Here is a 57,671-nt window from a genome sequence, read left to right as displayed (position 1 = left end):
CAAGCACAAGCGATGACGGTTTTATATATGCTTGATCAAACGTTATTAAAAAACGGCCTCATACTAACGCAAAGATGCAGCAACTATCGAAAAAGAAAGTGATTGATGTTTTTGACCATCAGCAATAAGAATACAATTCGCCTCCATCACATACGTGCATGACGAAATAACAAGTCGATGACTTGCCCTCATCCCACTAACCAAACATCAATTTCTCGATTGTGGCTCCAAACAGATTCATTTGTTAAAAAAAGGGGTGTTTCTAATGAATGTATGCATTGTCGGAACTGGATACGTCGGATTAACAACAGCGGCGGTTTTAGCTGAACTCGGCCACCAAGTATACTGTGTCGATCAAAACCATGACAAAATCGAGCAGCTAAACCGCGGATATATTCCGATTTATGAACCCAATCTAAAAGAAATAATAGAGAAAAATCGCGACCGTCTCACTTTTACAAACGGCCTTGATCTAGGCATCAAACACGCTTCTACAGTTATCATTTGTGTCGGTACTCCTTCTTTAACAGACGGACGGACGGATTTAACCTACATCCAATCAGCCATTGACCATTTAGCGCTCCATATCGACTCCTATAAAACGATTATTATTAAAAGCACGGTGCCTCCTGGAACAACCGAACAGCTCTATATCCAATTATTGGAGAAAGGAGTGCCGAACCATTTATTTTCTATTGTTGCAAATCCTGAATTTTTAAGGGAAGGCTCAGCCATCTTCGATATGCTGCACGCGGACAAAATTGTCATTGGACTCCGTCCGGATGACCAGCGATCGCTCCCGATTATGAAAAGCTTATATGCCGGGATCTCTTGTCCATATGTGATTACAAGCCTCACAGGGGCAGAAATGATTAAATACGCTTCTAATGCCTTTTTGGCGACAAAAATTTCTTTCATAAATGAAATGGCACGCATCTGTGACGCCGTCGGCGCGAATATACACGATGTCGCCAAAGGCATTGGATATGATCCGCGGATTGGCCCCCATTTTTTGCAAGCAGGACTTGGGTACGGCGGATCATGTTTTCCGAAAGATGTAAAATCACTCGAGCAAGTTGCTCATTCCCAAAAGATTACCCCTCATCTTTTACAAGCGGTTCAGCTAATTAATGATTCTCAAGTGGATCTTTACATTCAAAAGCTGCAACAAGCAGTCAACCATTTATCTGATCAAACCATTGCGGTTCTAGGAATCGCTTTTAAGCCCAATACCGACGATACTCGCCACTCTCCTGCAGAACACCTTATTCGAAAGCTTAGCGAAGCCGGCTGCATCGTCCGTGCCTATGATCCGAAAGCGAAGCTAGATAGCAGCCATCAGCCAAACGTAACGCAAACCGATACCCTCCAAGAAGCAGTTGAAGGCGCAGATATCTTAATCATCGCCACTGATTGGCAAGAGTTTCAGCAATTAAATTGGCGAGAAATAAAAGCGCGAATGAACGGCCCCATTGTGCTTGACGCAAGAAATTGCCTCAGACGTCAAGACATTGAACAATGGGGACTACAATATATAGGAGTTGGTTGTGGATGAAAATCGTGGTCACGGGAGCGGCAGGCTTTATCGGCTCTCATTTATGCGAAAAATTATTAGAAGACGAGCAAAACATTGTCATAGGCATTGATGGCTTTATCGGCCCTACCCCCATCCATCTAAAATCCTTTAACATGGACTCGCTTTGTTCGCATCCAAGGTTTACGATGCTTGCCCAAGACCTTTTCATGATTGATTTAGAGGCTCTCTTAAAAGATGTAGACATCATTTATCATTTAGCAGGGATGCCAGGTGTTCGCACAAGCTGGGGAAAGGAGTTTGAAGCATACATTCTTCATAATATTTCTTCGACTCAACGGCTGCTGGAAGCATGTAAAAATTCGCCTATCAAGCAATTTATTTATGCTTCCACCTCCTCGGTATATGGAGAAAAAACCGGAAAGCTCTCAGAAACAGCAGAGACGGCCCCTCTTTCTCCCTATGGTATTACAAAATTAACAGGAGAGCATTTATGTCGCGTATATCATACCTCATTCGGAATTCCGACCGTTGTTTTACGCTACTTTACTGTTTATGGTCCGAGGCAGCGTCCTGATATGTCATTTCATCGCTTTATTAAACAATTGTTAACGAAGCAACCGATCACGATTTTCGGCGATGGAATGCAATCGCGTGATTTTACTTACATTTCTGATTGTATAGCAGGAACCATTTCAGTCTTGGGCAAACGCCATATCATTGGCAAAACATTTAATATCGGGGGAAAAGAAAAAGCATCCATTAATGAAGTCATTGATTTGCTTGAAGAATTGACAGGAATAAAGGCCGACAGACATTACTTCCCTTCAGCGCTTGGCGAACCCAAACATACTTGGGCCGATCTTTCAATGGCAGAACAAGATTTGCATTATTCCCCAAAAATAACGCTAAAAGAAGGATTAAGACGTGAAATCGAGTATATTCGTTCCATCTATCAGGTGGACCTGCCATGAATATCGCTTACATTTGTACAGAAAAGCTGCCTTCCCCTGCCATAAAAGGGGGAGCGATTCAGCTTATGATCGACGGAATCGCTCCGTTTATATCACAAACAAACAAGCTTACGATTTTTTCCATTACCGATCCGCTTTTACCTGTAAGAGAATGTAGAAATGGAATCGAGTATATTCGTTTTCCGAAAGAAACATATGAGCATGATGTGGCCGCCGAACTAGCGAAACATTCATTTGATGTGATTCATGTATTTAATCGTCCAGCCCATATAGCCAAATATAAAGAAGCCGCCAAACAAAGCTCATTTGTTCTCAGCCTTCATAACGATATGTTTTCTCCACTCAAACTATGTAAAGAAAAAGCGGAGCAAGCTTTGCAGAGCAGCACACTCATTACCGCAGTTAGCGAATATATCAAACAAACGGTGATTAGGAGATATCATGTCCCGGAGCAAAAAATTCGTGTTGCTTATTCAGGGGTCGATTTAGAAAAATATGTCCCTATCTGGACAGAGGAAGGCGAGCGCATTCGCCGCCAGCTTCGCCAAACATTCGGCATTGATGATCAAAAGGTAATCGTGTTCATCGGAAGGTTAAGCAAAACAAAAGGGCCACACTTGCTTATTCAATGTATGCCTGATCTCCTTTTGCGTCATCCGGATGCACGATTGGTCATTGTCGGCGGAAAATGGTTTAGCGAAAACACGTGGGATGATTACGTAAGCATGCTTCATCGCTTGTCTGCTCCGCTTAAAAACCATATTATATTTACAAACTATATTCCCTCTGAACAAATTCCTCGCATGTTTTTAATCGGTGATGTATTTGTTTGCAGCTCACAATGGCATGAACCGCTTGCGCGTGTCCATTATGAAGCAATGGCAGCAGGAATCCCGATTATTACCACCAATCGCGGCGGAAATCCGGAAATTATCCGTCATCTGGAAAACGGATTTGTCATCAATCATTATCACGACGCCACTGCTTTTTCAAAAGCGATTGATTATATGTTCACTCATCCGGAAAAAGCACAAGAAATGGCGCGCATCGGCAGGGAGGAGGTGGAAAGACAGTTTCAATTTCGGCATGTCGCCCAGCGCTTTGCGGCGATATATGAAGAAGCGTTTACAAACCATTGCCTTCATTAGCGAATGCTTCTCTTTTAATAATCCATCAAAAAGCCACCCGCCTCTTAACAGAGTGTAAATAGGAAAGATTCGTCTTGCCTCATGAAATCATCAAGAAAGGATGCCCCTCATCGGAGCATCCTTTCTCTTTTCATTTGCCAATGATAAAAGCGCGAAACGGTTTGTCATTGCTTCCTTTCCCTTTCCTGCGAGAAAATACAGGAAGCTCATAAGAAGAGGACGATAACACTAAAGATTTGTGATTCGCAGCAGCCGGCGAATTAGGTTGTTTTTCTTCAAGCGTTTTCTTCCTTTTCGGTTCGCTTGCACTTACATGCTCACCAGTTGAGTTTTGTTCTTGCTTTGCTGGACGGTCCGCTTGTAACGTTCCTTTCCGCTTTCTTCCCTTTTCTTTCCTTTTGTTCTTCTGTTCAGTTTTGCTTTCCTCTTGATTTAAGTCTGCTTCCTCCAGTTCAACCGCTGTATGTTGTTGCAGCGGCTCAACTGCATATTCTTGGTGCGTTTGTTCGTGCTCTGCTTGCTGCGCATGGGTCCAAACATCAAGCAACTCAGAAGCCACCCGATTCCATTCATAGCGAGAAACCGCTAATTCTCTTCCTTTTTCCCCCATTTTCTTCATAAGCGATCGATCTGATATAATTTGCGCAATTTGAGCAACAAACTCGTTCGGATCTTCCGGATTTTCTACAACAAGACCGTTTTCTCTTGGCACGATCACTTCGGAATTGCCTCCTCGAGCAGTCGTTACAATTGGAAGGCCAGCAGCCATCGCTTCATAATGCACTCGAGCCAAGGGCTCCTGCCATTGGGATGTACAAACAAAGAGATCAGCAGCCGCAAACCAATTTTGAATTTCATCTGGAGCAACAAAGCCGGTTGTGACAACGGGCACTGGAAGTCTTTTTGCCAATGCGCGTACATAAGCAATATAATCATTTACATCATTTTGGCTAAACCATCTGCTTCCAATGATCACTAAGGCAAGATCTTTAAATTTTTTTGCTAGCTCTGGAAGCGCCCTCACTAATTGATCGACTCCTTTATTGCGAGAGAGTCTTCCGGCAAATAAAATCACCGTTTTATTTTCCAAGCCGTTAGCTCGGCGGATTTCCTGGCGTATTTTCTGCATTTTCGGATGGTGGCCTGGTAAAAACCGATTCGTATCCACCCCGGAATAAATTGTGCGCACCTTGGCAGCCGCTTGTGGGTAAAGGTCGCTAATTACATTTCCAACATAATCGCTGACCGTAACAATATTGGATACTTCTTGTATAACGTTCTCTGCTTCTTGAGGATCCATTTTTTCAGGATGAAACATATCGTTATGCATGCTTAGTGTAATTTTCGCTAACGGAGCTGCCTGCCTGACAGGAAGGACAAGACGCGGGCGGTTAAAAATATGGATCAGATCAAATGGATGTGCTTCAATGTAGCGAACAACACTTTCCCGATAAATCTCAAACACTTTTCCCGGAACTCGCACATAATGAATGCCGTCCAGCGTTTCTTCATCTGGCAGAGATGGATCGCTCACGCCTAATACCGTAATATCATGCTCTTTTTTTAAAAACGGAAGAATTCCCTCAATATAAGTTTGGATCGCTCCGCCTAATACTGGGGGAACAGGAAGTTTTTCCGTGCAAATCATTAAAACTTTCATTCGTATCCCCCTTTTTCCCAATCATGTTGAATCTCTTCTAAAACAGGCCATTTCGATTGATCCGTATCAACAATCGTTTGGATCAGCTGGATCGTTTCTTCGTTTAGAAATAGTTCCGGCTCATATACAACTTCTTTTATATTTTTATAAAATTCATTCGGCATGGACAAATCAATCATTAAAATTTCATATAGCTCAGCCGAGATTGGATTTGCTTCATGGTATGATCGGATCATTTCCCTCACCCATTGCGCATCCCAGCGATATAAGTCAGCCATTGTGCCGCTAATCAGCTTTCTTAAATCACGAATTGGGAGATCAAAAGCAACACCGTCCAAGTCAATAATCCACATTCCTTCGGCTCCCATTTGACCATTGGACCAGCCATAGTCCTGATGGACAAGCCCCCAATACTCGTTTCCCTTCGCCGCCAGCTCAAAATAATGAGATTGATTTAGTCTGTCAAATCCTCTTTTTGCCTGCTCTTTAAACTCGTCGACAGTATTTAATAAATGCGGACTCGCCGGCATCTCTTGATAAGCCGTAGCAATGGTCCGAAACCATTCCATTTTTTCAATCATTTTTTTATAGCTTTTCGGCCACTTATGCAGTCTGGAAGCGACTTCTGCCTGCTGTGGCGGAACGTAGCCTTTGCTTAAGTGATGAAACTCGCCAAGAGCGTAGCATAGCTGCTTTGCTCCTTCTAAATCTTTAGAAACGGGCGCCAGTGGTTCAATCCACTCAGCCACAAACCATAACTTTCCCCCCACTTCCACATAATTTTGTCCATCCTTTGTCTGGATAATGGCTGGCACCCTTGCTTTCTTCACATTCACTAAATACTCTTGGGCGCCTAAACTAAACAAACTTCTAGTCGGTCGGCGATGCAATAACTTTAGACTTTTGGGGCCTGATTTTGTCTCTAGCTTCCAAATAGCTCCCCCTTTATCCGGCTTTGTCGTCACAACCTGACGGCTCTGTACAGACAAATCGTAGCTTTGCAGCACCTCTTGCGCTATTTGCTCGATATAATCAGGTACATAAAATTCATGATCTAGTTCACTGACCACCCACGGCCCGATTCCACTCTTCTCCACACGATCCCTCCTCTTGCCATATAAAGCGATTCACATCATTAACTGAATGAAGACAGCCTTTATAAACGATTCTCCTGCATTTGTTGCAAAAGTGTCTCCATTCTTTGAATAAAAACCCAGCGTTCCATGGAACATGCTCATGCACTAGATAGAAGCCTCCTCTTTTCATATGGAGCATATGCTGTTGTCCAACGGCCGAATGTCCAAGACCCCTTGCTTTCAGACTGATATTTCGCTAAACCGTTCGTTGTCCGGTTCGTAGTTACCGATTTTTGTGCTGAAGAAGAGTCTATGACCGTCAAGACCATCCGGCTGCTTTTTTCTCGAACCTGTTCGCTTGACCTTCAAAATGGCAGTTATTATAGAAACCCGTATAATGGATGACGCTCTCTCTTTTCCTTTTTGTCTTCATGTCCTAAACTCCTATTCTCGATCTTTTCACTTTATTGAGCCAACGAATGAGAGAGGCCACTCAGAAACAGAGGATCACCTCTTTTGACAGCGATGAGGCATCCGCCTGAAACCTACTATAAGGTATGCCGCCTTAGGAATAAGGTATAGACAAATATAACAAAGGGAAACATTTTTTCCTCTGAGCAGCCGTTACCGCTCTCCCTTTAACAAAAGAACGCAAGCTCTTCTTTATAAAAAATGCCCCTATCAGCTGTTAAGCTGACAGAGGCGATTTCTTCGCAATTTTCATCTTATGCATCTTTGCTAAACCCGATTAAGGTTACAGAATCAATTTGGTTAAATGGAATGGTAAATTTGTTTCCTCGGTCCGTTTGAAATTTCACATGACCGTTTCGATACTCCAAAATAAAGCCTTTATATTCCCCTTTTCTCGTAACAAGGTGGCATTTGATCCGTGACATTTGGTTAGGTAGCTTCACAAGAAATTGAATTTGCTCTTCCAATGTCATTTCTTGAAATTGCTTCTGTTTTCCTTGTTTCTGCGCATCCTCCCCCCATTCTGCTATTCCTGTCTGCTGAGATGATCGAGGCTTTTTGGCTTGAAAGGACTGCTGCATATATGAAACCTTTGGTTCTAAATTTGGTTGGACAATATAGAGAAGCGGCTCGTTCGGAACGCTTTGTTTCATCGGCTTTCCCCCTTTATTCAAAATGTTCTACAACATAATGTATGCTTTCTCTAGGCAAAAGTACACTCGCAAACAAGAAATGCCCGAGCGTGACAAAGCAGATTTCATAAAATAAAAAATGACCAAACTGCTTGTTTGGTTCTATCGCTGCCATTTGTGATGTGAATATTGGAGTTTGAACCTTTTCCGCGGTTGGGTGGACGAACGACACCGCTTCCCAGAATGTCATGGAGATCTTCTGTCGTCCATTGCTTTCCTTGTTACGTTTATCAAAAAAAGAAGCAGCCCGCGGATATCACCCACAGACTGCTTTGGATTTCCTATGCGATTGCCTTCTTGCAGCATCCATCGTTTCGATTGCAGATGGACTTTCTCATATACCCCATCTTTCGTCGTTTTTTCATCAATTTATAAGCTTGTTGCTATGGGGCTATGGATCCATAATTATAAGAGGACAGGACGCCGAACAACCAGCCGCTTTCAGGTAAACGAATTTGTCTGGAAGCGGTATTGTTCGACCGCCCGACCGTTGAAATCCCCACTCAGGAACAAAGGGTGGAGGCATCCGTATCTATATATGCCGCTCCATCCCGTTTTTTTGAAAAAGCCATGATATTAACGGGCCAAAATATGATAGCCGGAATCGACATGAATGCATTCGCCGGTAACACCGCGAGACAAATCGCTGAACAAAAACAGCGCCGCATCTCCTACTTCCTCTTGTGTTGTTGTCCGGCGAAGCGGGGCTTTCTCTTCGATTTCTTTTAAAATAGAGTTGAAATCGCTGACCCCTTTTGCTGATAATGTGCGAATCGGCCCAGCAGAGATCGCGTTGACACGAATGCCGTATTGGCCTAAATCGTTCGCTAAATATTTGACACTCGCATCTAATGAAGCTTTGGCAACACCCATGATATTATAGTTTTGTACAACGCGCTCGCCGCCAAGATACGTCAACGTAACAATGCTTCCGCCTTCAGTCATAAGCGCTTTTGCTTCTCTTGCGACAGCCGTTAATGAATAAGCGCTAATATTATGCGCTAACAAAAATCCTTCACGGCTTACATTCATGTATTCGCCGCTTAAATCTTCTTTGTTGGCAAATGCAATGCAATGCGCTACTCCGTGGATGACACCCACTTTTTCTTTGATGTCTGCAAAGCATTTGACAATGTCCTCATCATTTGTCACATCGCAAGGAAGCAACAAAGCGGTCTCATCTTCAAGCGTTTCAACTAATTTGCGCACTTCCGCCTCAAAACGCTCTCCCGCATAGGTAAAAATCAGCCGGGCGCCTGCTGCGTGAAGCGAACGGGCAATTCCCCACGCAATGCTTCGTTTATTCGCCACTCCCATCACGACATATGTGCGACCTTTTAATGATAACGTCATTCGCCATCCTCCTAATGATCATAGCTTTTATTTTTATTATTTGTTATTAGTACCAAGTATTAATTTCATTATAACAAAAAAAATAGCTCGACAAAATAATAATTTTCTCGAAAAAAAAGAATCGACAAATTTTTTCCGCTTGATTTACGCACTTCCCTTTGCAAAAATAATAGAATTAGCTAATATGGATATGGTAAGTTTTTAACACGGAGTTGAAAAAACGATGGAACAAGATAAATTATCGCAATCAAAGTTAGATTATAATTTGTTGTTTGTGCTATTTTTAATGGCGATTGTCAGCGCGATTGCCATCCAGAGCGCAGAACCGTCGCTCCCTGAAAAGCTGCAATCGGTAAATTTTTCATTGAAGCAGCTGCAGTGGTATGTCATCGGAGCCTTTGTCATTGCGGCTACGCTAATTATTGACTATGACCGCCTCTTTCACTTAGCTTGGTACCTGTACGGATTTGGAATGCTGCTTCTGCTCGGTCTTGAGTTCAATGTTCCCGGAACGGTGACCCTCAAAGGAGCAACAAGCTGGTACCACATCCCTGGTGCCGGTAACTTTCAGCCGTCCGAATTAATGAAAATTTTTATGATTATTGTCATAAGCCGTATTATTATGAATCATCGCGAAAAATATCCGGAACCAACGGTAAAGGAGGATTTTCAACTACTAGGGAAAACCCTCCTCGCCACCGCGCCGCCTTTATTTCTGCTTATTAGACAGCCAGACTTAGGCATGTCGATGGTGTTTATGGCGATTGTCGCCTCCCTTGTGCTCGTATCGGGCATTCGCTGGCGCATTATTTTGGGGATTATTTTTAGCGGCTTCTCTATTGCCGGCATTCTCATTTTTATTTTCTTTCAATTTCCTGATTTTTTCCATAAATATATTTTGAAAGATTATCAATTAGATCGCTTTTACGGCTGGCTTGCTCCATATGAATACTCCAATGAGCAAGGGTTTCAGCTCATTCGCTCTCTTCTTGCGATCGGATCAGGAGAAATGTACGGAAAAGGGTTTGGAAATTTGGATGTATATTTGCCGGAAGCGCACACGGATTTCATTTTTGGCATTATCGCTGAGCAGTTTGGGTTCATTGGCGCAAGCATTGTGATCTCGCTCTTTTTCCTGCTTGTATACCGGATGGTTCACATTGCTCTTGAAAGCCATGATTTATATGGCAGTTATTTATGCACAGGGGTCATCGGCATGATTACGTTTCAAGTCTTTCAGAATATTGGCATGACCATCGGATTGCTGCCGATTACAGGATTGCCGCTTCCATTTATCAGCTATGGAGGAAGCTCGCTGGCCACTTACATGCTGGCCATTGGCATCGTCTTAAACGTGCGTTCCCGCACGAAAAAATTTATGTTTTCGTCCGAAGAATAACCTTGATGGGGTAGACAAAGTCCTCTTTGACTTTGTCTACTGTCATTTTAAGCACCCATTCCTTGTGTTTTTTCACCTTATCCTATTTTCAACATGCTTAAGACGCACCCTCACAGGCGGATGAGCGAGGCAAGCGACACAGCATGGATCAATCTGCTAAAGTCGCAAGCTTGCGGCTTCTTTGTTTATTCCCTGCCAAAAGGTCATACAATATAAAAGGTGTCACTGAACAGGTTTGCATCTAGAAATCGGATCATTTTGGACGGCCAGATCATCGAATAACCAACCGCCTTACAAACTCGCCCATTAGCCTGAAAGCGATGCTGTTTAATCCCTTTTCGCGCGGGACATGACAAAACAAATCTGCCGATTGTCTCCGGCCGTCGCTCATGCAGAAACCATTGGCTTTAACTCATGATTGAAATGGAAAGAAGGGGAACGGATGAAAATCGATATTATCGGAGATATTCATGGTTGTTACACGGAGCTAGTTGCTCTGACAAAAAAGCTAGGATATGAGTGGATAAACGGCATGCCGATTCACCCGAGAGGAAGAAAGCTGGGATTTGTCGGCGATTTGACCGATCGCGGACCACAATCTTTACAAACCATCGAAACTGTATTTTCACTTGTGAAAAACGGGCTGGCTCATTATGTCCCCGGAAATCATTGCAATAAGCTGTACCGCTTTTTCCTCGGACGAAACGTACAAATCACGCACGGCTTAGAAACGACCGTAGCTGAATATGTCGCTCTCCCTTTAAGCGAACAGAACCTCATGAAGAAAAAGTTTATTTGGCTTTACGAGCATGCCCCTTTATATGCTCGCCTCGACAACAATCGTTTGGTTATCGCTCACGCCGGCATTCGTCAAGATTATATTGGCAAGTACAATCAAAAGGTCAAAACATTTGTGTTATACGGAGATATCACTGGGGAAACGAATCCGGACGGAACACCGCTTCGCCGAGATTGGGCCAAATATTATAATGGAGACGCATGGATCGTCTATGGTCATACTCCTGTTAGAAAGCCGCGCATCCTCAATCGAACAGCAAATATTGATACAGGATGCGTATTCGGAGGAGCGCTAACAGCATTGCGCTATCCAGAAATCGAAACGGTTTCCGTTCCCTCTACTTTGCCGTATATTCCAGAAAAATTTAAAGAATTCAACTAAAAGAGGGCGCTACTGTGCAGCAGCGCCCTCTTCAATCAACCGGTTCATATCATGGGGAAGCGGACAACGAAACCGCTTCATTTGCTGGTGAAACGGATGAAAAAAAGACAGCTCCGTGCTATGCAGCGCTTGGCGATTTATTTTTTCGCGGCTCCCTCCATATAATTCATCGCCTAAAAGCGGATGACCTAAATAAGCCAGATGAACACGAATTTGATGGGTTCGTCCTGTTTCAAGCTCCAATGATACATGCGTATAATGCCGGAAGCGCCGCAAAACATGAAAATGTGTGATCGCCCGTTGTCCGTCTTCACAGACCTCCCTCTCAATAATGCTGTCTCCTTTTCGGCCAATCGGCGCAGTGATCGTTCCTCTCTCATCTTCCACTACGTTATGGCAAAGAGCTTCATATTTTCGCTTTACATACCCTTTCTTCTGCAATTCGGACAATAAGTGGTGGACATGGCGGTGCTTGGCCACAAGCACCAGCCCTGAAGTATCACGGTCCAGCCGCGTCACAATGTGCACCGTCGAAGATAGATTTTGTTTGTCGTAATGATGCAGTAAAGCGTTCGCCAACGTGCCTCTTGGATGTTCACGAGATGGGATGGTTGGCATGTAAGGCGGCTTATTAACCACTAACAAATATTCATCCTCATACACCACATCAAGGGATAGAGGTTCTGCTATCATATCTGCACTTCGTTCTTCTGGAGGAAAACGCACAAACAATGTCTCACCGCACCGAAGGAGATGACGGACAGTGACAGGGTTTCCATCAACTTCAATAGCGCCGCCATGAAACTTAATATCGGTTAATGCAGTCCGCGAAATGTGTTGTTCTTTCAAAAAATCGCGAATAAGCTTTCCATCTGCTTGTTGTGTAATCGTCCATTGCAATGAAAAGTACGTCAATGCTGTTTACCCTTTCTTTCACATGTTTAGTCGGTAATAAATGAATCGCGGACCCGTTTCCAAAACGGAAACGGACGAAAACGCGCAAAGCGAACCTTTTCATCGGCTACACGGCATTGAATGGATTTTACCTCTTTATGAAGCAGCGATAGATGGTCAATTGAAATTTGAAAATCGCTGTAATTGACCGGCTTCAACATACATGTATGGTGCGCTGGCAAAACAAGCGGCGAACCAATCGTCCGGAACACACGATTGTTAATGGATGCCATTTCCGCCAATTGAATCGCTTCCAGCGATGGATGCAAAATGGCTCCTCCTAACGCTTTATTGTATGCCGTACTTCCAGTCGGGGTCGAAATGCAAAGCCCATCTCCGCGAAACGTTTCAAAAAGGTCACCCTTTATTTCTACATCCATAACAAGCGTTCCCGTGACACTTTTTACCGTGCATTCATTCAGCGCCAAATATCTTGCCTCCCGCCCGCCATTAACGTAACGGATAATCACCTCAAGCAATGGGTATTCGACCACTTGATAAGGAGTTTTCGCAATGGCAATCACAAGTTTTTCAATTTCTTCAGGCACCCAATCTGCGTAAAAGCCCAAGTGGCCTGTATGCACGCCAACAAATGCCGTTTTATCAAGGCGGCGGCAGTACCGATGAAATGCATAAAGCAGCGTCCCATCACCGCCAACGGAAATGACAATATCGGGCTGATTTTCATCATATTCAAGTCCAAAATCCAACAAGTAGCTTTTCATTTTTTGTGTTAGCGCATTAGATATGGCATCTCCTTTAGAGGTGATGGCAAATTTCATATCCTCTTGTTTTTTCTTCATCGTTCTTCCCCTTTTGCTTCTTGTTTTCGGGAAAACACCGCTTGCGCCTCCTGAATCTCAAACCGGATTTTCGACATTTCCTCATCCAACAAATAAGCAGCCTCTGCCGTGCGCTGCAGACGTGCTTTAATCTCTTCCGGAAAACGCCCGCTATATTTATAATTTAAAGAATGCTCAATTGTCGCCCAAAAATTCATAGCCAACGTTCGAATCTGAATTTCTACCAAAATCTTCTTTTCACCATGGATCATTTGTACAGGATAGCGAACAACAACGTGGTAAGAGCGATAGCCGCTTTCTTTTTTTTGCGTGATATAATCACGCTCCTCCACGATTTCAAAATCGTTGCGCTGCCGCAGCAGCTCCACCACGATTTTTATGTCATCCACAAATTGACACATCATTCTCAGTCCGGCAATATCCTGCATTTCCTCTTCCAACTTATCGAGAGGGATATTTTTCTTTTGAGCTTTATCAAGAATGCTCGCGATCGGCTTGACTCTTCCAGTCACAAATTCAATCGGTGAAGGAACACCTTGCATTTCAAATTGTGTCCGCATTCCTTTTAATTTCACTTTTAACTCTTCTACTGCTTGTTTATAAGGGGCGAGAAATAAGTCCCAATGCTTTACCATATAACCACCACCAAGCATTATGTAAGAAATACGTCTTTTACGGCCTTCTCCATCTCTTCACCATAGTTTGCATTTCCTTCAATATTGTCAACTAAATAAGCCAATTCTTCCTGGAAACCAGGCAATTCCATTTTGGCAGCACCGCATTGGAGAAAAACAGAAAGCGGCTGGTGCAATGCCTGTTTTACTTCCGGCCAGACTGGCTGGGGAATGGCTATATAGATAAATTCATCTCCCGCTTCAATTATATAAACAAATGATAAAAGATCAGAATCCACAAGCATATAGCGTTTCGGCGCCGCATTCTCCAGCGAAAACGGCGGTTCTTCAGCCAACAGCCATAGTTGTTCATTGCGTTTTTCTACTTGTTGAATCATTATCTTTTTCCTCATCATACCGTCTCCTTCCACTGCAACAATCCAATCCAACTTTTATTTTACCATAATACACCTATGCACAATAAACCATTGATATTCAGTTTGAAACATTTCATAATAAGGATAAGAATACAAGGAGACGAAAGCAGATGAAACAAGAAATCGAAATGGAGTTTAAAAACTTGCTGACGCAAGAAGAGTTCAATCGCCTTAAGCATTTTTTTTTCATTAGGGATGATCAGTTTGTTTATCAGGAAAATCATTATTTTGACACGCCGGAATTTTCCTTAAAAGGACAAGGAGCGGCATTGCGCATTCGAGTCAAAAACGATACATATACACTGACGTTAAAGCAAACAATCGAACAAGGATTGTTGGAAACTCATGAAGCACTTACAAAAGAAAAAGCGCAGTCCATATTAAACAATCCGGCGATGATGGAAGGAGAAATGAAAAGCCTTTTAAAAGACATGGGGATAGCAGCAGAACAATTGCAGCATTTCGGAACACTCGCAACCCACCGGGCGCAAGTTCCTTATGAAGGCGGAATGCTTGTGTTGGATCATAGCTGTTATTTGCAAACAGAAGATTACGAGCTGGAATTTGAAGTTAATGACTGGGAACAAGGAAAAAACAGCTTCGAGAAATTGCTCGCTTCCTTCCGTATTCCCTATCGTCCAAGTGCAAACAAGATCAAACGTCTCTATGCTAAAAAATATGGAGTTGAGGATCAATCATGAACATTCAACAAATCAAAATGTGGATGGAGCTTCAAGCGTTGCGTTCATTTTCTACCAACACTTCAACTACAGCTGATCCTTTCACGGAAATGGGAACGCCGTTTCAAGCGTTGTTGTCCCAAGTGCTTGAGCAGACAGAATCAAAGCAGCCGCAAACAGAGGAGACTTCCTTGAAATCTCTGACCGCTCTGCCGCTCCGCACGCTAGCAGCTGCTCCAGCCAATCAAGCCGCTCCTTCAAACAGCCGTATAGAGGAAATCATTCAACAAACCGCTGAAAAATATGGTGTGGAGCCTAAACTGATTCATGCGGTTATTCGTCAAGAATCCGGGTTCCGTCCTGATGCGAAAAGCCATGCTGGCGCCGCCGGGCTTATGCAGTTAATGCCGAGCACAGCGAAAATGCTTGGGGTAGCTGATGTATTCGATCCCGTTCAAAATATAGAAGGAGGAACAAAGTATTTACGTCAGCTATTAGACCGTTACAATGGCAATCTTGAGCTTGCCCTCGCCGCTTATAATGCAGGACCGGGGAACGTTGACAAATACGGAGGAGTTCCTCCATTTCGTGAAACAAGGTCGTATGTACAAAAAGTACTAAACATATACTATTCGTAAAAAATCCTTTGTTTAGAGTGCGACCGCTAAGTCGCTTTGTTTGAGATATATGGACTTCATTGTTAAAATAGCAATACATGATATTTGTTTTAAAGGAGTTATCAATGATGGCGGAACACTCGAGAACACCGTATGAATCGATTGGCGGGGAACCAATGATTGCAAAGCTCGTTGATGCGTTTTACAGCCGTGTTGCTAAACATCCTGACTTACAACCTATTTTCCCGGCTGATTTAACGGAAACAGCCAGAAAACAAAAACAATTTTTAACTCAATATTTAGGAGGTCCGCCCCTCTATACAGAAGAACACGGCCATCCAATGCTTCGAGCCCGCCATTTGCCGTTTGAAATCACTCCGACTCGGGCCAAAGCATGGCTGGCCTGTATGAGAGAAGCGATGGACGAAGTCGGCTTATCCGGACAAGTGCGTGAAGAATTCTATCATCGCCTTGTACTGACTGCTCACCATATGATTAACACTCCAGAACAAGATAGAGAGGAGCATTCCTTTGAATGAAAAGGTAGCTGGCATCGTATCCAACTTTCCATTCGCTTTTCAGCATTGTAGTGGTGAGAAAAAGCCTTTGGAAATTTATTTATTTATCGATCCTCTTTGTCCGGAATGCTGGGCGCTTGAACCCATTATCAAAAAGCTTTTCATTGAATATGGACGATTTTTTACCTTGAAGCATGTGCTAAGCGGAAGACTGGCAACATTGAACATCTGTAAAAAACAAAAATTTGAAGTGATTGCTCATACGTGGGAACGCACGGCCAGCCGCTCCGGCATGTCTTGTGATGGAAGCCTATGGTTTGAAAACCCTATAGACACTCCCTATTCCGCTTCGATTGCCATTAAAGCGGCGGAACTACAAGGAAAACGGGCTGGCATGCGCTTTTTGCGCAAGCTCCAAGAACTCCTGTTTTTAGAAAAACAAAATATTGCTGATATTAATGTTTTGTTGGAGTGTGCGAAAAATGTCGAGCTGGATGTTAATGAATTTATGAAGGACCTTCATTCTAACAGTGCCGCGAAAGCATTTCAATGCGACTTAAAAATTACATCAGAAATGGATGTCCAAGAAGTTCCCACACTCGTCTTTTTTAACGAAAATATTGAAGAAGAGGGCATTAAAATTTCTGGATGCTATCCATATAGCATTTATGTGGAGTTGATTCATGAAATGCTGGGATTCTGTCCAGAGCCATCACCGCCCCCCCCACTTGAAGCCTTTTTAAACCATTTTAGATTTGTTGCCACAAAAGAAATCGCCGTTGTGTATGATCTTGATATACAAGAGGTCGAAAAGGAAATGAAAAAGCTGCAACTCAAGCAAAAAATTGAAAAAGTTCCCGTAAAGTACGGAACTTTTTGGAGGTATCTTTCGACCAAATAATTTCCTTTTACACATAAAAAGACAAAAGACCCAGCGCAGGCCGGGTCTTTTGTCTTTTTATTGTCATTAAGACAACAAAGGGGATGGGAGAAAATTTTCACGGTCAAACAAAGGGGTATAAGGTTATTTGTGATTTTATTCACGTAATTATCATATCAGTGATCGTTTTTTTTGACAACTGTTTTGTTTATTTGTTCACGATTTTGTCATAAATCCTTAAGCAAGGCATGTTAAGCCGGACCATCATCATACAATGAATATAAAACAGCTAGAAATGGAGGGAACAATGAAACGAATCACGCTCATTTTTTGGATGTTGATAGTGTTGATTGCCTTTCTTTTGAATTTATTCGGCTTAATGCACGTCATGCCTTTATTCATTACGATGCCTCTTTTGTTTCTTTCGATTTTATTCGCATTATGGACATTTAACAACCGCAACCGTTTTAAAGGATTTCAAAAAAAACGAATGTGGTAATCCCCACATTCGTTTTTTATCTACGACAGCAGTTGTTCCATCTCTTCCAGTTTTTGTGCGAACACTTGGCACGCTTCCTCAATTGGCTTAGCTGTCGCCATATCCACTCCAGCCTTCTTCAGCACCTCAATCGGATAATCAGAGCTGCCGGCTTTTAAAAACTCAACGTACCGTTGAACAGCCGGCTCTCCTTCTTCTAAAATTTGCTTGCTCAACGCTGTAGCCGCACTAAAGCCTGTCGCATATTGATATACATAATAATTGTAGTAAAAATGCGGAATTCGCGCCCATTCTAAACCGATTTCCTCATCAACAACCACATCGCTTCCAAAATATTTTTTATTGAGCTCATAATACATAGATGTCAGTGATTCGGCTGTTAACGCTTCTCCCTGTTGGGCTTTTACATGAACCATATGCTCAAACTCAGCAAACATCGTTTGCCGAAATACAGTGCCGCGAAAACCTTCCAAATAATGATTGAGCAAATACAACCGCTTGTCTTCCTCTTCAATCGTTTTTAGCAAATAATCATTGAGCAATGCTTCATTGCATGTCGAAGCGACTTCCGCCACGAAAATCGAGTAGCTGCCATATGGATATGGCTGCGTTTTCCGCGTATAATAGCTGTGGACAGAATGGCCAAACTCATGGGCAAGCGTAAATAAATTATTGACATTATCCTGCCAATTCAGCAAAATATATGGATTGGTTCCATAAGCTCCTGAAGAATAAGCTCCACTTCTTTTTCCTACATTTTCACGCACGTCGACCCAACGATTTTCCAGTCCTTCTTTCACGATGCTTACATATTCTTCGCCAAGTGGAGCTAGTCCTTTTAGTAGATACTGCTTTGCTTCTTCATATGTCACTTCCATTTTTACATTTTTCACCAGAGGAGTATACAAATCGTACATATGAAGTTCCTCAAGCCCTAGAGCTTTTTTGCGCAATCGAACATATCGGTGCAGCAAATCCAAATTTTTATTTACAGTCTCCACAAGATTATCATAAACGCTCTCCGGAATATTATTGCTGCTTAAAGCCGCTTGACGCGCAGATTGATACTGTCGCACGCGGGCAAAAAAGTTATCTTTTTTCACTGCGCCACTAAGCGTGCTGGCAAAAGTGTTTTTATATTTTCCGTATGTTTTATACACAGCTTTAAACGCATCACGGCGAACGCGGCGATCTTCACTTTCAAGAAAGCGTATGTAACGTCCGTGCGTCACTTCAACTTCTTCCCCATTTTCGTCAATAATGGTCGGGAATTTTAAATCGGCGTTATTTAGCATCCCAAATGTATTGCTTGATGAGGCCATCACCTCCGCCGCTTGAGCAAGCAACGCCTCTTCTTTTGCGCTCAGCACATGCGGCCGCTGTCGGTTAATTTCATCTAAAGCATGTTCATAAAGCTTAAGTTCCTCTTTTTCCTTAAGAAATGACTTCACTTTCGCCTCATCAATCGCCAAAATTTCTGGCACGATAAAAGCCATTGCGCTTGATGCTTCGCTGTAAAGCCCCTTAATCCGATCATTTAAGCTTTGGTAAAAAGAGTTGGTGGTATCTTGGTCGTAGCGCATATGCGCATACGTATACAGCTTGTCAAGACGCAGCGACAAATGATCCTGATATTGCAGCGCCTCATAGAAAACATCGGCGGATTCTCCTAGACGCCCTTGATAATCAGCGAGCTGGGGCAGCATTTTTTTGACTTCTTGAAATTCTTGCTCCCATGCCTCATCGCTTGGAAAAATATCTTCAAGCCGCCACGTTTCCTCGATAGGAATTTCATTGCGCTTTGGCAATGATTTTACCGCTTGCTTTTCAGTCATATGCAAATTGTCCTCCTTTATCAAACATTACATTATAGTAGTATTCTCTTTCTTTTTAAAATTCCCTCCAATCATTATATGACAGCGACGTTCTTTTTATTTGCTCAAGCAATGAGCGATCATTGGCCAGTGCTTCTTCTATCGTCGCCGGAAACGTCCAGTTTTGGATGCGCTGAATGGACTTTTTGGTCATCCATCGAACATAGCCGAGCTGTTCCAGCCGCTGGATATACTCATATATCGCCCTTGTGTAAGGGTATGCTTGTGCCAATGGAAGCGCACGTACAAATAGCTTGCGTTCTGCAATTTTTTTCTTTATCCAGTTATAAATCTCCGCAAGCGAATACGTTCGGTTGGAACTGTTTATAAAAAGTAAAATATAGGTCTGCCAAATAAATGGAGGACTTTCAAATAAATAGCCAAATTGCAGCGGCCACCCTGCTTCACAAGGAAATAAAGATGGAGGGTGGTGCAAATAGAAATCCGCACAGACTGCCCTCGTCAACGTGGAAGGATAGAACGTAAAGGTTTGGCGCCATTTTGTTTTTTGCATGAGCCATGTTCGCCAAAAGGAGGACGGCAACGAAATTTGCGGATAGGTAAAAAAATCATGGATACGAACATGATCAATCTTTTGAATGATGGGAACAGAAAAAGCATGATAGGTCGAAAAAGGAACGAGATGAACGAGGCGGATCAGCTTCTTTGTCTGAGGACAGTAATAGAAAAGCAAGGGTTGCGGGGAAATGGAGGACACGTACTGTGTGAATAGCCATTGAAACCTAGAAAGCTTAAAATGAAAAGCGGATAGTCGTTGAAGCTGGTGTGCTCCCAATATCCAAATGGGCTGCATACCCGTTTTTTTGTAGCCATTATTGCGCTTTTGAAATTGTGCTTCGCTTATGACCGAGCATTGATATTCGAACACATACGGCCGTCCTTGGATGTTCACATAAAGATCTGGACGCTGTTGAATCGTAAGAAAGTAGGGCTCTAGCTGGACATCGGGTGCTTGTTTTTGCAGCCACGTAAACAAATCCCGTTTTCCAGAAGCATGATACGACGATTCTGTCTCATGCTCAAACGGACATTTCGTTTCTCTTTTATGGGCAAAATGCGGCAGCTTCTTTGTACCCAGCTTTAGAATCACCTCTTTTTGGCATCCGGGACAAACAAAAGTTTCTTCTTCCTTCAGTCGCTTGAGCTTTTGCCGCGTCCAGCCATCCAATAGAGAAATCGTTTGGCCATTTGAACGTTGTGCAACCAGCAAAAAAAACACTCCTTTCATCACGGCTTATTCTTTATAGCATTCGTTCCGTTTGGCTTAAATTCCTGCTAGCTGCCGAATATAAAACAAGGACAAGAGATCCATTGTGATATAACAAAAAACCTGAGCCATCATGCTCAGGCTGTTCCATAAACCTTTTGGATAGAAATCGCTAAAGAAGCGGAGAAAGCAAGCGGCAAATCGATTCGACCACACGGGTGGCCAAGCGCCTCTTTTTAAATGTTTCATAATCAATGGGATCGGAATCATTCAAATCGTTTAAAAAATCAGCTACAAGCGTTTTTGTGCTTTCTGTATGATATAAGAAAGCATTCACTTCAAAATTCAGATGAAAGCTGCGCATATCCATATTGGCTGTCCCAATCGAGGCAAGCTCTCCATCGACAATAATAATTTTGCTATGTAAAAAGCCTTTGCGATATTCGTAAATTTTCACTCCAGCCTCCAATAATTCTGGAAAATAGGAACGTGAAGCATAAAACACAATTTTTTTATCAGGCCGTTTGGGCGCCAAAATGCGAACATCAATGCCGCTTAATGCCGCCACTTTTAACGCTTCGAAAATGTCCTCGTCTGGTATAAAGTAAGGAGACGCAATCCAAATCGATTTTTTCGCCGATACGATCATGGCGAAAAATAAATGCTTGATAACCTCCCATTCTTGATCGGGTCCGCCGGAAATAAGCTGGATGCCGCCTTTCTCGCTGTTCGGAATGAGGGTCGGCGATAAATAATTTAATGTTAATAAGGTTTCCCCGGTCATATAGTACCAATCCTGCAAAAAAATAAGCTGGAGTGTTCTTACGGCTTCTCCGCGAATCCATAAATGCGTATCGCGCCAAAAGCCAAAGTATTCGTTTTTGCCTAAATACTCATCTCCAATATTTAACCCGCCAACAAATCCCACTGTTCCATCAATGACGATAATTTTACGGTGATTGCGGAAGTTAATTTTATTATTTAAAAAAGGAAGACGGACAGGGGAAAACGGAACCATTTCCACTCCAGCATCACGAAGCTCTTGAATGTACGCTTTCGATAACTTCCAGCTTCCAACAGCGTCATATAGAAAACGGACATGTATCCCTTTTTGTGCTTTTTCAATCAAGATGTTCTTCAACCTTTGTCCAACGTCATCATGGCGAACAATATAATATTCTAAATGAATATGATGATTCGCTTTCTCAAGCTCTGCAAAAATAGTGGAAAACGTTGCTTCTCCATTCGTTAATATTTTCGTTTCCGTCGCCAAAGAAACAGGGCTTTTGCCAAGACGGTGGGCAAGCCGGAGAAGCGGCAGTTGGTGCTCTTCGATATGCTTCATCTGCTCGATGTTAAAATCGCGCTGCCCCTCAAATTTTAGAAACATTTGTTCATCCAGCATCGCCTTCTTTTTAAATAACCGCTGTTTTCGATAGCTTTGACCGAATAGGATATAAAAGAAAAAGCCGATGAGCGGAAAACTTCCAAGCACGACCAGCCATGTTAGCGTCTGAGCTGGCCGCCGATTTTCCAAGGAAATGACAAAGGCGATAAAAATAACGGAACAGGTCGTCAAAATACTGAGCGATCCAAGAAGCCAGCCTTCCCAATAGTCTTTTGTAAAAAATAAAAGTACGCTTAGCAGAAGTAAAAAAATGAACACTTGCAACGTATTTCGCAATGAATTTCACCCTATCCGTTTGTTGTTCTCGAAGAAAAAGCCGATTTCAACAGCTGAAATCGGCTTTTACTTTAACGGAAAATGTTTAGCCAGCGTAGCCAATGCATTGCTATGAATAATTTCTTTTCCGTATTCCTCTAATCGATAAATGGTTAGTTGAGAATCGATCCCGTATTCTAATAAGATGCTTAACCAATTGTCGATTTCGTGTTCTGTATAGTTTTCATCAAATTCAACAAATAAGTAGTAGCGGCCTTCGAATTGAAACAGGCTGTTTTTCACATTTGTGAAATCAGCGCGATGAGCAAGCGCAATCAAGTCTTCGATATCTTTAAAAGAGATCGTAAAATGAAGCACTTCTTCTTCCTCGTCTTCTGTCAGCCCCTCGCTATCCTGCTGCACATGAAAATGGTGGTCAAGAAGCTCCTCCATTTTTTCGTCCATCGGAAGCAATTTTTCTTCAGGAAGCGGAAGCTCTAATTTGCTTCCATCCTTGGACAGCTGCGCTTTTGTCACTAGCACCTCTAATCCTTTATCAAGCGCTTGCACTTGGATCCAAAGCGGCCCTTCAAGCGAAAAATCTCCTTCGTTATGGACTTCATCCATCATTTCCCAAAACAATTCTTCGCTTCGTTCGCGGTTATACCAAATTTCTTCGCGGTCAAAGCCGCGTTCTTCTATATCAACATAAGAGATATAAAACTTCACCGTATGCTCATTAATGCGTTCCATTTCCATTTGTCAACTCTCCCTTCTCCAAGACTGAGTTTGAAGGGACTTTTTTACCCCCGAAAGGCGATGCCTTGTACTTCTATTTTATGATAAAAACCTTCAGAAGGGAAATAAAAAAACCCCATTTTTCAAAAAATAGTGATGAAATGAAACATGTCCTACTATAATGATGATGAAAGAAAAGGAGATGAGGAACATAAATGATAAGCGAATATATAACTTCGATTCTTCTCATCATCGGTATTGATGTCATTCTTGGCGGAGATAACGCAGTTGTCATTGCTTTAGCGAGCAGAAAGTTACCGGAGCAGAAACGAAATACAGCCATTGTGCTTGGAACCACGTTAGCCATTGCCGTTCGCATCGTTTTAACAGCGGCGGTCGTCATATTGCTAAAGATTCCGTTTTTGCAGTTTGTAGGCGGATGCATGCTGCTTTGGATTTCTCTCAAACTGTTAATTCAAAAAAACGAAACACCTACGCACATTGAATCAGCAACCTCGCTCTGGAAAGCAGTACAAACCATCGTTGCAGCAGATGTGGTGATGGGATTAGATAATGTTATTGCCATCGCCGGTGCAGCGGATGGCCGTGCTTCTCTTGTCGTCTTTGGATTTCTTTTTTCTGTTCCGATTATCATTTTAGGCAGCAAAATTATACTTTATTCAATGGAGCGATATCCTTTTTTAATTTACATTGGAGCAGCCATTTTAGCGTATACAGCTGGGAAAATGATCTTAGGAGAGCAACGAATCCAACATATTGACGAAGTTGTTTCTCTTCGCCCTTTTTTCCCATTTGCCGCCGCTATGTTCATCATCTGTGCCGGCTGGCTGATCAATCGGAAAAATGACCGCTCTTGGACATAAGAACAAGATGATAAAAAACTTCTACATGGAGCAACCATGTAGAAGTTTTTTACTGATTAACGAGCCGTTGAGCTTCACGCAACTGATAAGCTCGCACCTTGCGCGGCAAGAAGCGGCGAATTTCATCCTCGTTATACCCAACTTGAAGGCGTTTTTCATCAATGATAATCGGTCTTCTTAAAATTCCCGGATATTTTTGGATAATCTCATATAAATCTTGGAGCGGCAATGACTCGAGATTTATATTTAATTTTTGGAAAATTTTTGATCTAGTAGAGATAATTTCATCTGTCCCCGTTTCTGTCATGCGAAGAATTTCTTTAATTTCATCGATTGACAGCGGTTCAGAAAAAATATTTCGTTCAACATACGGAATATCATGTTGCTCTAGCCACGCTTTTGCTTTGCGGCAAGAGGTGCAGCTAGGTGATGTATACAATGTAACCATAATTGTTACTCACTCTCCTTTAACAGGATAAATAGTCCTGCTTACATATGAGCCAGTCAGCTTGTTTTCTGCTCATATTTAGATGAAAATGGATTTCATACTGTATATTATACAATAAAATTCCTAAGAACGGTATAGTTTTTCAAAGTCCCCCCATTTTCTTCAGCCCGCTTCCCATATTCTCTAAAATCCTCTACAATATAAAGAAAGGAAAATAACAACGGCCATCCATGACCTCAAAAACGAAACCACGCGACCGTCTTCGCTTTTTAGCGGCTGATTCGATGATAAAGTGAAGCAGTCGAAGCGTTTACTTGAACGAACATCCCTGTTTCGGCATCTTGCTTATTTCCATTGTTGGCCATTCTATAAGCAGGTAAGGGGAGGAAGGGCATATGACCCAATATTTTATTGATTTCATGATTGTCGGCGTCCTCATCATTGGAATGACGGCGCTAATGGGGGTTTTTGCCAACGGGGTTGGCGAATATGTATTTGGCGGCTCCAGACGATTGGAGCACATTCAAAAAACAGCCAAAACACAAGAAGGCTGGAATCGCGTTGGCGGCAAAAAAATCTCGGGATAATGCTCAAGAAGATGGTAGACAAAGTCAACACGGACTTTGTCTACCATCATTTTAAGCATCCCTCCATTCATGGTGACGTTTCTTACATCAGAATGGCTTGAAAACGTTCGGAAGACAAGAAATGCAACCGAATCAAGACATTCATGGACGGAGCCAGTGATGCAGTATGAAGGGTCGCCAACAGTCTATGTTTTTTATTTTTAGAATAGTCAAATGAATCAAAATGTTTTATAATCATTCATATCCATTCCATTTATAAAAAAAGATCTCTCGAAACGAGAGATCAACTATGCATGGCTTTATATTTTTTGTATTCTTCCTCCGAGCATAATACAAAATGGCCCGGCGTAATTTCACGAAATTCGAGACTTTCTCCATCTTTATATTGGTGCTGTGATGGATCATAAATCGCTCTCCTGCGCACTCGTTCTGTTTCCGGATCCGGCAGCGGAATCGCGGATAATAATGCTTTTGTATAAGGATGAATCGGGTTGCGATACAGCTCTTCCGCCTCTGCCAATTCAACCATTTTTCCAAAATACATGACACCGATGCGATCGCTAATATATTTCACCATCGACAAATCATGGGCAATAAATAAGTAAGTCAGTCCTTTTTCGCGCTGTAGTCTCTTCATTAAGTTCACAACCTGCGCTTGGATCGAAACATCTAAGGCAGAAATCGGTTCATCGGCAATAATAAATTCTGGCTCAACCGCTAAAGCGCGGGCAATTCCGATCCGTTGCCGCTGACCGCCGGAAAATTCATGCGGATATCGATTCGCATGCTCTCGATTTAAGCCAACCGTCTCGAGGAGCTCGTATACCCGTTTCATTCGTTCCTCTTTTGTTTTTGCAAGACCGTGAATATCGATGCCCTCAGCAATGATGTCCGCAACGGTCATGCGCGGATTCAGCGACGCGTATGGATCTTGGAAAATCATTTGCATTTTTCGCTTTAACATTTTTAATTCTTTAGGCGATTTTTTGCCGTGAACGCTCACGCCATTCAGCAGCACCTCGCCGCTCGTTGCTTGATATAAGCCAATAATCGTCCTTCCTGTCGTCGATTTCCCGCATCCAGATTCCCCCACAAGACCAAGCGTTTCTCCTTTATAAATATCGAACGTTATACCGTCTACTGCTTTGATTACTTGTCCATGCCCGACGTTAAAATGCTGCTTAAGATTTTTGATTTCGATCAGTTTTTGCTTTTCTGCCATTTTACTCACTCTCCTTTACAATAACAGGTTGAGGGTAATTGGAGGAGAGCTTGCGCAAACGTTTTTTCACCGCTTCAGGCGGCTCTACTTTTGGCGCGTCCGGATGAAGCAGCCATGTCGCTGCATAGTGCGTATCCGAAATCTGAAACAGCGGCGGCTCCAACTCAAAGTCGATTTTCATCGCATATGGATTGCGCGGCGCAAATGCATCGCCTTTTGGCGGGTTTGTCAAATCTGGCGGCGTTCCTGGGATGGCCGCTAATTCCGATTTATCATCGCTATCTAAGCTCGGCATCGACGCCAATAATCCCCATGTATAAGGATGCTTCGGGTCATAGAAGACTTCATCCACCGTTCCCATTTCTACGATTTTTCCTGCGTACATGACGGCCACACGATCCGCTACATTAGCAACGACCCCTAAATCATGAGTAATAAAGATAATCGATGTATTGGTTTTCTTCTGCAGCTCTTTCATCAGCTCTAAAATTTGCGCCTGAATCGTTACATCCAACGCTGTCGTTGGTTCATCGGCAATCAATAGCTTCGGATTGGAGGCCAAGGCTACAGCAATCATCGCCCGCTGTCTCATTCCCCCGGAAAATTCGTGCGGATATTGGGTCACGCGTTTTTCCGGCATCGGAATCCCAACAAGACGCAACAATTCAATCGCCCGCTCCTTTGCAGCCGATTTGTCCATTTTCAAATGTTTCGTTAACACTTCCATGATCTGATGTCCGACCTTCATGGTTGGATTCAACGATGTCATTGGATCTTGAAAGATCATCCCGATATCTTTTCCGCGAATCGCTTCCATTTCCTTGTCTGTTTTCTTAACAAGATCCTCTCCATCAAAAAGAATTTGTCCATTTTTGATTCTGCCCGGCGGTGTTGGAATAAGGCGCATAATGGTTTGGGAAGTCACGCTTTTTCCGGATCCTGATTCCCCTACAATCGCCAGCGTTTCCCCTCTGTTTAAGTGAAAGCTAACACCGCGCACAGCCTGAACTTCTCCGCCATATGTTTGAAACGAAACCTCTAAGTTTTTTACTTCTAACAGCTTCTCCATGTCTTCACCCCTTACTTACGCAATCTCGGATCTAGCGCATCGCGCAAACCGTCCCCTACTACGTTAAATGCAAAAATCGTTAAGCAAATAAAAGTAGCTGGGAAAAATAACCGCCATGGATAGTATTGCATGGCTTGTACTCCATCAGAAGCCATCGTCCCCCAACTCGCTAAAGGCTGCGGCACGCCAAGACCTAAATAACTTAAAAATGCTTCTGTAAAAATCGCAGATGGAATCGATAAGGTTAATGTGACAAGAATCGGGCCCATCGCGTTTGGAATTAAATGCTTAAACATAATCCGCGATGTGCTTGCACCTAGCGTTTGCGATGCAAGTACATATTCTTGGCTTTTCAGCTGAAGCACTTGCCCGCGAACGATGCGCGCCATATTGATCCATCCGGTAATCGTCATCGCTAAAATCATGGTACCTAGTCCTTGGCCTAAAACAACCATTAAGATAATCACGAGCAACAAATAAGGAACGGCCCATAAAATATCGGCAATCCGCATCATCACTTCGTCCGTTCTGCCACCGCGAAGCCCGGAAATACCGCCCCACAGCACCCCGATCAATAAGTCAATAAGCGCTGCGGCTAAACCAATGAACAAAGAAATTCTAGCACCATACCATGTACGCGCGAATACATCCCGACCTAAATCATCTGTGCCAAACCAGTGCTTAGAAGATGGAGGCTGGTTTGTATTCATTAAGTCGTTTGTCGCATAGTCGTATTTCGTCATGTGTGGTCCAAAAATCGCCATAAAGACTAAGAGTACAAGCAAAACTAGGCCAAACATCGCTAATTTATTTTTGCGAAAGCGAATCGCAACATCCTTCCAATAAGAAAGGCTCGGTCTCGATATTTTTTCCGCTTCGCCCAGCTCTGCTGCCGCTGGCTGAAACATCTCTTTTGGAATTTGTTGCATGATTACTCTCCTTTCTTTCCACCGGCTAGCTTAATTCGAGGATCAATGAAGCCGTACGCAATATCCACAAGCAGGACAGAGGCCAGCAGTAAAATGCTGTAAAACACCGTCACTCCCATAATCACGGTATAATCACGATTCGAAATGCTCAATACAAAATGGCTTCCCAATCCAGGAATACCAAAGATTTTTTCAATGACAAAGCTTCCCGTTAAAACCCCTGCGGACAATGGTCCCAAATAGGTGACAACAGGCAATAAAGCGTTGCGAATGGCGTGTTTTACCGTAATTTGTCCTCTTGAAAGCCCTTTTGCCTTCGCTGTGCGAATATAATCATTGCTTAATACCTCCAGCATGCTGGAACGAGTCAAGCGAGCAATGAACGCCATCGGCGTCGCCGCAAGCGCAAGCGCCGGCAAAACCGTGTGCTGCAATGACTCCCATCGGGCCACCGGGAACAAGTGCAGCTTAATCGCTAAAAAGTATTGCAAAACAGAGGCCATAATAAAGCTCGGAACCGATATTCCGAGAACGGCAAAAACCATCGCTCCGTAATCCTGCCATTTATTATGATTCAGCGCAGCAATAATCCCTAACAAAATCCCGATACTTACTGCTATCAGCAAAGCTTCCATTCCAAGAAAAAAAGAAACCGGAAAGCCGTCGCTAATGAGATCGTTCACTGTTTGTCCTTTATATTTAAAGGACGGACCGAAATCCCATTTCGCAACAGAAACTAAATAGTCAAAATATTGACTGTACCAAGGGCGATCCAGCCCATAGTATTCATTTAAGTTTTTTTCAATTTCAGGAGGCAACTTTTTCTCCCCAGAGAAAGGTCCACCTGGCGCAGCTCTCATTAAAAAGAACGTCGCTGTAATAATTAAAAAGAGTGATAGCAACATATAGAGCAAACGTCTGCCTATATACCGCAACATATTCAAACACCTCCATTTTTTTGTAATTTGGCTTCATCGTGAAATGAAGGTATACGGGACAGTTCCCATATACCTTCACTCATTCACACCTTATTCAAAATATGCCCATTTGAATTGAACATCGCCAAGGCCTGATACTTCCACGCCTTTTAGGTTGTCTTTTTGCACCCAAGTATTTGTGTAGAAGTAGATTGGCGCGATTGGAAGCTCATCCATTAAAATTTGTTCTGCATCTTTGAGCATTTGCTTACGTTTTTCTGGATCAGCCTCTTTTTGTGAATCGATTAGCAATTGTTTGAACTTCGGATTTTCCCAATTTGTATCGTTGTTGCCGCCCTCTTTATCACGATATAGCTCCAAGAAGTTGATTGGATCGTTAAAGTCTCCTAACCAACCCATGCGGCCAATTTGATAATCACCAGAATGCAATTTGTCAATGTATACGTTCCATTCTGCATTTTCCAGCTTCACATTAATGCCTAGATTTTTCTTCCACATGTCTTGAATGGCCTGAGCAATTTTAGCGTGAGCGTCGTCCGTATTATAGGACAGAGTGATTGGCGGCAAATCTTTTACATCCTTTAAGCCAAGCTCTTGAAGACCTTTTTGTAAATACTCTTTTGCTTTTTCGACATCGTTATCTTTGAAATATCCCTTTTCATTTTCAGGGAACATCGTTGGCGGCACAGCAGCCATCGCTGGAATTTGCTCGCCTTTTGTCACGTTTTCTACAATCGCTTTGCGGTCGATCGCATATGTGAATGCCTTGCGGATATTCACATTGTTGAATGGTGGTTTTTCCGTATTAAATTTGTACCAATACGTACCTGCGATTGGCTGAACGTGCAATTTACCTTCTTTCTTTAACTGCGGCAAAGAGTCTGTCGGCAATTGGCCAGTAGGCATTCCTGCCCAATCTAGCTCTCCGTTGTTAAACATGGAAAGCTCCGTATTGGTGTCATTGACCATCGCCATGTCGATTTTCTCAAGCTTGACGTTTTTCGCATCCCAATAGGATTCATTCTTTTCAAGAACGATTTTGCTGTTATGCTCCCAAGTGACCATTTTGAACGGACCGTTTGAAGTGTAATCAGGTCCTGCGTTTTTATACCAGTCTGGTTTTTGTTGAGCCACTTTGCTGTTCACTGGATAATACGTATAGAACGCTGTTAATTCTAAAAAGTAAGGGGTTGGAGCTTCAAGAGTCACTTGCAATGTTTTCTCGTCAAGTGCTTTTACGCCAACGTCCTCAGCTTTCGCCTTTCCTTCATTATAGGCTTGGCCATTTTTAATATAGTAAAGCTGATAAGCGTATTGTGATTCATTCTTTGGATCAAGCGCCCATTTCCAAGCATATTCGAAGTCTTGCGCTGTCACTGGGTCACCGTTTGTCCATTTTGCGTCGCGCAGCTTGAATGTGTAAGTCGTTAAATCATCGGAAACCTCGTAGCTTTCTGCAGCAGCTAATTCAGGTTTGCCGTCTTTAATGGTTGTCAACCCTTCGAATGTTTGGCGCAACACGTTACCAGAAACAGAGTCATTCGCCAAACCAGGATGTAGAGAAAACGGCTCAGTCTTAATGTTCACACGCAGCTCTTGCGGAACATCTGATTTTTTGCCTCCTGCTTTATCATCGCTGGCGTCATCTTTTTTGCTGAATCCGCCACAAGCAGCAAGGAAGAGACTAAGCACTAGCATTAAGCTGAACAAAAGAGATAGTCTTTTCTTCAATGAATTTCCCCCCTAGTAAAAAATTTTTATAGTCAAAAGTCCTACGTAAAAGCGCAGAACTTTTGGTACCCCAGTTGCATCTTGAGCCGGTATGTACAAGAGCCTAGATCCATCACTCTGGATGGAAAAATTTTATCTGCTCTACTACAGATCGAAAATATTAATATACTTAAAAAAGAAATCATTCTATATTTTTGTTTTTTCTGAATTTTCCATTTGTTAAAATTGTTTTTTTAACTTTATTTTTCAGCTAATTAGCATTTTATAGTTTTTTTCGATAAATGTAAATAAAAAAAATTACAAAATCACAAAAAAAAACTGAAAAAACAACAAATTAAAGCGTTTACATTTTCATTTTTTTTAAATTTATCCTTTCATTACACTATCAATTTATCACTTTAATTTAGGAAAGAGAATTTTTTGAAAATAATTTTTTCAATAAGCTTGATATAATAATACAGAAATAGGAAAATCGACGGTTATTTCTTGCACAAATGTTCTTCATGCATTAGAATAAAGAAAAAAACAGCATGCGATGAGAAAGAAGAGTACATGTTGTGATGCCTTCAGAGAGCTTGTGGTTGGTGGGAACAAGCGGCTAGCAATATGGAATGGGCTTTCGAGCATCTGGGCTGAACTGGAGAGTAGGCTCAGACGTTTGCCTTGCGTTATAGAGGCGCCATGCATGATACAGCATGGATCAGAGTGATTGCACGTTTCTGTGCAATAACTAGGGTGGCAACGCGGTCCTATCGTCCCTAATTTTCGCTAAGGGGAGATAGGGCCTTTATTTATGAGCAAATAATGGAAAAGGAGTGGTCTATCTCATGAAAACCATTTTTTCTGGCATCCAGCCAAGCGGAGTTCTCACCCTTGGAAACTATATTGGTGCCATGCGGCAGTTTGTTGAGCTGCAACACGAATATCAATGCTATTTTTGTATCGTCGATCAGCACGCGATTACCGTGCCGCAAGATCCAAAACAGCTTCGTCAAAATATCCGCAGCTTGGCGGCCTTCTATTTAGCGGTCGGCATTGATCCGAACACAGCCACTTTATTTGTGCAATCGGAAGTTCCTGCTCACGCGCAGGCCGGATGGATTTTACAGTGTCTTTCCTATATCGGAGAGCTTGAACGGATGACGCAATTTAAAGATAAATCGGCGGGAAAAGAGGCAGTGAGCGCGGGTCTATTAACATACCCGCCGTTAATGGCGGCTGATATTCTTCTTTATAAAACAGACATCGTTCCTGTTGGCGAAGATCAAAAGCAGCACATTGAATTAACTCGCGACTTAGCGGAGCGCTTCAATAAACGATACGGGGAAATTTTCACCATCCCTGAAGCGCGCATCCCAAAAGTCGGAGCGCGAATTATGTCATTGGCCGATCCATTGAAAAAAATGAGTAAATCGGATCCAAATCAAAAATCATATATTACGCTGTTAGATGATGCCAAAGCCATTGAAAAGAAAATTAAGAGCGCTGTAACCGATTCTGAAGGAACGATCCGCTACGACAAGGAAACGAAGCCTGGTGTTACTAACTTATTGAATATTTATTCCATTTTAGCAAATAAAACGATCGAACAATTAGAACAGCAATATGCCGGAAAAGGCTATGGAGAATTTAAAAGCGATTTAGCTCAAGTGATTATGGATGCCCTCGCTCCGGTTCAAGAGAAATATTATCATTTAATGGAAAGCAGCTCTCTTGATGACATCCTTGATAAAGGGGCAGAGAAAGCGAACCAAGTAGCAAACGAAATGCTCAAAAAAATGGAACATGCGATGGGATTAGGACGAAATCGAGGATAACAACAAAGCAAAAAAAGCAAGCCGCAACATCGGCTTGCTTTTTATTCAACCTCTTTAGTTAACCCGCGGCTCTTGCTCCATTTCCCACAGCTTTTCAAAAAATGGCTGTCCTTTAATCATTTTTTCGCATAGTTGAACGTGCTTTTCCGACCAATCGTATTTTGTTTCCTCATATAGCTGCTGCCATGCTTCTTCAAATGACATTTGCTGAATTAAAGGATATTTATGCGGCGCCCATTCCGTGTACCAATAGCGAATTTCTGCTACATTTTTCGTTGAATAAAGCTGATCCATCGCCATAAACAAAAGCTGTTTGAGTTGGCGCTCCTTCCGTGTCAGTCCGTTCATCAGCTCCGGAGCAGGCGATAAAATATGATATTCTTTTTCATATGAAGGAAGCGGATAGGCTTCTTCTTGCTGGTCCGCGACCATTTCATAGACAAGCTGCTCTTGTCTTGGAATCAGCCGACTTTTGCGAATTGGAATGCTCGAACCGATCGTGTCAATCGCTAATATTCCTTTTCCATCCGTTACAACGAAACAATAATCAAGCTGAAGACGTTCATGGTTTTTCCGCACATATGCTTTTTGATAAACATCTTCTAAAAGTGGCTTAGGTATCTCCGACAAACTATTTTCTACATAATTAAACAAACGGGAAGATACCTTTAAAAGCGGAACTTGATCGAGCAATTCGACTTGGTCATCCTTTCTCCATTCATGAAAGTGACAGACGTTATACCCATTTTCCTCGCCTTCAAACCAATTCACCCAAATATCATGAAGATATAACATAAGATACCCCTCACTTCAAAAGCTATTTGTCCATCATTATAGGCAGAGGGGGATTATTTTATTCCACAGCAGCCTTTTTTATCCATTATTCTTGATCCGGAAAGTATAGACTGAACCACATGACAATCATGCCGATTGGAAGTAAATAGCACTCCATTCTCGTGCTAATAAATTGAAAGTAATTGATCCACCCTCGCTCCGGTGTGATGAGATTTAAATAAGCAATGGATGTAACCCCCCCTATAACTGAAAAACCAAAGCCGAGCAAATAAATGAATACGCGCATCGCTTTCCTCCGTCGCCTTGTCCATCTTATTTCTACATATATGTGCAAGCGGCATTGTTCATGACTATGACCTTAAGGCGATTGCTAAAATTGCGCGAGCTGCAGAATGCGCTCTGCAGGCATTTCCATCAGCTTAAAAAAGTCGTGCTCTTTTTGCAAGGCGGCACATACGATTCCGTAGCCTACCGCATATCCAAGCATCTCAGGATACAGACCGCGTCCATATAAAAGGCGGTCGTATAATCGATGTGACGGAAAAATCATTTGATAGCGGTCAAGATATTGCTTCCAAAAATGGCGCAATTCATCGTCTGAATAGTATGATGTCCATTTGGCTTGATATTCTTTTCCCACGTCTTGCCCGACTGCTTGTTCTGCCAAGCCCTCTAAAATCACGGCGTCAAGCAGCGGATATTCCTTTTTCGGTTGCTTTGCTAGGCGGCAAACGTGATTGTATTCATGAGTCAATACGGCCTCTATTTCTTTCCATGAATGCTGCGGCAACAAAAATAAAAACAATTTATCAGCGTAGGCAAGACCGCCTTTACTATTAAAATCTCGAGCCATCTTTCTGTTATGTTCATTTGCCGGAAAAATAAAAACAGGTACATCCGGGCCGTTCCAGCGCTTTTGTAATCGATGATAGATCCTTTCCGTTCGCTCCCATAGCTGCTTTCGCTTCATGGTTTCTGTTATCTTTTTCGCTTCCTCCGATAACGAATGCATTCCGTGATGAATAAGATGAACATAAATATGCCGAGCGTTGCCCCCTCGAAAATAATCGGTTAGCCGTTCGCATAGCTGCAGCGGCTGTTCCGTAGCGAGCCATTCGTCGGTATGAATAACCGGCATTTCTCGCTTCCCCCTTTCTCTTCCTTATTTCCTATCGTATGATGGAGCAGAAAAAGGGGTGAAAAAAAGGCGATCCCGCTTTTTATGAGATCGCCTTGTTGATTATTCCGTATATTTTCTGAAAATAAGAGTGGCATTATGTCCGCCAAAGCCAAGCGAGTTGCTTAAAACAGCGTTTACTTCCTGTTTTCTCGCTACATTTGGCACATAATCAAGATCGCACTCTGGATCCGGTGTTTCATAATGAATCGTTGGCGGAATCACTCCATCGATCATTGTCAAGATGGAGAACATCGCTTCAACCGCGCCTGCGGCACCCAATAAATGGCCGGTCATCGACTTGGTTGAGCTGATTGCCAATTTATAAGCATGATCGCCAAAGACCTCTTTTATCGCCATTGTTTCATATTTATCGTTATATTCGGTGCTTGTTCCATGAGCGTTAATATAACCGATTTCTTCTGGCTTCATTCCGGCATCAGCGAGCGCTTGGCGCATCGCCCGCACACCGCCTTCCCCGCCTGGTGCAGGAGCTGTAATGTGATAAGCATCTCCCGTTGATCCATAGCCAACGATTTCCGCATAAATACGAGCGCCCCGCTTGCGTGCATGTTCTAATTCTTCGAGCACGAGAATAGCAGCACCCTCTCCGATCACAAACCCATCACGGTTTTTATCGAATGGCCGGCTTGCTTTGTCCGGATCAGGATTTGTTGATAAAGCCGTATTCGCGCAAAATCCGGCTAATGCCATTTTCGTAATCGGCGCTTCGGTTCCTCCTGTCACCATCACATCCGCATCACCGCGTTGAATGACTTTAAACGCATCGCCAATCGAATTCGCGCCTGTTGCGCATGCTGTAACTGTACAAGAGTTGATTCCTTTTGCTCCTAATATAATCGATACTTGCCCTGCCGCCATATCAGGAATCATCATCGGTACAAAAAATGGGCTTACACGGCGATAACCGCGCTGTTGAAAAATTTCAAACTGCTGCTCGAATGTTTCCATTCCGCCGATTCCTGAGCCAATCCATACGCCCACTCGCTCGGCATTTTCTTCATTGATTGTTAAATTGGCATCTTTTACAGCCATAAGTGCAGATGCTACCGCATATTGAGTAAAGCGGTCCATTTTACGCGCTTCACGTTTATCCATATAAAGTTCCGGATTAAAATCCTTTACCTCTGCCGCAACTTTTGCCGGATAATCATCTGGATTGACACGAGTCAGCGGACCCACGCCATTTTCGCCTGCTATTATACGTTCCCATGTTGTTTCCACATCATTACCAAGCGGAGTCACTGCTCCCAAACCTGTGACAACGACTCTTCTCTTTTCCATCCTTTTTGCCTCTCTTTCCGTTTGTAGTCAAAGAGCTTTCATCGTTATTTTAGCGTCCCCATCTTAAGGCGATCGCTCCCCATGTTAAACCGCCCCCAAAACCAACCATAATGATTAGATCATCGTCTTTGATTTTTCCAGCCTCTAGTTCTTCGACAATCGAAATTGGAATAGAAGCAGCGGACGTATTGCCATATTTTCTGACGGTTGCTGACATTTTATCCTCCGGCAGCTCCAAGCGCTGTCTAGCTGCTTCAACAATACGAATATTGGCTTGATGCGGAACTAAAAAATCCACATCCTGTTTAGACAATCCTGCTTTTTCGAGTACGTGAATGCATGATTCCCCCATTTGACGAACCGCAAATTTGAACACCTCTCGACCATTCATAACAACATATTCGTCTTGATATAGGTGTTTTCCTCCTGTTCCGTCAGCTCCTAATTCAAAGGATACAATGCCGCGGCCTTCGGAAACGGGTCCCATCACGACAGCACCTGCCCCATCACCAAATAAAACAGCCGTATTGCGGTCCTCCCAATTTACGATTTTCGATAATTTTTCCGCTCCTATCACTAATATATATCGATATGTTCCGCTTTCAATAAATTGCTTTGCTGTAACCATTCCATACATGAAGCCAGCGCAGGCTGCACTAATATCTAGGGCTGCTGCTTTTGTCGCCCCCAATCTTTCTTGCAGCATGCAAGCAACTGACGGAAATGGACGATCCGGCGTTACTGTAGCCACTAAAATTAAATCAAGTTCCGCAGCTGAGATCCGGGCGTTCTCAAGAGCCTTCACAGCAGCAAAATAAGCCATATCTGACGTGTCAATATCATCAGCGGCAATTCTTCTCTCTTCAATTCCCGTTCTAGTCCGAATCCATTCATCAGACGTATCCATCATTTTTTCCAAATCGAGGTTGGTGACTACCTTTTCCGGCAAATACCGGCCGATTCCGATAATACCTGCATTCATGCAGAACATCTCCTTTATTGTTATATAACCAATTACTATTACTTGGTACTAATTTTATCGAAGTTTTCATAATCACGCAATATAAATGTTTGGTCCATGTCATCTGTCTAATCATTTCTACTTTTCTGAACATAAATTGCTTATAAGGAGAAAGGGGGATCTCATGTGGAAGAAGAAAAACAAACGACCCATCAGCTAAATGACCGTTTTTCTCGTCTAATGTTTGGAGACTTTCCATTTCGTCAAGAAAAACAAACAAACGTAGCAGAAACATCCTCTTCCCAGCAGGGGGTTGATTTTCTACAGCTTATGCAGGACATTGATACACTTGTCTCCTCGTTCCATCAACTCAAACCATTCATGAAAACGTTTACTTCTTTTACGGATTTATTAAAAAAATAAATAACGTAGATCGAAACGAACCGATTGTGCGGTTCCTATTTTTTCCACACGAATACATGGCAAAGGTAAGTCACCAGATCTCTCCGGCCGTTGCTATTCCAGAAACCACAGGTGTGTTGATGATCCAATAAAACCAATTGACATTGTTTGATTCCTCGCTTTTCTGCCGTAGTCGGCAAGCCATATTTTTAGTAAAAGAATGGATTATTACCGTTTGTGCAGAAGCCATGTTTTCATCTTCAAATAGCATGAATAGTGGGAAAGTAGAGCGCATTTTTAGAAAAGCTTCTGTAAAGCATGCTTCACCAGCCTCCTTATCTAACTCGTTGCGTGGATCCTTCTGCTGCAAAAACTCCTCTATCGTTCCTAAGAGCGATAGAGGAGCTCATCATAATCGATTATACTTTTCATAGAATTGGTGAATGGCTCTGGCAAACCGATATCGTTTTTCCGGTAAATGATACAAAACTTCCACAGGCAGCTTTTTTTCTTTTGCTATTTCTGCATACTTACGGCAGTGAAGGGAAGAAGGATAAGGCGTTACTCCGGATAGCTGCCATATTTTCGTCGGTACATGGGAAAAAGTCAAAGAAGAACAAGGAATCACATCATATACTTTAGTCTTGTCTACTCTATAGGCATCGGCGATATCGTTTACTAGACGTTTGTAGAAAAATTTGTTTTCCTTTTCGTATTCCAGTTGTGCTCGCAAATTTAGACATGGACTAAACATCGCCACCGCCCGAATTTGTGGAGATATTTCCTCCATCAGTCGCAAGGCGGCAAGCGCCCCCATTCCTTCGGCTAAAAGATAAATACGATGATTAAGAATTTCACTTTTTAATACATAGTAGATCAGTTGTTTCGCCAACCGAAGCGCCTGATCACTTCCCCAATGCCGCCCGTACAAATGGGAAGAAAAAATGGTGTATCCATATTGAAGCAGATCATCTAGCAGTTGCCGTCTTCCTTCGTGCTCGGTCCAGAAGCTTGCATTTTCTGTTACATAATGATTGACATCTCCAAGAAGAAGAACGCCAAACCCATTTGGGCGCTCCGGTACATGGATGATGCACCATTGATCATCTAATTGGAAAAAACGCTGCTGAATCGTCATATTATTTCACCTTTACTTTCCCAGGTGTGTTGTCGATGAATCAATATCATTTAGAAATTGATTACCTTTATTGCTTTTCTGCCGCCCTTCGAACAATAATCGTTATGCGCAGAAAAGCGAATCATCATCCTCTCCTGATCACTTATACCTCAATGAAACCCCTGTTTGTTGCCTTCTACAAAGCATAGCTGTACATTAGAAATATATGTGAACACTTCAAAGATGGAAAGGGTATCAGCCTAAAAAGAAGAACATTTTCCATGAAAGCGATTTGTGATAAGATAGATAAAGAAAGCAAGAAATGTTGAGGTGAAAATCATGAGATTTTTTTGGACGCTCTTTTGGACATTCTTGCTAGCACAAATGGCTACATATGTCATTAGTTCCATGCAAGGAAGTTCTTATCAATTTTCAACAGGCGCTTTTTTAGGAGTGGCTATGACGATTTTTGTCATCATCATTGGCAGCTTGCTTCCTAATGATCCTGTTGGCCATCATGACCATCATTAAAAAGCAGAACCTAGCTCTTAGTGCGCTGCACAAAAGGAGGCTGTCTAAAAAGGCAGCCTCCTTTTGTCAATACTCTCTGCCATTACAACTTGATGGGCGAGCATTTGCCCACCATTGAGCAGGTGATATCCGATTTCGCCGGCACGCTTTGACGTGACCGAACGCTTACTTTCAACGGACGACGCTGATTCCAAATTATGGTGTACAACTTTCATTCATATTACTCTGCGGTCAAAAATAGTTACATTTCGCTTTCAGCATTCGTCTTGATCACGATTTGCTCGTTCTCATAGTCCGCGACAATCCGGCTGTGATCCTTCACCCGTCCCGCCACGATTTCTTTGGCCAGAGGCGTTTCAATCCGCTTCTGCATAAATCTCTTTAATGGACGCGCTCCATAGACAGGATCAAAACCTGCTTGCGCGATATACTCTTTCGCACGCTCTGACAGCGTTACAGAAATATGGCGATCCGCAAGGCGTGTGCCCAGTTCTCCCGCAAACTTGTCCACAATTCCCTTTAACTCTTTTATCGTCAGCGGCTTAAATAGAACGATATCATCAATGCGATTTAAAAATTCCGGCCGGAAGTGCATTCGCAATTGCTGCATCACTTGACTGCGAGCTTCTTCGCCAATTTCGCCATTTTCTTGCCCTGCTTCCAGTAGTGTGTGTGAACCGATATTCGATGTTAAAATAATGACGGTATTTTTAAAGTCCACCGTTCTTCCTTGTGAGTCCGTAATGCGGCCGTCGTCAAGCGCTTGTAATAAAATATTAAACACTTCCGGATGCGCTTTTTCCACTTCATCAAGCAAAATAACCGAATACGGCTTGCGACGCACCGCTTCTGTCAGCTGTCCGCCTTCTTCATAACCGACATATCCGGGAGGCGCGCCAATCAGCCGCGATACCGCGTGCTTTTCCATGTACTCCGACATATCAATCCGAACCATCTGTTCTTCGCTATCAAAAAGCGCTTGCGCCAACGCCTTGGCCAGCTCCGTTTTCCCTACCCCTGTCGGCCCTAGAAATAGAAAGGATCCAATCGGTCGGCGCGGATCTTTAATACCGGCGCGCGCCCGCAACACGGCATCTGCCACCAACTCTACCGCTTCGTCTTGACCGATGACGCGTTGATGCAATAGCTCCTGCAAGCGCAACAGCTTTTCTCGTTCCCCTTCTACTAGCTTCGTTAATGGGATGCCGGTCCATCTTGAGACGATTTCGGCAATTTCTTCTTCCGTCACCTCTTCCCGCAAAAGCCGCCCTTCTTTTTCTGTTCGGCTCGCATCTTGTTCAAGTTGCTTTAATTGCTTTTCCAGTTCCGGAATGCGTCCATGGCGCAGCTCAGCTGCTTTATTTAAATCATAAGCATTTTCAGCCTCTTCTAGCTCTCGTTTTGCTCTTTCCAGTTCCTCACGAACACCGCGTATTTGCTGAATCGCTTCTTTTTCCTGTTGCCATTTCGCTTTCATGCTATTGGCTTTTTCTTTTAAATTGGCCAGCTCCTGTTTGAGAGCTTCCAGACGTTCCCGGCTCGCTTCATCCTCTTCCTTGCGCAACGCTGCTTCTTCAATCTCAAGCTGCATCACACGACGCATCACCTCATCTAATTCTGATGGCATTGAATCAATTTCTGTGCGAATCATGGCGCACGCTTCATCAACAAGATCAATGGCTTTATCAGGAAGAAAACGTTCAGAAATATAGCGATCTGATAATACCGCAGCGGTAACGAGCGCGCGGTCATGAATATTCACGCCGTGATGAATCTCAAACCGTTCCTTTAAACCACGCAAGATAGAAATCGTATCTTCCACGCTCGGCTCTTCCACAAGCACCTGCTGAAACCGTCGCTCTAAAGCCGGGTCCTTTTCGATATATTGTCGATATTCATCCAAAGTGGTAGCGCCAATGCAGCGCAATTCCCCGCGAGCGAGCATCGGCTTTAACATGTTTCCTGCATCAATAGCCCCCTCGGCTTTTCCAGCACCGACAATCGTATGCAACTCGTCAATAAATAAAATGATCTTTCCTTCGCTTTTTTTTATTTCATTTAATACAGCTTTTAAGCGCTCTTCAAATTCCCCGCGAAATTTCGCTCCTGCGATTAAAGAGCTCATATCTAAAGCAAAAATGATTTTATCTTTTAAGCCTTCCGGTACGTCCTTCCGAACAATCCGTTGAGCAAGCCCTTCGACAATCGCTGTTTTTCCCACTCCCGGTTCGCCAATAAGCACTGGATTATTTTTGGTTTTACGCGATAAAATGCGGATCACACGGCGAATTTCACTGTCGCGGCCGATGACAGGGTCAATTTTTCCGGCGCGCGCCTCTTCCACTAAATCGCGGCCATATTTTTTTAATACCTCATATGTAGCTTCTGGATTTGCACTTGTCACGCGCTGATTCCCCCTTATTTCTTTTAATACGTGTAAAAGTCTCGAACGATTTAATTCGTACTTTTGCAGCAGCTGCCCGATCTCATTTTTTTCATTGGTTAACGCCAAAAGCAAATGTTCTACAGAGGTATACTCATCCTTCATCTGTTTTGCTTCCTGTTCAGCGTTGGTGAGCAACCGTTCCAAACGAGGCGCCATGTAGACAATTTCTTCCTCCCCCATCACTTCAGGTTTTCTTTTTAAAAATGAACGGAGATCTACAGCCATTTTGTTAATATTGATATGTAGAAGAGAGAGCATGCGTTTGGCCAGCCCTTCTTCCTGCTCCAACAACGCCAGCAAAAGATGATCGATATCCATCATTTGATGATGATACGTTTTGGCGATGGATTGAGCAGAGATCAGCGCCTCCTGCATCTTTTCTGTTAGCTTGTTCATATCCATGACATTCACCTGTCTTTTGACTTTTTTTGACCTTTATATATATTATACCCTTGTCCCACAGGAAAAGCCATTCCCACGGTGAGAATGGCTCAGTCTATTATCCTGCGTCACAGCGTCTCGTTCGTCTGCACGGTAACGTCTTCGTTCGGTTCTCTTCTTTCTCTGCCCAGCGTTTTTAAGACATTTTGAAGTGGAAACAACTGAAATGAGTAACGCCTCAAAATAATGGTAGACAAAGAAAAAATCTGCTTTGTCTACCATATCAACGGCTGCATCGATCGTTATGGTTTGCGCATATAAGTCCAATGGCGATTATGATTGGACGTTTCTGGGAATGTATCTCCCGCTTTGAGCTTCACTTTTTTAGGATTTTTCACGTTATCTCCTGTTTCTCCGATTTCAATATATACACCATTGTTGGGCGCTTTGTCCCCTGGTCCAAAATGACGTCTTTGGCCCATGCTCATCCCCTCCTTCAAGCAGCGTACACGCTTATCATCTCCCCTCTTTTTATCATTCACTCATGCAAATCGTGGAATGATTTGCAAAAAAACACCGGAGTAACCTCCGGTGTTTTTCAGCATGATAATAACGATAGCAAAATGGCTTTTTGGACATGGAGACGATTTCCCGCTTGCTCAAATACATAAGAATGGTCGCTGTCAATGACGCCAGCTGTCACTTCTTCGTCGCGATGAGCAGGCAAACAATGCAAAAACATATAATCTGGCTTAGCCTGCTTCACTAGCTGTTCGTTGACTTGAAACGGCTGGAACACTGCCAGCCGCTGCTGGCTTTCCTGTTCTTGTCCCATGCTCGTCCATACATCCGTATAAATGACATCAGCATGTTTCACCGCTTCTTGTGGAGAATGGGTCACGACAATTTGTGATCCTGTTTGTTTGGCTACTTCGATTGCAGCCTCGACATATTGTTCTTTCGGTTCATAGCCTACCGGGCATGCAATCGTACAATCCATCCCTACTTTGGCAGCGGCGATCATTAATCCATGGGCAACATTATTGCCATCTCCGACATATACTAGCTTCAGTCCCTTTAGCTGTTTTTTCGTTTCATAAATGGTTAGTAAATCAGCCAGTGCTTGGCATGGATGATCGTCATCTGTCAATCCGTTAATAACGGGCACCGTTGCGTACTGTGCAAGCTCTTCGATTTTGCTATGGGCGAATGTGCGAATCATAATCGCATCTACATATTGCGATAATACTCTTGCCGTATCAGCAATGGTTTCCCCGCGGCCAATTTGCAAATCATTGCTGTTTAAATAAAGCGCATGTCCGCCTAACTGTGTCATCCCCACTTCAAAGGATACTCTCGTCCGCGTAGATGGCTTTTCGAAAATCATCGCCAATGTTTTCCCTGTTAATGGTGTATAGGCTTGACCTGCCAGCTGCTTTTGTTTCAACTCACTTGCTAACGTTAGTAAATCATGGATCTCCTCAGAAGAAAAATCGATTAATGTTAATAAATCCTTTCCTTTTAATGAATGGATTGTCGCATTCATCCTATCACCGCTTCCTCTGTTTGTTTTTTTAATTTAAGCCATTCCTGAATCGAAAGAACGGAAAAATCGTCAGAATCAAGCGCCTGCAAAAACAGCTTGCACGTTTCCACTTCCGTAAAGGCCAGCAGCTGCCGTGACAAAGCAAGCATCCGTTGTTCCGCAGCTTGTTGATCGTTTTTGAAATTAAAAAAGGCTAATGCTTCTTTTCGCTTTACCCATTCAGAAAATGGAATGTGGCTCACAAGCTTGATTCGCTTATTCTTCATTGCTTCTACGAGCGCTTGTATTTGCTCTATTTCTGCATCCACATAAACCTCGAAAGCATCTGCTTTTTTTGTCAAATAAGAATGGAACGCTTTGCCGGCTGCCTCCGCTGCTGTATGAGCAATGCTAATTCCTTCGCCTGTCGATTTCATTTCCGGCCCGACAAGCGGATCGACTCCAGGCAGCTTATGCATTGAAAAAACGGGATATTTCAAAACAATGTAGGGCATATCGCTGAAGCTGTTTGTCACAGAATCATTTACCTCATCTAAGCATTTCCCAAGCAATAATTTTGTCGCAATTTGCGCAAGTGGAATTCCCGTCGTCTTGCTGACAATCGGCACCGTTCGGCTCGCGCGAGGGTTGACTTCCAGCACATACACCTCGCCATTTGCGATGACAAATTGAATATTCATTAAACCTTTGAATTGAAGCTTTTGCACAATTTTTTCAGCAAATGTTTTTATCTTGGCTTTTTCATCTTCTGACAGCGTTTGCGCTGGCAGCCACGCATAGCTATCACCTGAATGGACGCCCGCTTTTTCAACATGCTCAATAATGGTTGGAATCAGTACGCTCTTTCCATCGGCTACCACATCGACTTCGGCTTCTTTTCCTTCCAAATACGCATCAATCAGTACGGGATACGTCAAAGTGGCCGCTTGCTGCAACAATTGCTGTTCATTTTGTACAATAAACATGCCTTTGCCGCCGATCACATATGACGGACGAAGCAACACCGGATAACCGATCTTTTCCGCTTTTTCCACCAACTCATTTTCATTTTCGGCTATTACACCAGGCACGTGTGGAATCGCTAATTCCTCTAAAAGCTGATAAAAACGATCACGATCCTCCAGCTGGTCAATGACATCGTATGAGGCGCCTAAAATGGTCACACCTGCCTCTTCCAGTTCTTTTACTAGATTAATCGCTGTCTGTCCCCCGAATTGGACAACCACTTTTTGAATTTGTTCTGCCTCAATCACATTAAGCACATCTTCCAACACAAGCGGTTCGAAATAAAGACGATCCGCCACTGCAAAATCGGTGCTAACGGTTTCCGGATTATTGTTAATCAAGACGGTTTCGTATCCTTCTTTCTGAAGAGCATAGACGCTATGAACGGAGCTGTAGTCAAACTCAATTCCTTGGCCGATTCGAATCGGCCCTGCTCCGATAATAAGAACTTTTTCTTTATCGCTTGCTTTTCGTTCATCCGCACCAAAATAAGTGGAGTAATAGTAATCCGTTTCCGAGTGGAATTCCGCTGCACACGTATCTACCATTTTATAAGCTGGAATAATGCCAAGCTGCTTCCGCTTGCGGCGAATTTCCGCTTCCTTTACATTCCAAATACTCGCTAAAAAAGCATCAGAAAAGCCTTTTTCTTTCAATAAGCGAAGCATTGCGGCATCAATATGAGCAAAATGGGCGGCTTTCGCTTGTTGCTCAAGCATAATAAGCTGATAAAAACTATTTAAAAAAAAGCGGTCGATTTTGGTTAGTTGATAGATCGTTTCGATCTCTTCGCCGCGTCTGAACAATTCTAAAATTGCAAAAAAGCGGCGATCATCTTGATGAATTAATAGCTCTTTTAATTCATCATTCGTCTTGGTGGACATCTCCGGCAAAAACAATCCGTTATTAGCCCCCTCCAATGAACGGACAGCCTTTTGCAGGGCGCGCTCCAAATTGCGGTCAATCGCCATCACTTCCCCCGTCGCTTTCATTTGCGTTCCTAGGCGGCGGTCGCCGCTTGGAAATTTGTCAAATGGCAAACGCGGAAATTTGACAACAACATAATCAAGCGCTGGTTCAAAGCTGGCAAATGTATTTTTCGTAACAGGATTTAGCAATTCCGCTAATGTATAGCCAACAGCCAATTTGGCAGCAATGCGCGCAATCGGATATCCGGTCGCTTTGGATGCCAAAGCGGAGGAACGGCTGACGCGCGGATTCACCTCGATTAAATAATAATTTTTGCTAAACGGATCGAGCGCGAATTGAATGTTGCATCCGCCAATAATTCCGAGCGCTGAAATAATTTTTACTGCCGATGAGCGCAGCATATGATATTCTTCATCCGTTAAGGTTTGGGATGGGGCCACAACAATGGAGTCACCCGTATGAACTCCGACAGGATCGATGTTTTCCATGTTGCAAACTGTAATGCAAGTATCGGTATCGTCGCGCATCACTTCATATTCGATTTCTTTGTATCCTGCCACACTGCGCTCCACCAAACATTGGGTAATGGGACTTTCCGCCAATCCCTTTTCAACGAGGGATACAAATTGCTCCATGGTTTCCGCAATTCCTCCGCCGCTTCCCCCTAATGTATAGGCTGGACGGATAATGATCGGGAAGCCGATCTTTTCAGCAAAAGCAACTGCGTCCGCTACATTCGTAATAATTTCACTTTCTGGCACCGGCTCGTTTAACTCATACATTAACTGGCGGAACGCTTCCCGATCCTCTCCTTTTTGGATCGCTTCAATCGGTGTTCCAAGCAATCTCACGCCATATTTCGTTAAAACTCCTGCTTCATGGAGCTGAAACGCTAAGTTTAATCCCGTCTGTCCTCCAAAGGTCGCCAACAAGCCATCAGGCCGTTCTTTCGCGATAATGCTCTCCAAGCTATCGACTGTCAATGGCTCAAAATAAACAGCATCTGCATGAACATCGTCAGTCATAATCGTAGCCGGATTGTTATTGACTAGAATGACGCGATAGCCTTCTTCCTTTAAAGCGATGCATGCTTGCGTACCAGAATAGTCAAACTCCGCCGCTTGACCAATCACAATCGGTCCAGATCCGATGATTAAAATCGATTGAAGTGATGGATCTTTAGGCATATACTTTCTCTCCTTTGTTCACTGCTTGCAAAAATTCAGCAAAAATATGTTCTGTATCATTTGGTCCGGGATGTGCCTCCGGGTGATACTGAACCGATAAAATCGGTTTGTATCGGTGAACCATTCCTTCTACCGAATCGTCGTTCACATTGATAAAGCGAATGTCAAACGGCGTAGCGGCCAAACTTTCTTTATTGACCACATAACTATGGTTTTGCGAAGTCATGAACACCTTTTTCTTCTGCAAATCATAAACGGGCTGGTTGGCTCCGCGATGTCCAAAGCGGAGCTTCTCTGTGTTGGCTCCGTATGATAATGCGACGAGCTGGTGTCCTAAACAAATCGCAAGCGTCGGATAATGGTCAATCATCATTCGGATAGTCGGCAAATATTCCGCCAGCTGCTTCGGATCTCCCGGGCCATTGGATAAAACGATCCCGTCGGGCTGCAATGCTTTAATAGCGGAAAATGGCGTATGATAAGGAACGACGGTTACTTGGCATCCTCTTGTTACCAGAGATTGCACTATCGATTTCTTATAGCCAAAATCGACGAGTACAATATGCGTATCGCCGTTTCCATATACGGACATTTGCTCAGTGGATACACTTGCAACAGGAAAGCGAATTTCCTTGAGTGCGCCAATCTCCGATTCTCCTGGAGCAATCCACCCCATCATCGTTCCTTGATTGCGAATCTCTTTTACCAGCGCCCGCGTATCCACATGGGTTAATAGCGGAATCTTCCATTGCTGCAAGTATTCTTTTAAACTATATTTCGCTTCATAATGGTATCCTTGCTGACTTGCCTCATATACAATCACCGCCTGCACATGCGGTTTTTTACTTTCGAAATCGGCTTCATTAATTCCATAATTTCCAATCAGTGGATACGTGAACACAATGATTTGGTTTTTATATGAAGGATCTGTCAGCACTTCCTGATAGCCGGTCATTCCTGTATAAAAGACGACTTCCCCTTGAATTTCCCCGTTTTCTCCCGGCACTTCAAGAACTCCGGCAAATGTCTTTCCATTTGCTAAATGCAAACAAGCGTTCATCGCAGACACCTCATTGTCGAATTTTTATTACAAAATGGGAATTTTTATGCATTCACTATGAAAAAAAATTCCGCTCCTAGGAAATAGCCACATATTCGTTTAGCAACACTTCTTTCAAGATGGCAACAGCCCTATCCAGTTCTTCTTTCGTTACAATCAGCGGCGGCACTAAACGAATCACATTCGCGCCAGCGGGCAGTACAAGCAATCCTTTTTCATGGATAAGTGGAATCAGCTTTGCCACGTCCGCCTCGCATTCGATTCCTATTAATAAGCCGAGGCCGCGCACTTCTCGCACATGTCCGACTCCGGCTAAAGCCGTGCGAAGCTGCTCTAAGAAATAATGTCCTTTTTCTGCTACGCTTTGTAAAAAATCATCTTGGAAAATCACTTGCAAGGTGGCTTTCGCCGCCGCCATTGCTAACGGATTTCCGCCAAATGTGGAGCCGTGAGTTCCCGCTGTAAACGCATCTCGCAAAAAGGCCTTGCCAATCATCGCTCCGACCGGAAAGCCGCTTCCTAATCCCTTGGCTGTCGTAATAATATCTGGTTCAATCGAAAAATGCTGATAGGCAAACGCCTTCCCGGTCCGTCCAATTCCCGTCTGCACCTCATCAACGATCAGCAATGCTCCATATTGTCGACACAACTGAACAGTTTTTTGTAAAAATGATTCATTGATTTGTCTTACTCCGCCTTCGCCTTGCACGATTTCCAGCATCACAGCCGCCACTTGTTCACTCATTTCCTTTTCCAGCACCTCTATGTCATTAAACGGAAGGTGAACAAACTCCGGTAAAAGCGGTCCAAAGCCCTTATGAACTTTTTCTTGTCCTGTTGCCGACATCGTAGCAAACGTCCGGCCATGAAACGACTGCTGAAAAGAAATCACTTTTGCCCGTCCTGTATACTTTCTTGCCAGCTTTAACGCCGCTTCATTTGCTTCCGCACCGCTATTGCAGAAAAACACATAATCCCCGCAGCTATGCCCGGCAAGCAGCTGAGCCACTTCTTCCTGCAATGGATTTGTAAATAAATTAGAAGTATGCCACACCTTATTTAGCTGAGCTTCCAATGCCTCTTGCACTTGTGGCGGACGATGCCCTAAATTGCAAACCGCAATTCCAGCCACAAAATCTAAATATTGCTTGCCATCTGTAGCGACAACTGTCGTTCCTTGTGCCGATTCCACACATAGATCCCAACGATTATACGTCGGAAATAACGCTCCCATTAGCAAACCCCCGCTTCCTTTTGAATGCTCGTTCCATGTAGTTTTCCTTCTGAATAAAATGAGTGCTTCCCGCTTACAATCATCACCTCAGGCAGAGAATCCGACAAAGCGCTTAGCGCTGCTTTGACCTTCGGGATCATCCCTCCTGAAATAATTCCGTCCTCTATCATTTTTTCAATTTCTTCTGCTGTTGCATACTCCACAAGTGAACCGTTGTGCAGCACTCCTGGAACATCGGTCACAAAAATGAGCTGTTGGGCTCGCAATGCTTGGGCGATAGCACCAGCGGCCGTATCGGCGTTAATGTTATATTTTTGTCCGTTCTGATCGCATCCGATCGGCGCGATCACCGGGATATAACGAACACGAAGAAAATGGGCTAAAAATGATGCGTTAACGCGGGTGACGGTTCCCACATACCCTAGCCGTTCAAGATCAAGCGGAGCCGCTTCAAGCAACCGGCCATCCACGCCGGACACCCCAGCACCAGGCAAATGGTATTGCCAAAGCAGCGAAACAAGCTGTTTATTTACTTTTCCGGCTAAGACCATTTCAACGACATCCAATCCTTCTTTTGTCGTTTTCCGCAATCCATTCACAAACTCGCTTTCAATCGCCAGCTGCTTTAACATTTGCCCAATTTCCGGCCCTCCTCCATGAACGATGACAATATTTTTTCCTTGGGCATGCAACGCTTGCAAGCTTTGAAAAAATGATGAAGATAATTCGTTAAGAACGCTTCCTCCGCATTTAATGACAATCGTTCCCTCCATTTTCCTCTTCCTCCCATCATCACGTGCGATAGCTTGCGTTAATTTTCACGTAATCATAAGTTAAATCGCATCCCCATGCGACTCCTGTACCATTTCCAAGATGCAGGTCAACATGAATCATAATTTCATGATTTTGCAAATAAGCCGTTGCTTCCTCTTCAGAAAACGGTTGGGGTTCGCTTGCTTTTAGCATGACAATATCCCCTAATGCAATATCGACGCAGTCAGGGTTGACGGTTGCATCCGCGTAACCGATCGCGCCGATAATTCTTCCCCAATTGGCATCCGCTCCATAAACCGCCGTTTTGACAAGATTAGAGCCGACGATTTGTTTGGCGATACGCTTGGCATCGTCATCCGTCACAGCCCCTGATACGCGAACCTCAATCAGCTTGGTCGCTCCTTCTCCATCTTTGGCAATTTGTTTCGCCAAATCCTCGCATGTTTTCTTTAATGCATCGTAAAATTTATTCCATTCTGGATGTCGCGGCGTTAATTCGGTTGTTTCAGCAAGGCCGCTCGCCATGACGACCACCATATCATTTGTAGACGTATCGCCATCGACCGTGATCTGATTAAACGATAGATCAGTAATGGAACGAAGCGCCTCCTGCAAAACGGGCGAGGAAATATTAGCATCTGTTGTAATAAAAGCGAGCATCGTCGCCATATTAGGATGAATCATTCCTGATCCTTTGGCAGCCCCTCCGATTGTCACGGTTTTCCCCTCAATCGTCGTTTGATAACAGGCTTGCTTCATGACTGTATCGGTCGTTAAAATGGCGGTTTGAAACGCATGTGCGCTTTCCTCTGTAACGCTCGGCTGCAATTTTTTTATGCCTTCGCGAATTTTTTCCATCGGCAAAAACTCTCCAATGACTCCCGTAGAAGCGACCGCTACGTAGTGCGAAGGCAGCCCGAATTGCAGAGCGCAAAGCTCCCGCATTTCATAGGCGTCTTTTAATCCCTGCTCTCCTGTACACGCATTGGCGCATGCGCTATTGACGACGATCGCCTGCAATTTTTGCTCAACCGCGATACTCTCTTGCGTAACTTTCAGCGGAGCAGCTTGAAAATGGCTTTGAGTATAAACGGCTGCGCAGGAGGCAGGCACATCGCAAACAATCACTCCAAGATCTTTTTTTATATATCGCAAACCAGCGTGTACACCTGCCGCCTTAAATCCCTTTGGGGTAACAACGGCCCCATTGGCAACGCAGTAAATTTCATGCTCCTGTTTCGTTAACATTTTGCTTCTTCTCCTTCCTATGGATAAATAGGGGCAACCTTCAATCCTTCTGACTCGTTCCATCCCATCATCACATTAAAGTTTTGAACAGCCTGGCCCGCGGCCCCTTTCACTAAATTGTCGATGACAGAAACAACAGTGATTCTTCCTGTTCTTTCATCATAAGCGATGCCGATATCGCAATAGTTTGAGCCGTACACTTCTTTTGTCGCTGGAAATTGTCCGGAGTTTCGGACGCGGACAAAATGAGCCGTTTCATAACTTGTTTTATATAAATCTAGCAATGTCTCAAGCGACAGCTCTACTTTCGCTTGAGCATAAATCGTCGCCATAATTCCCCTCGTCATCGGGATTAAATGGGTGCTAAACGTAATCGGCTGAATGTGTTCGTTCCAAAGCTTCAGCATTTGCTCAATTTCCGGGATATGCTGATGCTCATTTACTTTATAAATTTTCACATTTTCATTAATTTCGGAAAAATGCGTATTTAACGACGCTTTTCTTCCGGCTCCTGATACCCCTGATTTAGCATCCACAATGATCGATTGTTCTTCAATAAGCCCATTCTGCACAAGTGGCGCCAATCCAAGCAGCGTCGCTGTCGGGTAGCATCCCGGATTCGCAAGCAGCTGAGCCTTTCGGATCTCTGTTCGATTCCATTCGGAAAGTCCATACACAGCTTTCTGCAAATATGAATGCTCCGCAGCTGGCCGCTTATACCATTTCTCATATACGGTGCCATCTTTCAAACGAAAATCGCCAGAGAGATCAATCACTTTTATTCCTTTCTCAATTAGCAATGGGGACAGCTCGCTGGACACTCCAGGAGGCGTTGCAAAAAAGACAACATCATTGGCTGCAGCGATTTGTTCAATCGCCATTTTTCTTAAAACATTCCCTCTGTTTTCGCCCGTATGCGGAAAACTTTGCGATAACGCCATGCCATCCTGCGATGAAGAATAGAGATGGCAACGTTCAACATGAGGATGGTGCTGGAGAAATCTCAGCAATTCCACACCGCTGTATCCTGTTGCGCCAATGATTGCAATATTCATAGTTGTCCTCCTCGAACAATGATATTCATGTAGTTATCATTATAATACTGCATAAAAATAAAATCAAATGTATATTTATTTTTTATTTGTATTTTCTATCAAAATCGCAAACAAGCAGGCTTCTATTTAAAGAACAAAATGAGAGATCCAACTTATTGTGTTAATATTTGTTTAGATATAGGGACATTCTTCCCCCGTCCTTCTCCTTCCATTCCATTATATAAAAAGGCGTTCAAGGGAGACCTTGAACGCCTTTCAATCTTTATCCTCCGCTAACCGGTGGAATAAAAGCAATTACATCGCCCGGCTGCAACCGTTGATTCTCCTGGGCATACTCTTCATTCACCGCAACCATCACATTTTGCAAATTCACCCCATATTTCACTTCTATCTGTCGTTTTAATTGCTCAATTGTGATCGGTTCGTACTCTATGCTCATTTGTCCATTCCCAACCGCTTCTTTTAAAGAGGCGAAAAAAAGCAGCGTGATCACGCCAGATCCTCCTCCTTCGGCTTTCCATCTGGATATTCCTTCGTTTCAAGCTGGTTTCCAACCCATTGTGTGCCATCCTCCCAATATTCTTTTTTCCAGATCGGCACGATTTGTTTTATTCTTTCGATCGCGTATTGATTGGCCTCATAGGCATCCTTTCGATGCGGCGTCGACACGGCAATCACAACGGCCACATCGGAAATGTCGAGCTTGCCGATTCGATGGGTAATCGCGGTTTTGGCTTCCGGCCAACGTTCCTTAATTTCTTGAGCGATGCGTTCGAGCATTTTTTCTGCCATCGTGGTATAGGCTTCATATTGTAAAAATAGCGTGCGTTTTCCATTTGTAAATTCTCTTACGGTCCCGACAAAAACGGCAACCGCTCCCGCCTCAGGGCGAACGACCTTTCGCACCACGTCTTCAATCAAAATCGGCTGATCAGTAACCATAAATAATGTCTCATTCATCTCGCTTTTTCCACCTCATTCATAACCCATTGCAAATAGGTCTGTTCATCATCAAGAGAAAACAGAGGATACGGTATATCGAAAGGGACGAAATCCTTCTGCCAGGCAATGACACCGATAATATTTTGCAAATGGCCAAGCTGCTCCCAATCCGAAGGTGTTCGAATCATTATGATTTTAGGGTATGGTTCGTCTTTATATCCTTCGATAAGGACAAAGTCGAGAGAAAAAAGAGAATACATGTGTAAAATCTTTGATAACGTCCACTCTGGATGAATCGCATGCAACTGCAGCATTCCGCCTCCTTCTACCGCTGCCGCCAGCGCTCCTGCCCGCAGATGGCGGTTTGAATCGGTTGACGTCTGTCCCGTCTCCGGCAGCCCCCCATGGCCATGATGCTTCACTGCTCCCACTTTATATCCTGCTTGTACTGCCAGTTGAATCCATTTCTCTATCAGTGTCGTTTTTCCGCTATTTTTATAGCCGACCACTTGCCAAACCTTCATTGGGCGCTTCCCTCTTCGCTATCGAGCAGCCAAACATCCACAAGATCCCCCTTGACAAAGCCGCGAGTGCCTCCTGGAAGTACGGTCAGCGCATTGGCTTTAGCAAGAGAGGTCACAATATTCGATTTATCCATCCCAACCGGCGAAGCATAAAGCTGCCCTCCTTGAGCACTTACATAGCTTCTAACAAAACGAGTAAACGGATTAGGCTTCGTGAAATCCTCTAATAGGATGGCTTTCGTCTTGTATAAATGCGGAGTGGATGAATATAGCATTGTACGCACAACAGGGCGGATGAACAGTTCATATCCGACATAGCACGCTGACGGATTGCCCGACAATCCAAACAGCAGCTTGCCGTCCAATTGGGCTACCGTCGTTACGCTTCCCGGACGCATAGCTACTTTATTAAATAACACTTCGGCGCCGAGCCGCTCATAAATCACCGGTAAATAATCATAATCGCCGACAGACACTCCTCCTGTTGTAATCAGAAAATCCACATCAGGAAGCGCCTGTTCGATCGCGGCAAGACATTGATCTGGATCATCCGGCAATTTTCCTAAATCAACGGGAGTGGCTCCGCTGCGAAGCACTTGCGCCTGAATCATATACGCATTGCTATTGCGGATTTTCCCAGGAACAAGCGGCTCTGATACATCCAATAATTCATTCCCTGTTGCGGCAATCCCAATTTTCGGTTTTTGAGCCACTTTGACCTCTGAATAGCCAAACGTAGCCAATAACGCCTGCACGCCAGGATTGATGAATATTCCCTTCTCCGCTAGTACTTCTCCTTTTTTAACATCCTCTCCTTGGAACGAAATGTTATCCCCTGAACGAAATGGACGCTTAATCGATATATATGTCTTTCCATTTCGTTCATATTGCTTAGCTAGCTCTAGCATCACTACCGCGTCGCAGCCATCAGGAATGGGCGCGCCTGTCATAATTCGCACCGCTTGAAATGCAGCTACTGCTTTTGCGGCCACTTGCCCCGCTCCGATCGTTTCAATTACTTCCAGCTCAACAGGATGATCGAGGCTGGCAAGTGCCGAATCGGCCGCTCGAATGGCAAATCCATCATATGGAGAGCGGTCAAACGGCGGAACGTCATGATCCGCATAAAGATCTTCCGCTAAATATCTCCCGTACGCCTCCGTGAGCGGAACCCTTTCTTTTTCTCCTTCTCTTGCATAAAGCATCACTTTTTGAATCGCTTCCGCTACAGGAATTGGATTTCTTTTTTCTAACATCATCGATCCCCCTTACTTATTCCGTACACAATAAAATGGGTATCGCTGTTTCATGTAACAGCGCTGGTCCATCTTCTGTTTTTTAATTGTATTTATTTTAGATGCTCAAAGCGATACAGCCAAACTGCAGAAATAAAATAGGAAACAGCGATCCGTCTTGCTAACGCGCCACATCGTATATTCTTTTAACAAAATGAATGAAAAACCTTCTATACTCTCTTATATACAAGCCGCTTGAAGACCCAAGAAATCATCTTCCCTTCCGACCGTGGATTTTGTAACAGCTCCCATCCCATATTCGAGCGAATCTGACACAATAAGTGTATGTTTATCTGATTCTATCATGTCTCATAAAGATTCTGCACGCTTTCCTTACTTTTGTACAGATGATATTCTTCCTCTTCTTTCAATCAAATAAAAAAGACCAATCTGTTGAATTGGTCCTTCACGATCATGTCTCTCACTTTTTTTACTAAAAATCTATCCGCCGATATAGGACATCTCAATTTTTTTCCGTTCTTGATTTGCTTGCAGGGCACGCTCATCTGAATAGCGATCCGTTCTGTTTGTCCATGTCTCCATTACCAGCTGCTTTAACGCTTTCTTACCAGCCCCTTGACGAAGCAATGTCTTTAATGACGTTCCATTTGCGGCAAACAAACAAGTATACAATACTCCGTCCGCCGATACCCGCGCTCTTGTGCAACTGCTGCAGAATGATTGGGTGACCGAAGAAATAAATCCTACCTCTATATTCGTTCCAACGTAACGATATCGGCTCGCCACTTCCCCAAAATAGGCCCGTTCGATCGGCTCAAGCGGATGCCATTGTTGAATTTGTTCATATATTTCTTTTTTCGTCATGACTTGTGACAGATTCCAGCCATTTGATGTCCCGACATCCATAAATTCAATAAACCGCAAAGGAATTCCTTCTGCTTTGAAATGCTTGGCCATTGGCACGACTTGGGAATCATTCCATCCTTTTTTTACAACCATATTTACTTTCACAAGCAGCCCCGCCTCTTTTGCCGCGGCGATTCCTTTCAAAACAGGCTGAACGCCAACACCGACGCCGTTCATTTTTTTAAAAATTTCATCCTCTATTGCATCCAAACTGACATTGACTCTCCCAAGCCCTGCGTCCTTTAATCGATTCGCCATTTTCACTAAATGAACTCCGTTGGTAGTTAAAGCGATATCACCGATACCTGGGATATTGGCCAATCGTTCAACCAACAGCGGCAAATCTTTCCGCAGCAGCGGCTCGCCGCCTGTAATGCGGATTTTTTCTACTCCTAACTCGGCAAAGGTTTCTGCAACCAGCACCATTTCATCCATCGTCAGCAACTCGTCTTCCTGCAAAAAGCGAAAATGAGGACCAAAAATTTCAGCCGGCATGCAATAAACACAACGGAAATTGCATTGATCGATTACAGAAATACGCAAATCACGCAGCGGCCGGTCCCATCGATCAACGACTATCGGCTTATTTCGGTTCATGGTGCCTCCTCTTTTCATCATAAAATATTTTCTTAACCGCATGTTCAAATCGAATAAACATGTTTTGATGATCAATCATGTTTATGAACCTCCCACTCCTCCCCTCCATTAAGAGATGGGAGACTTCTCGGCGGATGATGTTAAACAACAAGCGCTTGCCAGCTGTGTTTGTAAAAGCGGATGTTACATGAAAGTATACCATAAATCGATAAATTCAGCCGTGAAAAAAACATCGATCCTTCATCTTCATCATCCAACATGCTCAGGCAAAAAATAAAGCTTTGCATGATGTGTCGATCCTGACACCATGCTATGATTGCACACTTACAGCTCAGTTTCCTTACTTGTGACGCTCTCCCCTTTCGAACGTTGTTCTCATTCTGCTGCAATGTCGGCATATTCATCTAAGTCATTCACATTCCGAAATACGATCTCTTCTGCCCCAAAATCTTGTTCATTGACATAGCGAACGGAGCAATGTTCAAATAGCGATCTCATTCTGTTGTCGCCGTGCTGCAGCATATGTTCTATCCACTTCATTGTCCGGCGATGGTAAGCGCCAACCAATGGTTGCAGCCGGCCAAAATGCGTGGAGACCACAATATCAAACGCATGATCAACATATGATACCATCCTGCCAACTGTGTCGCTTTGTATATAGGGCATGTCACAAGGAAGCACAAATATCCAGTCTGCTTCTGTTTGTTTCATAACCGTATAGAGGCCGGCAAGCGGTCCTTGACCGCGATACCGCTCTTCATCCATCACTACCTTCTCGTTTGTCACCATTCGCTCAAAACGTGCGACAAGATCGGGATGGCTGACAATATACACCTCTTTCACAAAAGGATGCAGCGCATCGACAGCGATTTGAAAAAAATACTGATCCTTTCGTTTGGCAAACGCCTTAGGGCTGCCAAAGCGGCGCGATTGACCTCCAGCCAAGACCGCTCCGATCATCCGTTCCACCGTCTATCCCCCGCTTTGTCTGATCATACAGATCCGTTTTGATATAATCCCATTTACTCCATCATTTTAAGTCGACTTTCATGTTTAGTAAAAATATGGAATATATAGCCGATTCAAAAGCAAAATTTCTCATTTTTTGGACGGTTGGAGGCAAATCAAGGAGCTTCCAGCGACCATCTATTTTCCATAGACCGTTCGTCCCAGTTTCATGTAACTTTTTATATATAAATTTTCCGGTCATTAGCTCATAAAACGAACCTCCTTTATATTATAATAGATTATATATACACGAAAACTGCTAGACCCATTCGACGAAGCACTGCCTATCCACATGTTTCAAAAATTTTTAATGATCATGAAAGGGGAATGGCCCTTGGAAGAGTTCGTCGGCTTTTGCTCAAAGTGCGGCAAACCGATTCATTGCTTGTCAGGATTTTTAAACGGTGTCATCAGCGAGGAACAAGAAATGCTCTATTGCTTTGAATGCTACCAGAAAAAAAGCGAAACATACAAAAAAAGTAAATATATAAGCGAATGAAGGGGCCTGGTCTTCGGCCCCTATGTTTATGATATGGAAACTTCCTTTCGTCCTTCTCCTGGTCGCAATCAAACAAAAAACCGTGCTTGACGCAGCTGAACACCTCTACCCCCAAACGATTTATGGACCATGTCCATCGAGAAATCTCCCGGCTTGAAATGACGTGTA

The 57,671-nt window shown here is 43.4% G+C and carries 55 protein-coding genes and 1 other annotated feature; of the genes, 15 read left to right on the top strand and 40 right to left on the bottom strand.

Features of this window, described 5'->3' with window-relative positions; translation table 11 throughout:
- Positions 1-265: 265 nt before the first annotated feature.
- From AT864_RS08690 to AT864_RS08680, 3 genes are read left to right on the top strand one after another with little or no spacing between them, the layout of a single operon-like run.
- On the top strand, positions 266-1,555 hold the full coding sequence (locus AT864_RS08690; protein ID WP_066148329.1) for a UDP-glucose/GDP-mannose dehydrogenase family protein: 1,290 nt from the start codon (positions 266-268) through the stop codon (positions 1,553-1,555).
- On the top strand, positions 1,552-2,508 hold the full coding sequence (locus AT864_RS08685) for an NAD-dependent epimerase/dehydratase family protein (RefSeq protein ID WP_044744166.1): 957 nt from the start codon (positions 1,552-1,554) through the stop codon (positions 2,506-2,508). The genes AT864_RS08690 and AT864_RS08685 overlap by 4 nt, the downstream gene beginning before the upstream one ends.
- Complete coding sequence (locus tag AT864_RS08680; protein ID WP_066148327.1) at positions 2,505-3,656, top strand: glycosyltransferase family 4 protein; 1,152 nt, start codon at positions 2,505-2,507, stop codon at positions 3,654-3,656. The genes AT864_RS08685 and AT864_RS08680 overlap by 4 nt, the downstream gene beginning before the upstream one ends.
- 130 nt (positions 3,657-3,786) lie before the next feature.
- On the opposite strand, the gene AT864_RS08675 is transcribed toward AT864_RS08680, so the two are convergent.
- The 4 genes from AT864_RS08675 to fabI all read right to left on the bottom strand — a co-directional run bounded on the left by AT864_RS08675 (position 3,787) and on the right by fabI (position 8,908).
- The gene (locus tag AT864_RS08675; protein WP_066148325.1) at positions 3,787-5,316 is read right to left on the bottom strand and encodes a glycosyltransferase family 4 protein; all 1,530 of its coding nucleotides are present in this window, start codon (positions 5,314-5,316) and stop codon (positions 3,787-3,789) included.
- The gene (locus AT864_RS08670; protein ID WP_066148324.1) at positions 5,313-6,413 is read right to left on the bottom strand and encodes a CotS family spore coat protein; all 1,101 of its coding nucleotides are present in this window, start codon (positions 6,411-6,413) and stop codon (positions 5,313-5,315) included. The genes AT864_RS08675 and AT864_RS08670 overlap by 4 nt, the downstream gene beginning before the upstream one ends.
- Before the next feature lie 704 nt (positions 6,414-7,117).
- Positions 7,118-7,516 carry a CotO family spore coat protein gene (locus AT864_RS08665; protein ID WP_066148322.1) on the bottom strand — a complete coding sequence of 133 codons (399 nt, stop codon included), beginning with the start codon at positions 7,514-7,516 and terminating at the stop codon, positions 7,118-7,120.
- 615 nt (positions 7,517-8,131) lie between these two features.
- Entirely contained in the window at positions 8,132-8,908 is a 777-nt protein-coding gene (fabI, locus tag AT864_RS08655; RefSeq protein WP_066148319.1) for an enoyl-ACP reductase FabI, read from the bottom strand.
- A gap of 223 nt (positions 8,909-9,131) precedes the next feature.
- Here fabI and AT864_RS08650 point away from each other — a divergent pair, with 223 nt between their 5' ends.
- Positions 9,132-10,307 (top strand): FtsW/RodA/SpoVE family cell cycle protein, encoded by a 1,176-nt coding sequence (locus AT864_RS08650; protein WP_066148316.1) that lies wholly within the window; start codon positions 9,132-9,134, stop codon positions 10,305-10,307.
- A gap of 442 nt (positions 10,308-10,749) precedes the next feature.
- On the top strand, positions 10,750-11,487 hold the full coding sequence (prpE, locus tag AT864_RS08645; RefSeq protein WP_066148313.1) for a bis(5'-nucleosyl)-tetraphosphatase PrpE: 738 nt from the start codon (positions 10,750-10,752) through the stop codon (positions 11,485-11,487).
- Positions 11,488-11,496: 9 nt separating this feature from the next.
- Here prpE and AT864_RS08640 read toward each other — a convergent pair whose 3' ends face one another.
- Genes AT864_RS08640 through AT864_RS08625 form a run of 4 tightly spaced genes read right to left on the bottom strand, consistent with a single transcriptional unit; the run spans position 11,497 to position 14,271 of the window.
- Entirely contained in the window at positions 11,497-12,402 is a 906-nt protein-coding gene (locus tag AT864_RS08640; protein ID WP_066148311.1) for an RluA family pseudouridine synthase, read from the bottom strand.
- 26 nt (positions 12,403-12,428) lie between these two features.
- Positions 12,429-13,223 carry an NAD kinase gene (locus AT864_RS08635; protein ID WP_183186680.1) on the bottom strand — a complete coding sequence of 265 codons (795 nt, stop codon included), beginning with the start codon at positions 13,221-13,223 and terminating at the stop codon, positions 12,429-12,431.
- Positions 13,224-13,240: 17 nt separating this feature from the next.
- Positions 13,241-13,879, bottom strand: coding sequence for a GTP pyrophosphokinase family protein (locus AT864_RS08630; RefSeq protein ID WP_066148307.1), 639 nt, complete (start codon positions 13,877-13,879; stop codon positions 13,241-13,243).
- A 17-nt stretch (positions 13,880-13,896) separates the two neighbouring features.
- The gene (locus AT864_RS08625) at positions 13,897-14,271 is read right to left on the bottom strand and encodes a hypothetical protein (RefSeq protein ID WP_066148305.1); all 375 of its coding nucleotides are present in this window, start codon (positions 14,269-14,271) and stop codon (positions 13,897-13,899) included.
- 134 nt (positions 14,272-14,405) lie between these two features.
- On the opposite strand from AT864_RS08625, the gene AT864_RS08620 reads away from it, so the two are divergent.
- From AT864_RS08620 to AT864_RS08600, 5 genes are all read left to right on the top strand, one after another.
- Positions 14,406-14,996, top strand: coding sequence for a CYTH domain-containing protein (locus tag AT864_RS08620; protein WP_066148304.1), 591 nt, complete (start codon positions 14,406-14,408; stop codon positions 14,994-14,996).
- The gene (locus AT864_RS08615) at positions 14,993-15,613 is read left to right on the top strand and encodes a lytic transglycosylase domain-containing protein (RefSeq protein WP_066148302.1); all 621 of its coding nucleotides are present in this window, start codon (positions 14,993-14,995) and stop codon (positions 15,611-15,613) included. The genes AT864_RS08620 and AT864_RS08615 overlap by 4 nt, the downstream gene beginning before the upstream one ends.
- A gap of 107 nt (positions 15,614-15,720) precedes the next feature.
- The gene (locus AT864_RS08610) at positions 15,721-16,131 is read left to right on the top strand and encodes a globin (RefSeq protein WP_044745745.1); all 411 of its coding nucleotides are present in this window, start codon (positions 15,721-15,723) and stop codon (positions 16,129-16,131) included.
- Complete coding sequence (locus AT864_RS08605; RefSeq protein WP_044745744.1) at positions 16,124-17,011, top strand: ClpXP adapter SpxH family protein; 888 nt, start codon at positions 16,124-16,126, stop codon at positions 17,009-17,011. Before AT864_RS08610 ends, AT864_RS08605 begins: the two co-directional genes overlap by 8 nt.
- 286 nt (positions 17,012-17,297) lie before the next feature.
- Positions 17,298-17,489, top strand: coding sequence for a hypothetical protein (locus tag AT864_RS08600; protein ID WP_044745743.1), 192 nt, complete (start codon positions 17,298-17,300; stop codon positions 17,487-17,489).
- A 20-nt stretch (positions 17,490-17,509) separates the two neighbouring features.
- Here the strand turns inward: AT864_RS08600 and pepF are convergent, their stop codons facing one another.
- From pepF to mecA, 4 genes are all read right to left on the bottom strand, one after another.
- Entirely contained in the window at positions 17,510-19,324 is a 1,815-nt protein-coding gene (gene pepF / locus AT864_RS08595) for an oligoendopeptidase F (protein WP_066148300.1), read from the bottom strand.
- Positions 19,325-19,379: 55 nt separating this feature from the next.
- A complete protein-coding gene (locus AT864_RS08590; RefSeq protein ID WP_066148298.1) occupies positions 19,380-20,594 on the bottom strand; it encodes a competence protein CoiA in 1,215 nt (404 codons plus the stop codon).
- Positions 20,595-20,763: 169 nt separating this feature from the next.
- Entirely contained in the window at positions 20,764-22,275 is a 1,512-nt protein-coding gene (gene cls / locus AT864_RS08585; protein ID WP_066148297.1) for a cardiolipin synthase, read from the bottom strand.
- A gap of 66 nt (positions 22,276-22,341) precedes the next feature.
- Positions 22,342-23,013, bottom strand: a complete 672-nt coding sequence (gene mecA / locus AT864_RS08580) for an adaptor protein MecA (RefSeq protein WP_066148295.1) — start codon at positions 23,011-23,013, stop codon at positions 22,342-22,344.
- Positions 23,014-23,207: 194 nt separating this feature from the next.
- On the opposite strand from mecA, the gene AT864_RS08575 reads away from it, so the two are divergent.
- Positions 23,208-23,876 (top strand): TerC family protein, encoded by a 669-nt coding sequence (locus AT864_RS08575; RefSeq protein ID WP_044745739.1) that lies wholly within the window; start codon positions 23,208-23,210, stop codon positions 23,874-23,876.
- Positions 23,877-23,925: 49 nt separating this feature from the next.
- On the opposite strand, the gene spxA is transcribed toward AT864_RS08575, so the two are convergent.
- Positions 23,926-24,324: a transcriptional regulator SpxA gene (spxA, locus tag AT864_RS08570; protein WP_044745738.1), complete on the bottom strand. Its 399-nt coding sequence runs from the start codon at positions 24,322-24,324 to the stop codon at positions 23,926-23,928.
- Between the two features lie 395 nt (positions 24,325-24,719).
- Here spxA and AT864_RS08565 point away from each other — a divergent pair, with 395 nt between their 5' ends.
- Positions 24,720-24,911 (top strand): hypothetical protein, encoded by a 192-nt coding sequence (locus tag AT864_RS08565; RefSeq protein ID WP_066148293.1) that lies wholly within the window; start codon positions 24,720-24,722, stop codon positions 24,909-24,911.
- 283 nt (positions 24,912-25,194) lie between these two features.
- Here the strand turns inward: AT864_RS08565 and AT864_RS08560 are convergent, their stop codons facing one another.
- From AT864_RS08560 to AT864_RS08540, 5 genes are all read right to left on the bottom strand, one after another.
- Positions 25,195-26,133 carry an ABC transporter ATP-binding protein gene (locus AT864_RS08560; RefSeq protein WP_044745736.1) on the bottom strand — a complete coding sequence of 313 codons (939 nt, stop codon included), beginning with the start codon at positions 26,131-26,133 and terminating at the stop codon, positions 25,195-25,197.
- A gap of 1 nt (position 26,134) precedes the next feature.
- Positions 26,135-27,202, bottom strand: a complete 1,068-nt coding sequence (locus tag AT864_RS08555) for an ABC transporter ATP-binding protein (RefSeq protein WP_044745735.1) — start codon at positions 27,200-27,202, stop codon at positions 26,135-26,137.
- 11 nt (positions 27,203-27,213) lie between these two features.
- Positions 27,214-28,131: an ABC transporter permease gene (locus tag AT864_RS08550; RefSeq protein WP_044745734.1), complete on the bottom strand. Its 918-nt coding sequence runs from the start codon at positions 28,129-28,131 to the stop codon at positions 27,214-27,216.
- A gap of 2 nt (positions 28,132-28,133) precedes the next feature.
- A complete protein-coding gene (locus tag AT864_RS08545; RefSeq protein WP_066148291.1) occupies positions 28,134-29,069 on the bottom strand; it encodes an ABC transporter permease in 936 nt (311 codons plus the stop codon).
- A 90-nt stretch (positions 29,070-29,159) separates the two neighbouring features.
- Positions 29,160-30,800 (bottom strand): peptide ABC transporter substrate-binding protein, encoded by a 1,641-nt coding sequence (locus AT864_RS08540; RefSeq protein WP_044745732.1) that lies wholly within the window; start codon positions 30,798-30,800, stop codon positions 29,160-29,162.
- Positions 30,801-31,326: 526 nt separating this feature from the next.
- Positions 31,327-31,563, top strand: a binding site (T-box leader).
- Between the two features lie 64 nt (positions 31,564-31,627).
- On the opposite strand from AT864_RS08540, the gene trpS reads away from it, so the two are divergent.
- Complete coding sequence (trpS, locus tag AT864_RS08535) at positions 31,628-32,617, top strand: tryptophan--tRNA ligase (RefSeq protein WP_066148289.1); 990 nt, start codon at positions 31,628-31,630, stop codon at positions 32,615-32,617.
- A 54-nt stretch (positions 32,618-32,671) separates the two neighbouring features.
- On the opposite strand, the gene AT864_RS08530 is transcribed toward trpS, so the two are convergent.
- The 5 genes from AT864_RS08530 to AT864_RS08510 form a co-directional block, all read right to left on the bottom strand.
- A complete protein-coding gene (locus tag AT864_RS08530; RefSeq protein WP_066148285.1) occupies positions 32,672-33,412 on the bottom strand; it encodes a YjbA family protein in 741 nt (246 codons plus the stop codon).
- Positions 33,413-33,497: 85 nt separating this feature from the next.
- The gene (locus AT864_RS08525) at positions 33,498-33,698 is read right to left on the bottom strand and encodes a hypothetical protein (protein ID WP_066148283.1); all 201 of its coding nucleotides are present in this window, start codon (positions 33,696-33,698) and stop codon (positions 33,498-33,500) included.
- Positions 33,699-33,782: 84 nt separating this feature from the next.
- Complete coding sequence (locus tag AT864_RS08520; protein ID WP_066148281.1) at positions 33,783-34,550, bottom strand: DUF2268 domain-containing protein; 768 nt, start codon at positions 34,548-34,550, stop codon at positions 33,783-33,785.
- A gap of 102 nt (positions 34,551-34,652) precedes the next feature.
- Entirely contained in the window at positions 34,653-35,894 is a 1,242-nt protein-coding gene (fabF, locus tag AT864_RS08515) for a beta-ketoacyl-ACP synthase II (RefSeq protein ID WP_044745727.1), read from the bottom strand.
- A gap of 49 nt (positions 35,895-35,943) precedes the next feature.
- Complete coding sequence (locus AT864_RS08510) at positions 35,944-36,876, bottom strand: beta-ketoacyl-ACP synthase III (protein ID WP_044745726.1); 933 nt, start codon at positions 36,874-36,876, stop codon at positions 35,944-35,946.
- A gap of 165 nt (positions 36,877-37,041) precedes the next feature.
- Between AT864_RS08510 and AT864_RS08505 the strand changes: the two genes are divergently transcribed.
- Positions 37,042-37,278, top strand: a complete 237-nt coding sequence (locus AT864_RS08505; protein ID WP_044745725.1) for a hypothetical protein — start codon at positions 37,042-37,044, stop codon at positions 37,276-37,278.
- A gap of 70 nt (positions 37,279-37,348) precedes the next feature.
- Here the strand turns inward: AT864_RS08505 and AT864_RS08500 are convergent, their stop codons facing one another.
- Positions 37,349-37,627, bottom strand: coding sequence for a hypothetical protein (locus tag AT864_RS08500; protein ID WP_066148279.1), 279 nt, complete (start codon positions 37,625-37,627; stop codon positions 37,349-37,351).
- A gap of 39 nt (positions 37,628-37,666) precedes the next feature.
- Positions 37,667-38,395 (bottom strand): alpha/beta hydrolase, encoded by a 729-nt coding sequence (locus AT864_RS08495; protein WP_044745723.1) that lies wholly within the window; start codon positions 38,393-38,395, stop codon positions 37,667-37,669.
- A gap of 318 nt (positions 38,396-38,713) precedes the next feature.
- Here AT864_RS08495 and AT864_RS08490 point away from each other — a divergent pair, with 318 nt between their 5' ends.
- A complete protein-coding gene (locus AT864_RS08490; protein ID WP_044745722.1) occupies positions 38,714-38,905 on the top strand; it encodes a YjzD family protein in 192 nt (63 codons plus the stop codon).
- 241 nt (positions 38,906-39,146) lie between these two features.
- Here AT864_RS08490 and clpB read toward each other — a convergent pair whose 3' ends face one another.
- The 15 genes from clpB to AT864_RS08415 form a co-directional block, all read right to left on the bottom strand.
- Entirely contained in the window at positions 39,147-41,753 is a 2,607-nt protein-coding gene (gene clpB / locus AT864_RS08485) for an ATP-dependent chaperone ClpB (RefSeq protein ID WP_066148278.1), read from the bottom strand.
- A 281-nt stretch (positions 41,754-42,034) separates the two neighbouring features.
- A complete protein-coding gene (locus tag AT864_RS08480; RefSeq protein ID WP_044745720.1) occupies positions 42,035-42,214 on the bottom strand; it encodes a YjzC family protein in 180 nt (59 codons plus the stop codon).
- 116 nt (positions 42,215-42,330) lie between these two features.
- Positions 42,331-43,278 (bottom strand): ornithine carbamoyltransferase, encoded by a 948-nt coding sequence (gene argF / locus AT864_RS08475; RefSeq protein ID WP_066148274.1) that lies wholly within the window; start codon positions 43,276-43,278, stop codon positions 42,331-42,333.
- Positions 43,275-46,400 carry a carbamoyl phosphate synthase large subunit gene (locus AT864_RS08470; RefSeq protein ID WP_066148272.1) on the bottom strand — a complete coding sequence of 1,042 codons (3,126 nt, stop codon included), beginning with the start codon at positions 46,398-46,400 and terminating at the stop codon, positions 43,275-43,277. The genes argF and AT864_RS08470 overlap by 4 nt, the downstream gene beginning before the upstream one ends.
- Positions 46,393-47,460, bottom strand: a complete 1,068-nt coding sequence (locus AT864_RS08465; protein ID WP_066148268.1) for a carbamoyl phosphate synthase small subunit — start codon at positions 47,458-47,460, stop codon at positions 46,393-46,395. The genes AT864_RS08470 and AT864_RS08465 overlap by 8 nt, the downstream gene beginning before the upstream one ends.
- A 76-nt stretch (positions 47,461-47,536) precedes the next feature.
- Positions 47,537-48,694, bottom strand: a complete 1,158-nt coding sequence (locus AT864_RS08460) for an acetylornithine transaminase (protein ID WP_066148266.1) — start codon at positions 48,692-48,694, stop codon at positions 47,537-47,539.
- On the bottom strand, positions 48,694-49,467 hold the full coding sequence (gene argB / locus AT864_RS08455; RefSeq protein WP_044745715.1) for an acetylglutamate kinase: 774 nt from the start codon (positions 49,465-49,467) through the stop codon (positions 48,694-48,696). Before argB ends, AT864_RS08460 begins: the two co-directional genes overlap by 1 nt.
- 19 nt (positions 49,468-49,486) lie before the next feature.
- A complete protein-coding gene (argJ, locus tag AT864_RS08450) occupies positions 49,487-50,716 on the bottom strand; it encodes a bifunctional ornithine acetyltransferase/N-acetylglutamate synthase (protein ID WP_066148262.1) in 1,230 nt (409 codons plus the stop codon).
- Between the two features lie 17 nt (positions 50,717-50,733).
- Positions 50,734-51,771: an N-acetyl-gamma-glutamyl-phosphate reductase gene (gene argC / locus AT864_RS08445; protein WP_066148260.1), complete on the bottom strand. Its 1,038-nt coding sequence runs from the start codon at positions 51,769-51,771 to the stop codon at positions 50,734-50,736.
- A gap of 262 nt (positions 51,772-52,033) precedes the next feature.
- Positions 52,034-52,264 carry a molybdopterin converting factor subunit 1 gene (gene moaD, locus AT864_RS08440; protein WP_066148258.1) on the bottom strand — a complete coding sequence of 77 codons (231 nt, stop codon included), beginning with the start codon at positions 52,262-52,264 and terminating at the stop codon, positions 52,034-52,036.
- A complete protein-coding gene (locus AT864_RS08435) occupies positions 52,261-52,731 on the bottom strand; it encodes a molybdenum cofactor biosynthesis protein MoaE (protein ID WP_066148256.1) in 471 nt (156 codons plus the stop codon). The genes moaD and AT864_RS08435 overlap by 4 nt, the downstream gene beginning before the upstream one ends.
- A complete protein-coding gene (gene mobB / locus AT864_RS08430) occupies positions 52,728-53,237 on the bottom strand; it encodes a molybdopterin-guanine dinucleotide biosynthesis protein B (RefSeq protein WP_044745710.1) in 510 nt (169 codons plus the stop codon). The genes AT864_RS08435 and mobB overlap by 4 nt, the downstream gene beginning before the upstream one ends.
- On the bottom strand, positions 53,234-54,493 hold the full coding sequence (gene glp, locus AT864_RS08425) for a gephyrin-like molybdotransferase Glp (protein WP_066148254.1): 1,260 nt from the start codon (positions 54,491-54,493) through the stop codon (positions 53,234-53,236). The genes mobB and glp overlap by 4 nt, the downstream gene beginning before the upstream one ends.
- A 480-nt stretch (positions 54,494-54,973) precedes the next feature.
- Positions 54,974-55,996 carry a GTP 3',8-cyclase MoaA gene (gene moaA / locus AT864_RS08420; protein ID WP_066148253.1) on the bottom strand — a complete coding sequence of 341 codons (1,023 nt, stop codon included), beginning with the start codon at positions 55,994-55,996 and terminating at the stop codon, positions 54,974-54,976.
- 375 nt (positions 55,997-56,371) lie between these two features.
- Positions 56,372-56,956, bottom strand: coding sequence for a molybdenum cofactor guanylyltransferase (locus AT864_RS08415; protein ID WP_066148377.1), 585 nt, complete (start codon positions 56,954-56,956; stop codon positions 56,372-56,374).
- Positions 56,957-57,671 lie beyond the last annotated feature (715 nt).

The sequence above is a fragment of the Anoxybacillus sp. P3H1B genome (genome assembly GCF_001560855.1).
Classification (GTDB): Bacteria; Bacillota; Bacilli; order Bacillales; family Anoxybacillaceae; genus Anoxybacteroides; species Anoxybacteroides rupiense.
Note: the sequence above shows the minus strand (reverse complement) of the source record. Positions and strands in the feature narration are given on the sequence as shown.

What these genes read in the sequence shown, in the direction of transcription:
- prpE (WP_066148313.1), top strand. Translation starts at nt 10,750, where the DNA reads ATGAAAATCGATATTATCGGAGATATTCATGGTTGTTACACGGAGCTA.
- AT864_RS08520 (WP_066148281.1), bottom strand. Translation starts at nt 34,550, where the DNA reads ATGCCGGTTATTCATACCGACGAATGGCTCGCTACGGAACAGCCGCTG.
- AT864_RS08565 (WP_066148293.1), top strand. Translation starts at nt 24,720, where the DNA reads ATGACCCAATATTTTATTGATTTCATGATTGTCGGCGTCCTCATCATT.
- AT864_RS08575 (WP_044745739.1), top strand. Translation starts at nt 23,208, where the DNA reads ATGATAAGCGAATATATAACTTCGATTCTTCTCATCATCGGTATTGAT.
- AT864_RS08685 (WP_044744166.1), top strand. Translation starts at nt 1,552, where the DNA reads ATGAAAATCGTGGTCACGGGAGCGGCAGGCTTTATCGGCTCTCATTTA.
- trpS (WP_066148289.1), top strand. Translation starts at nt 31,628, where the DNA reads ATGAAAACCATTTTTTCTGGCATCCAGCCAAGCGGAGTTCTCACCCTT.
- AT864_RS08490 (WP_044745722.1), top strand. Translation starts at nt 38,714, where the DNA reads ATGAGATTTTTTTGGACGCTCTTTTGGACATTCTTGCTAGCACAAATG.
- AT864_RS08480 (WP_044745720.1), bottom strand. Translation starts at nt 42,214, where the DNA reads ATGGGCCAAAGACGTCATTTTGGACCAGGGGACAAAGCGCCCAACAAT.
- argF (WP_066148274.1), bottom strand. Translation starts at nt 43,278, where the DNA reads ATGAATGCGACAATCCATTCATTAAAAGGAAAGGATTTATTAACATTA.
- AT864_RS08560 (WP_044745736.1), bottom strand. Translation starts at nt 26,133, where the DNA reads ATGGCAGAAAAGCAAAAACTGATCGAAATCAAAAATCTTAAGCAGCAT.
- AT864_RS08620 (WP_066148304.1), top strand. Translation starts at nt 14,406, where the DNA reads ATGAAACAAGAAATCGAAATGGAGTTTAAAAACTTGCTGACGCAAGAA.
- mecA (WP_066148295.1), bottom strand. Translation starts at nt 23,013, where the DNA reads ATGGAAATGGAACGCATTAATGAGCATACGGTGAAGTTTTATATCTCT.
- AT864_RS08690 (WP_066148329.1), top strand. Translation starts at nt 266, where the DNA reads ATGAATGTATGCATTGTCGGAACTGGATACGTCGGATTAACAACAGCG.
- moaA (WP_066148253.1), bottom strand. Translation starts at nt 55,996, where the DNA reads ATGAACCGAAATAAGCCGATAGTCGTTGATCGATGGGACCGGCCGCTG.
- AT864_RS08680 (WP_066148327.1), top strand. Translation starts at nt 2,505, where the DNA reads ATGAATATCGCTTACATTTGTACAGAAAAGCTGCCTTCCCCTGCCATA.
- mobB (WP_044745710.1), bottom strand. Translation starts at nt 53,237, where the DNA reads ATGAAGGTTTGGCAAGTGGTCGGCTATAAAAATAGCGGAAAAACGACA.
- spxA (WP_044745738.1), bottom strand. Translation starts at nt 24,324, where the DNA reads ATGGTTACATTGTATACATCACCTAGCTGCACCTCTTGCCGCAAAGCA.
- AT864_RS08635 (WP_183186680.1), bottom strand. Translation starts at nt 13,223, where the DNA reads ATGAAATTTGCCATCACCTCTAAAGGAGATGCCATATCTAATGCGCTA.
- AT864_RS08625 (WP_066148305.1), bottom strand. Translation starts at nt 14,271, where the DNA reads ATGAGGAAAAAGATAATGATTCAACAAGTAGAAAAACGCAATGAACAA.
- AT864_RS08415 (WP_066148377.1), bottom strand. Translation starts at nt 56,956, where the DNA reads ATGATCGGAGCGGTCTTGGCTGGAGGTCAATCGCGCCGCTTTGGCAGC.
- AT864_RS08530 (WP_066148285.1), bottom strand. Translation starts at nt 33,412, where the DNA reads ATGTTATATCTTCATGATATTTGGGTGAATTGGTTTGAAGGCGAGGAA.
- AT864_RS08650 (WP_066148316.1), top strand. Translation starts at nt 9,132, where the DNA reads ATGGAACAAGATAAATTATCGCAATCAAAGTTAGATTATAATTTGTTG.
- AT864_RS08600 (WP_044745743.1), top strand. Translation starts at nt 17,298, where the DNA reads ATGAAACGAATCACGCTCATTTTTTGGATGTTGATAGTGTTGATTGCC.
- AT864_RS08495 (WP_044745723.1), bottom strand. Translation starts at nt 38,395, where the DNA reads ATGACGATTCAGCAGCGTTTTTTCCAATTAGATGATCAATGGTGCATC.
- AT864_RS08610 (WP_044745745.1), top strand. Translation starts at nt 15,721, where the DNA reads ATGGCGGAACACTCGAGAACACCGTATGAATCGATTGGCGGGGAACCA.
- glp (WP_066148254.1), bottom strand. Translation starts at nt 54,493, where the DNA reads ATGTTAGAAAAAAGAAATCCAATTCCTGTAGCGGAAGCGATTCAAAAA.
- AT864_RS08665 (WP_066148322.1), bottom strand. Translation starts at nt 7,516, where the DNA reads ATGAAACAAAGCGTTCCGAACGAGCCGCTTCTCTATATTGTCCAACCA.
- argJ (WP_066148262.1), bottom strand. Translation starts at nt 50,716, where the DNA reads ATGTTAACGAAACAGGAGCATGAAATTTACTGCGTTGCCAATGGGGCC.
- fabI (WP_066148319.1), bottom strand. Translation starts at nt 8,908, where the DNA reads ATGACGTTATCATTAAAAGGTCGCACATATGTCGTGATGGGAGTGGCG.
- AT864_RS08555 (WP_044745735.1), bottom strand. Translation starts at nt 27,202, where the DNA reads ATGGAGAAGCTGTTAGAAGTAAAAAACTTAGAGGTTTCGTTTCAAACA.
- argB (WP_044745715.1), bottom strand. Translation starts at nt 49,467, where the DNA reads ATGGAGGGAACGATTGTCATTAAATGCGGAGGAAGCGTTCTTAACGAA.
- AT864_RS08550 (WP_044745734.1), bottom strand. Translation starts at nt 28,131, where the DNA reads ATGCAACAAATTCCAAAAGAGATGTTTCAGCCAGCGGCAGCAGAGCTG.
- AT864_RS08465 (WP_066148268.1), bottom strand. Translation starts at nt 47,460, where the DNA reads ATGAACGCTTGTTTGCATTTAGCAAATGGAAAGACATTTGCCGGAGTT.
- clpB (WP_066148278.1), bottom strand. Translation starts at nt 41,753, where the DNA reads ATGGATATGAACAAGCTAACAGAAAAGATGCAGGAGGCGCTGATCTCT.
- AT864_RS08435 (WP_066148256.1), bottom strand. Translation starts at nt 52,731, where the DNA reads ATGAATGAGACATTATTTATGGTTACTGATCAGCCGATTTTGATTGAA.
- AT864_RS08615 (WP_066148302.1), top strand. Translation starts at nt 14,993, where the DNA reads ATGAACATTCAACAAATCAAAATGTGGATGGAGCTTCAAGCGTTGCGT.
- AT864_RS08545 (WP_066148291.1), bottom strand. Translation starts at nt 29,069, where the DNA reads ATGTTGCGGTATATAGGCAGACGTTTGCTCTATATGTTGCTATCACTC.
- AT864_RS08470 (WP_066148272.1), bottom strand. Translation starts at nt 46,400, where the DNA reads ATGCCTAAAGATCCATCACTTCAATCGATTTTAATCATCGGATCTGGA.
- fabF (WP_044745727.1), bottom strand. Translation starts at nt 35,894, where the DNA reads ATGGAAAAGAGAAGAGTCGTTGTCACAGGTTTGGGAGCAGTGACTCCG.
- AT864_RS08510 (WP_044745726.1), bottom strand. Translation starts at nt 36,876, where the DNA reads ATGAATGCAGGTATTATCGGAATCGGCCGGTATTTGCCGGAAAAGGTA.
- AT864_RS08630 (WP_066148307.1), bottom strand. Translation starts at nt 13,879, where the DNA reads ATGGTAAAGCATTGGGACTTATTTCTCGCCCCTTATAAACAAGCAGTA.
- AT864_RS08525 (WP_066148283.1), bottom strand. Translation starts at nt 33,698, where the DNA reads ATGCGCGTATTCATTTATTTGCTCGGCTTTGGTTTTTCAGTTATAGGG.
- pepF (WP_066148300.1), bottom strand. Translation starts at nt 19,324, where the DNA reads ATGACTGAAAAGCAAGCGGTAAAATCATTGCCAAAGCGCAATGAAATT.
- AT864_RS08460 (WP_066148266.1), bottom strand. Translation starts at nt 48,694, where the DNA reads ATGGGAGCGTTATTTCCGACGTATAATCGTTGGGATCTATGTGTGGAA.
- AT864_RS08675 (WP_066148325.1), bottom strand. Translation starts at nt 5,316, where the DNA reads ATGAAAGTTTTAATGATTTGCACGGAAAAACTTCCTGTTCCCCCAGTA.
- argC (WP_066148260.1), bottom strand. Translation starts at nt 51,771, where the DNA reads ATGAATATTGCAATCATTGGCGCAACAGGATACAGCGGTGTGGAATTG.